Source organism: Streptomyces cucumeris (assembly GCF_024295805.1).
Classification (GTDB): Bacteria; Actinomycetota; Actinomycetes; order Streptomycetales; family Streptomycetaceae; genus Streptomyces; species Streptomyces cucumeris.
The window spans coordinates 489,835-547,505 of the sequence record NZ_JANCLX010000002.1 but is presented as its reverse complement, the minus strand read 5'-3'; the positions used below and the strand labels follow the sequence as shown (position 1 = coordinate 547,505).

The 57,671-nt window shown below is 71.9% G+C and carries 41 protein-coding genes and 1 pseudogene (2 of these 42 only partly in view); 26 read left to right on the top strand and 16 right to left on the bottom strand.

The features are described 5' to 3' along the window. The 4 genes in view from NMK44_RS05365 to NMK44_RS05350 are tightly spaced (each overlapping or abutting the next) and all read left to right on the top strand, a layout consistent with a single transcriptional unit that may run on beyond the window. Nucleotides 1-1,378: the 3' portion of an ABC transporter ATP-binding protein gene (locus NMK44_RS05365; RefSeq protein WP_254738699.1), read on the top strand. Its footprint begins 461 nt before the window's first position; only the last 1,378 of its 1,839 coding nucleotides appear in the window; the start codon falls outside the window, past its left edge; its stop codon occupies nucleotides 1,376-1,378. Continuing rightward, nucleotides 1,375-3,252 (top strand): ABC transporter ATP-binding protein, encoded by a 1,878-nt coding sequence (locus tag NMK44_RS05360; protein ID WP_254738697.1) that lies wholly within the window; start codon nucleotides 1,375-1,377, stop codon nucleotides 3,250-3,252. Before NMK44_RS05365 ends, NMK44_RS05360 begins: the two co-directional genes overlap by 4 nt. Beyond that, entirely contained in the window at nucleotides 3,249-4,994 is a 1,746-nt protein-coding gene (locus tag NMK44_RS05355) for an ABC transporter transmembrane domain-containing protein (RefSeq protein WP_254738695.1), read from the top strand. Before NMK44_RS05360 ends, NMK44_RS05355 begins: the two co-directional genes overlap by 4 nt. Beyond that, a complete protein-coding gene (locus NMK44_RS05350) occupies nucleotides 4,991-6,751 on the top strand; it encodes an ABC transporter ATP-binding protein (RefSeq protein ID WP_254738693.1) in 1,761 nt (586 codons plus the stop codon). Before NMK44_RS05355 ends, NMK44_RS05350 begins: the two co-directional genes overlap by 4 nt. Before the next feature lie 19 nt (nucleotides 6,752-6,770). Here NMK44_RS05350 and NMK44_RS05345 read toward each other — a convergent pair whose 3' ends face one another. Beyond that, nucleotides 6,771-7,331 carry a DinB family protein gene (locus NMK44_RS05345; protein ID WP_254738691.1) on the bottom strand — a complete coding sequence of 187 codons (561 nt, stop codon included), beginning with the start codon at nucleotides 7,329-7,331 and terminating at the stop codon, nucleotides 6,771-6,773. 405 nt (nucleotides 7,332-7,736) lie between these two features. Here NMK44_RS05345 and NMK44_RS05340 point away from each other — a divergent pair, with 405 nt between their 5' ends. The 3 genes from NMK44_RS05340 (at nucleotide 7,737) to NMK44_RS05330 (ending at nucleotide 13,854) form a co-directional block, all read left to right on the top strand. Then, nucleotides 7,737-9,968 carry a M4 family metallopeptidase gene (locus NMK44_RS05340; RefSeq protein ID WP_254738773.1) on the top strand — a complete coding sequence of 744 codons (2,232 nt, stop codon included), beginning with the start codon at nucleotides 7,737-7,739 and terminating at the stop codon, nucleotides 9,966-9,968. Between the two features lie 413 nt (nucleotides 9,969-10,381). Beyond that, nucleotides 10,382-12,046, top strand: a complete 1,665-nt coding sequence (locus NMK44_RS05335) for a M4 family metallopeptidase (protein ID WP_489660288.1) — start codon at nucleotides 10,382-10,384, stop codon at nucleotides 12,044-12,046. A gap of 137 nt (nucleotides 12,047-12,183) precedes the next feature. Next, nucleotides 12,184-13,854: a M4 family metallopeptidase gene (locus NMK44_RS05330; RefSeq protein ID WP_254738689.1), complete on the top strand. Its 1,671-nt coding sequence runs from the start codon at nucleotides 12,184-12,186 to the stop codon at nucleotides 13,852-13,854. A gap of 106 nt (nucleotides 13,855-13,960) precedes the next feature. On the opposite strand, the gene NMK44_RS05325 is transcribed toward NMK44_RS05330, so the two are convergent. Next, nucleotides 13,961-14,122 carry a hypothetical protein gene (locus tag NMK44_RS05325; RefSeq protein ID WP_254738687.1) on the bottom strand — a complete coding sequence of 54 codons (162 nt, stop codon included), beginning with the start codon at nucleotides 14,120-14,122 and terminating at the stop codon, nucleotides 13,961-13,963. 303 nt (nucleotides 14,123-14,425) lie between these two features. Next, on the bottom strand, nucleotides 14,426-17,011 hold the full coding sequence (glgP, locus tag NMK44_RS05320) for an alpha-glucan family phosphorylase (protein ID WP_254738685.1): 2,586 nt from the start codon (nucleotides 17,009-17,011) through the stop codon (nucleotides 14,426-14,428). Nucleotides 17,012-17,176: 165 nt separating this feature from the next. Between glgP and NMK44_RS05315 the strand changes: the two genes are divergently transcribed. From NMK44_RS05315 to glgB, 6 genes are all read left to right on the top strand, one after another. Beyond that, a complete protein-coding gene (locus tag NMK44_RS05315) occupies nucleotides 17,177-18,106 on the top strand; it encodes a helix-turn-helix domain-containing protein (RefSeq protein ID WP_254738683.1) in 930 nt (309 codons plus the stop codon). 149 nt (nucleotides 18,107-18,255) lie between these two features. Continuing rightward, a complete protein-coding gene (locus NMK44_RS05310) occupies nucleotides 18,256-19,530 on the top strand; it encodes a S8 family peptidase (protein WP_254738681.1) in 1,275 nt (424 codons plus the stop codon). A 280-nt stretch (nucleotides 19,531-19,810) separates the two neighbouring features. Then, nucleotides 19,811-21,805: an alpha-1,4-glucan--maltose-1-phosphate maltosyltransferase gene (locus NMK44_RS05305; RefSeq protein ID WP_254738679.1), complete on the top strand. Its 1,995-nt coding sequence runs from the start codon at nucleotides 19,811-19,813 to the stop codon at nucleotides 21,803-21,805. After that, nucleotides 21,802-23,541 carry a maltose alpha-D-glucosyltransferase gene (gene treS / locus NMK44_RS05300; RefSeq protein WP_254738677.1) on the top strand — a complete coding sequence of 580 codons (1,740 nt, stop codon included), beginning with the start codon at nucleotides 21,802-21,804 and terminating at the stop codon, nucleotides 23,539-23,541. The genes NMK44_RS05305 and treS overlap by 4 nt, the downstream gene beginning before the upstream one ends. A 281-nt stretch (nucleotides 23,542-23,822) precedes the next feature. Next, nucleotides 23,823-25,373 carry a maltokinase N-terminal cap-like domain-containing protein gene (locus NMK44_RS05295; RefSeq protein WP_254738675.1) on the top strand — a complete coding sequence of 517 codons (1,551 nt, stop codon included), beginning with the start codon at nucleotides 23,823-23,825 and terminating at the stop codon, nucleotides 25,371-25,373. A gap of 269 nt (nucleotides 25,374-25,642) precedes the next feature. Further along, nucleotides 25,643-27,835 carry a 1,4-alpha-glucan branching enzyme gene (gene glgB / locus NMK44_RS05290; RefSeq protein WP_254738769.1) on the top strand — a complete coding sequence of 731 codons (2,193 nt, stop codon included), beginning with the start codon at nucleotides 25,643-25,645 and terminating at the stop codon, nucleotides 27,833-27,835. 92 nt (nucleotides 27,836-27,927) lie between these two features. Here glgB and NMK44_RS05285 read toward each other — a convergent pair whose 3' ends face one another. Then, nucleotides 27,928-29,412, bottom strand: a complete 1,485-nt coding sequence (locus NMK44_RS05285; protein ID WP_254738767.1) for a cation:dicarboxylate symporter family transporter — start codon at nucleotides 29,410-29,412, stop codon at nucleotides 27,928-27,930. Between the two features lie 116 nt (nucleotides 29,413-29,528). On the opposite strand from NMK44_RS05285, the gene NMK44_RS05280 reads away from it, so the two are divergent. The 7 genes from NMK44_RS05280 (at nucleotide 29,529) to NMK44_RS05250 (ending at nucleotide 36,894) form a co-directional block, all read left to right on the top strand. Beyond that, nucleotides 29,529-31,148, top strand: coding sequence for a sensor histidine kinase (locus tag NMK44_RS05280; RefSeq protein ID WP_254738673.1), 1,620 nt, complete (start codon nucleotides 29,529-29,531; stop codon nucleotides 31,146-31,148). A gap of 291 nt (nucleotides 31,149-31,439) precedes the next feature. Next, a complete protein-coding gene (locus tag NMK44_RS05275) occupies nucleotides 31,440-32,141 on the top strand; it encodes a response regulator (protein ID WP_254738671.1) in 702 nt (233 codons plus the stop codon). Between the two features lie 136 nt (nucleotides 32,142-32,277). Continuing rightward, on the top strand, nucleotides 32,278-33,636 hold the full coding sequence (locus NMK44_RS05270) for an ABC transporter substrate-binding protein (RefSeq protein ID WP_254738669.1): 1,359 nt from the start codon (nucleotides 32,278-32,280) through the stop codon (nucleotides 33,634-33,636). A gap of 5 nt (nucleotides 33,637-33,641) precedes the next feature. Beyond that, entirely contained in the window at nucleotides 33,642-34,541 is a 900-nt protein-coding gene (locus NMK44_RS05265) for a carbohydrate ABC transporter permease (RefSeq protein ID WP_254738667.1), read from the top strand. Between the two features lie 264 nt (nucleotides 34,542-34,805). After that, complete coding sequence (locus NMK44_RS05260; RefSeq protein ID WP_254738665.1) at nucleotides 34,806-35,318, top strand: IPT/TIG domain-containing protein; 513 nt, start codon at nucleotides 34,806-34,808, stop codon at nucleotides 35,316-35,318. A 96-nt stretch (nucleotides 35,319-35,414) separates the two neighbouring features. After that, on the top strand, nucleotides 35,415-35,804 hold the full coding sequence (locus NMK44_RS05255; protein WP_254738663.1) for an IPT/TIG domain-containing protein: 390 nt from the start codon (nucleotides 35,415-35,417) through the stop codon (nucleotides 35,802-35,804). Nucleotides 35,805-35,901: 97 nt separating this feature from the next. Continuing rightward, nucleotides 35,902-36,894 (top strand): oxidoreductase, encoded by a 993-nt coding sequence (locus tag NMK44_RS05250; protein ID WP_254738661.1) that lies wholly within the window; start codon nucleotides 35,902-35,904, stop codon nucleotides 36,892-36,894. Nucleotides 36,895-36,905: 11 nt separating this feature from the next. Here NMK44_RS05250 and NMK44_RS05245 read toward each other — a convergent pair whose 3' ends face one another. Beyond that, the gene (locus NMK44_RS05245; protein WP_254738659.1) at nucleotides 36,906-37,880 is read right to left on the bottom strand and encodes a nucleoside phosphorylase-I family protein; all 975 of its coding nucleotides are present in this window, start codon (nucleotides 37,878-37,880) and stop codon (nucleotides 36,906-36,908) included. A gap of 151 nt (nucleotides 37,881-38,031) precedes the next feature. Here NMK44_RS05245 and NMK44_RS05240 point away from each other — a divergent pair, with 151 nt between their 5' ends. From NMK44_RS05240 to NMK44_RS05230, 3 genes are all read left to right on the top strand, one after another. Further along, nucleotides 38,032-38,541 (top strand): DinB family protein, encoded by a 510-nt coding sequence (locus NMK44_RS05240; RefSeq protein WP_254738657.1) that lies wholly within the window; start codon nucleotides 38,032-38,034, stop codon nucleotides 38,539-38,541. A 130-nt stretch (nucleotides 38,542-38,671) separates the two neighbouring features. Beyond that, nucleotides 38,672-39,154, top strand: a complete 483-nt coding sequence (locus NMK44_RS05235) for a cupin domain-containing protein (protein ID WP_254738656.1) — start codon at nucleotides 38,672-38,674, stop codon at nucleotides 39,152-39,154. A gap of 177 nt (nucleotides 39,155-39,331) precedes the next feature. Then, the gene (locus NMK44_RS05230) at nucleotides 39,332-40,177 is read left to right on the top strand and encodes a carbohydrate ABC transporter permease (RefSeq protein WP_254738765.1); all 846 of its coding nucleotides are present in this window, start codon (nucleotides 39,332-39,334) and stop codon (nucleotides 40,175-40,177) included. Between the two features lie 21 nt (nucleotides 40,178-40,198). Here the strand turns inward: NMK44_RS05230 and NMK44_RS05225 are convergent, their stop codons facing one another. From NMK44_RS05225 to NMK44_RS05210, 4 genes are all read right to left on the bottom strand, one after another. Continuing rightward, nucleotides 40,199-41,338 (bottom strand): hypothetical protein, encoded by a 1,140-nt coding sequence (locus NMK44_RS05225; RefSeq protein ID WP_254738655.1) that lies wholly within the window; start codon nucleotides 41,336-41,338, stop codon nucleotides 40,199-40,201. Beyond that, complete coding sequence (locus NMK44_RS05220; protein ID WP_254738653.1) at nucleotides 41,329-42,660, bottom strand: hypothetical protein; 1,332 nt, start codon at nucleotides 42,658-42,660, stop codon at nucleotides 41,329-41,331. Before NMK44_RS05220 ends, NMK44_RS05225 begins: the two co-directional genes overlap by 10 nt. 135 nt (nucleotides 42,661-42,795) lie before the next feature. Beyond that, on the bottom strand, nucleotides 42,796-43,869 hold the full coding sequence (locus tag NMK44_RS05215; RefSeq protein ID WP_254738651.1) for an RICIN domain-containing protein: 1,074 nt from the start codon (nucleotides 43,867-43,869) through the stop codon (nucleotides 42,796-42,798). A gap of 196 nt (nucleotides 43,870-44,065) precedes the next feature. Next, nucleotides 44,066-45,091, bottom strand: a complete 1,026-nt coding sequence (locus tag NMK44_RS05210; RefSeq protein ID WP_254738649.1) for a 6-phosphofructokinase — start codon at nucleotides 45,089-45,091, stop codon at nucleotides 44,066-44,068. Between the two features lie 210 nt (nucleotides 45,092-45,301). On the opposite strand from NMK44_RS05210, the gene pta reads away from it, so the two are divergent. The 3 genes from pta (at nucleotide 45,302) to pyk (ending at nucleotide 50,058) form a co-directional block, all read left to right on the top strand. After that, nucleotides 45,302-47,416 carry a phosphate acetyltransferase gene (pta, locus tag NMK44_RS05205; RefSeq protein ID WP_254738647.1) on the top strand — a complete coding sequence of 705 codons (2,115 nt, stop codon included), beginning with the start codon at nucleotides 45,302-45,304 and terminating at the stop codon, nucleotides 47,414-47,416. After that, on the top strand, nucleotides 47,413-48,558 hold the full coding sequence (locus tag NMK44_RS05200; RefSeq protein ID WP_254738645.1) for an acetate kinase: 1,146 nt from the start codon (nucleotides 47,413-47,415) through the stop codon (nucleotides 48,556-48,558). Before pta ends, NMK44_RS05200 begins: the two co-directional genes overlap by 4 nt. A 72-nt stretch (nucleotides 48,559-48,630) precedes the next feature. Next, nucleotides 48,631-50,058 (top strand): pyruvate kinase, encoded by a 1,428-nt coding sequence (gene pyk, locus NMK44_RS05195; protein WP_254738643.1) that lies wholly within the window; start codon nucleotides 48,631-48,633, stop codon nucleotides 50,056-50,058. Between the two features lie 166 nt (nucleotides 50,059-50,224). Here the strand turns inward: pyk and NMK44_RS05190 are convergent. The 7 genes and pseudogenes from NMK44_RS05190 to NMK44_RS05155 form a co-directional block, all read right to left on the bottom strand. Further along, nucleotides 50,225-51,907 (bottom strand): annotated as a pseudogene (locus NMK44_RS05190) (ATP-dependent Clp protease ATP-binding subunit); the annotation flags it as partial. Next, entirely contained in the window at nucleotides 51,907-53,220 is a 1,314-nt protein-coding gene (locus NMK44_RS05180) for a caspase, EACC1-associated type (RefSeq protein ID WP_254738641.1), read from the bottom strand. The gene NMK44_RS05180 and the pseudogene NMK44_RS05190, both read right to left, overlap by 1 nt. A 3-nt stretch (nucleotides 53,221-53,223) precedes the next feature. After that, a complete protein-coding gene (locus tag NMK44_RS05175; RefSeq protein WP_254738639.1) occupies nucleotides 53,224-53,643 on the bottom strand; it encodes an effector-associated constant component EACC1 in 420 nt (139 codons plus the stop codon). 135 nt (nucleotides 53,644-53,778) lie between these two features. After that, entirely contained in the window at nucleotides 53,779-55,113 is a 1,335-nt protein-coding gene (locus tag NMK44_RS05170) for a hydrogenase expression protein HypF (RefSeq protein ID WP_254738637.1), read from the bottom strand. Continuing rightward, nucleotides 55,091-55,621, bottom strand: coding sequence for a DUF6114 domain-containing protein (locus NMK44_RS05165; RefSeq protein WP_254738635.1), 531 nt, complete (start codon nucleotides 55,619-55,621; stop codon nucleotides 55,091-55,093). The genes NMK44_RS05170 and NMK44_RS05165 overlap by 23 nt, the downstream gene beginning before the upstream one ends. 134 nt (nucleotides 55,622-55,755) lie before the next feature. Next, nucleotides 55,756-56,373 carry a DUF6230 family protein gene (locus tag NMK44_RS05160; RefSeq protein ID WP_254738633.1) on the bottom strand — a complete coding sequence of 206 codons (618 nt, stop codon included), beginning with the start codon at nucleotides 56,371-56,373 and terminating at the stop codon, nucleotides 55,756-55,758. A 563-nt stretch (nucleotides 56,374-56,936) separates the two neighbouring features. Continuing rightward, nucleotides 56,937-57,671: the 3' portion of a tetratricopeptide repeat protein gene (locus NMK44_RS05155; RefSeq protein ID WP_254738631.1), read on the bottom strand. It continues 237 nt past the right edge of the window; the window shows 735 of its 972 coding nt (coding positions 238-972); its start codon lies beyond the right edge, outside the window; the stop codon is at nucleotides 56,937-56,939.

Below are 57,671 nucleotides of genomic sequence, written 5' to 3'. Positions count from 1 at the left end.
CCCGCTCACCTTCCTGGTGGTCAACGGGGTCACCGTACTGGCCGGGTTCGCGCTGCTGCTGTCGCAGGAGTGGACGCTGGGTCTGGTGCTGGTGGTCCCGGCGGTGCCGCTGGTGATCCTCTGCTCGTACTTCGAGAAGCGCTACTCGACCGTGGCCCGGGCCGTCCAGGACCAGACCGGCGATCTGACCACGGTGGTCGAGGAGGGCGTGCTCGGCGTCCGGATCGTCAAGGGATTCGGCCGCCACCGCAGCCAGGCCCGTGCCTTCCGCGCCCTGTCGCTGGGCGTCCGCTCGACCGAGCTGCGCAAGGCCGGGCTGCTGGCCGCCATCTGGGCGCTGATCATGACGCTGCCGGAGCTGGCGATCGGCGCGGCGCTGATGCTGGGCACGGTCCAGGTGGCCGACGGCGAGCTGTCGGCGGGCACCCTGGTCGCCTTCCTGTCCACGGCGCTCACCCTGCGCTGGCCGGTGGAGTCGCTCGGTTTCCTGCTCGCGATGAGCCAGGACGCGGCGACCGCGACCGACCGCTACTTCGAGGTGATGGACGAGGTCCCGGCCGCGGCCGGTGACCGGCCCGCCCCCGCCGGCGCGCCCGTGGTCCCCCGGCAGCGGGACCAGTCCCGCGGCGGACTGCGCTTCGAGGGCGTGGAGTTCCGGTTCGCCGACGCGCCCGCGGACGCACCGCCGGTGCTGCGCGGGGTGGATCTGCACATCCGCCCCGGCGAGACCATGGCGCTGGTGGGCGCCACCGGCTCCGGCAAGACCACGCTGACCGCGCTGGTCCCCCGGCTCCAGGAGCCCACCCGCGGCCGGATCACCCTCGACGGACGGGACATCACCGCACTCCCCCGCGAGGAGCTGCGCGCGCTGGTCGCCGTCGCCTTCGAGGAACCCACCCTGTTCTCCGCCACCGCCGGGGAGAACGTACTGATGGGCGCGGACGGCGCGGACCGGGCCGATCTGCTGCGCGCCCTGGAGGTGGCGCAGGCCGGCTTTGTGCACGCGCTGCCGGAGGGCGACCGGACCCAGGTCGGCGAGCAGGGGCTGAGCCTGTCCGGCGGGCAGCGGCAGCGGCTCGCGCTGGCCCGCGCGGTCGTCGGCCGCCCGCGCTTCCTGGTGCTGGACGATCCGCTGTCCGCGCTGGACGTCCACACCGAGGCGCTGGTGGAGGCCGCGCTGCGGCAGGTGCTCGCCACCACGACGGCGCTGGTCGTCGCGCACCGCCCGTCCACCGTGCTGCTCGCCGACCGGGTGGCGCTGCTCTCCGGGGGCCGGATCACGGCCGTCGGCACCCATCAACAACTGCTGCGTGACAGCGCCGAGTATCGGCAGCTGATGTCCGGGGACGAGAGTGCGGAGGGGGAGGAGCGCCGATGACCACGACCGCGACGGGCCCGCCGGCGGCCGAGGACGAGGAGGGCGGCGGACGCACCGCGGCCGGGGACGGGGACCGCGCCGGGGGTGATCCGTTCGATCACGATGTACTGCCCGCCCCCAAGGGCGCCTCGTTCGCGCTGCTGCGCTCGCTGCTCTCCCCGTACCGGCCCCGGGTCTGGCTGACCACCCTTCTGCTGCTGCTCCAGCAGGCCGCCGTCCAGGCCGGTCCGCTCCTCGTGGCGTACGCCATCGACCGCGCGGTGCCCGCCTTCCGGGACGGCGACCGGGGGCCGCTGATCGCGGTCGGCGCGGGCTATCTGGGCTGCGCGCTGGCCTCCGGCGCCCTCCAGTACGCGTTCATCCGCTCCTCGGCCCGGATCAGCCAGGACGTGCTGCTGGAGCTGCGCGGCCGGATCTTCCGCCACGCCCAGGCGCTCAGCGTGGACTTCCATGAGCGCTACACCTCCGGGCGGCTGATCTCGCGCGCCACCACCGATGTGGAGAGCCTGCGCGAACTGCTCAACGAGGGTCTTGAGGAGCTGCTCGGCGTCGCGATGGCGGCCGTCTACATCTCGGCCACGCTGCTGTACCTGGACTGGGGTCTGGGCGGTGCGGCGGTGCTCTCCTTCTGGCCGCTGTACCTGCTGATCCGGTCCTTCCAGCGCCGTTCGATGCGGGTGTACCGCAAGCGGTCGACGGCCATCGCCGCGGTCATCGTGGCGTTCACCGAGACCATGAACGGCATCCGCCCGGTCCAGGCGTTCCGCCGTGAGCGGGCCAATGACGCCCGCTTCCGGGAGCTCAACGACCGCCATGAGCAGTCCAACGGGGACGCGATCCTGGAGATGGCGCGCTATGTGGTCGGCTCCCGGCTGGTGGCCAACACGGCCGTCGCCGCGATCGTGCTGTGGGGCGCCTACCGGGTCGCCTCCGGCGGGCTCGCGCTCGGTGTGCTGGCCGCCGCGGCGCTGTACCTGCGCAGGCTCTACGACCCGATCGACCGGCTCGGGATGTTCCTCAACTCCTACCAGTCGGCGGCCGCTTCGCTGGAGAAGATCGCGGGGCTGCTGGCCCAGCGCCCCTCCGTCCCCGAGCCCGCCGAGCCCCTCCCGCTGCCGCCGCGCCCGGTGGAGGCCCCCGGCCGGGAGGTCGTCTTCGAGGAGGTGCGCTTCGCCTACCGCACCGGCGGTGAGGTGCTGCCGCGCTTCCGGCTGACCCTGCCCGCCGGACAGACCGTGGCGGTGGTGGGCGCCACCGGCGCGGGCAAGTCCACCCTGGCCAAACTGCTCGCCCGGTTCTACGACCCCACCGAGGGGCGGGTGCTGCTGGACGGGGTGGATCTGCGCGCGCTGGCCACCCCCGATCTGCGGCGCGGGGTGGTGATGGTGACGCAGGAGGCGTTCCTGTTCTCCGGCACGGTCGCGGACAACATCGCCATCGGCCGCCCGGACGCCACCCGTGAGGAGGTCGAGCGGGCGGCCAGGGCGATCGGCGCCCATGACTTCATCGCCGCCCTGCCGGACGGCTACGACACCGATGTCCGCAAGCGGGGCGGCCGGATCTCGGCGGGCCAGCGCCAGCTGGTGGCCTTCGCCCGCGCGCTGCTCGCGGATCCGTCAGTGCTCATCCTCGACGAGGCCACCTCCTCCCTCGACATCCCGGGCGAACGAGCGGTGCAGCGCGCCATGGACACGGTGCTGCGCGGCCGGACCGCCGTGGTGATCGCGCACCGGCTGTCCACCGTCGAGATCGCCGACCGGGTGCTGGTGATGGACGGCGGCCGGATCGTGGAGGACGGCACCCCGGGCGAACTGGTCTCCGGCGAGGGCCGGTTCGCCGCGCTGCACCAGGCGTGGCGGGACAGTCTCGTATGACCCCGGTGGACGCGTACGGCGAGCCGGGCACCCCCGACCGCCGGAGCCCCGGACGGTATCTGTGGTGGCTGCTGGCCCGGCAGCCGGGCCGGGCCGCCGCGGGCGCGGTGCTGGGCACGGTGTGGATGGTGCTGCTGGCGCTCAGCCCGTACGTGCTCGCGCGCGCCATCGACGACGGGCTGGTGCCCGCGGACACGACGGCGCTGATCGGCTGGGTCGCGGTGCTGCTGGCGGTGGGGACGCTGACCGCGTGGGTGAGCACGATGCGGCACCGCACCATGACCCGGCTGCGGATGGACGCCAATCTGCGCACCGTCAAGGTGGTGGTGGACCAGACGACCCGGCTGGGTGCCGCGCTGTCCCGGCAGACCGCCACCGGCGAGGTCGCCACCATCGGCATCAGCGACGTCCAGCAGATCAGCCAGTCGCTGACCGTGGTCGGCCCCGGAGTGGGCGCGGCGGTGGGGTTCGGGGTGGTGGCCGTCCTGCTGCTGGCGGTCTCCCCGCTGCTCTCGGTGGTGGTGCTGCTGGGGGTGCCGCTGCTGGCGGTCGTGGTCGGCCCGCTCCTGGGGCGGCTCCAGGGCGCCGAGGGCGCCTACCGCGAGCAGCAGGGGGAACTGACCGCCCGGATCGCCGACCTCGCGGGCGGTCTGCGGGTGCTGGGCGGTCTCGGCGGCAAGGAGCTGTTCGCCGACGCCTTCCGGCTCCGGTCACGGGAGTTGCGGGACCGGGGATACCGGGTCGGCGCGGTCACCAGTTGGCTCCAGGCCCTCGGGGTGGGCGGCCCCTCGCTGTTCCTCGCGGTCGTCACCTGGCTCGCGGCGCGGATGGCCGCGCAGGGCGAACTCACGGTGGGCGAACTGGTCTCGGTCTACGGCTACGTGGCCATGCTCGTCCTGCCGGTGTCCTTCCTGCTGGAGTGCGGTTACCAGATCAGCCGTGGTCTGGTGGCCGCCCGGCGGGTGGTGGACTTCGTGTCCCTGGAGCCGGATGCCACCGGCGCGGGCGCGGTGGACGCCCCCGCGGAGCCGTCCGTCCTGCGCGATCCGGCGTCCGGGGTCGAGGTGCGGCCGGGGGCGCTGACGGCGCTGGTGTCCGCCCGGCCCGCGGAGTCGGCCGCGGTGCTGGACCGGCTGGGCGGGTTCACCGCGTCGGAGGCCACCTGGGGCGCGGTGCGGCTGGACGAGGTGGCGGTCGATCAGGTGCGGGCCCGGATCCTGCTCGCGGACCACGAGGCCGATCTCTTCGCCGGCCCCTTGCGCGAGGTGGTCGGCGGACGTGAGGACCGCGACGAGGCGGAGATCCGGCGGGCGCTGCACACGGCCGTGGCGCAGGACATCGCCGACGCGCTGCCGGACGGGCCGGACTCGCTCCTGGAGGCGCAGGGCCGCAATCTCTCCGGCGGTCAGCGTCAGCGCGTCCGGCTGGTGCGGGCCCTGCTGGCCGATCCCGAGGTGCTGTTGTTGCCTGAGCCCACCTCCGCGCTGGACGCGCACACCGAGGCGGCGGTCGCGGAACGGCTGCGCACCGCGCGGTCCGGCCGGACGACGGTGGTCGCCGGCACCTCACCCCTGCTGCTGGCACGGGCCGACACGGTGTACTACCTGGTCGACGGGAAGGTGGCGGCCGTCGGTGCGGGCCACCAGGCGCTGTTGGCGGACGAGCCCGGCTACCGCCGTCTGGTGTCCCGGGGCGGCGAGGAGGACAGCGTGGACACCCCGCGCGAGGAGGACGTCCGATGACGGTGCCGAGGGCCCTGCCCATCGCCGGTCAGGCCCGGGTGCGCCGGGCCGCGGGCCGGCTGATCGCCGCGGACCGGGGCGCGTTCACCGTGGTCCTGGTGCTCAACGGGCTGGCGGCGGTGGCCGCCCTGGCCGGTCCCTGGCTGCTCGGGAAGATCATCGACCGGGTCCGGGAGGGCGCCGGGACGGCCGCGGTGGACCGGCTGGCCGCTGCCATCGTGGTGTGCGCGGTCGTCCAGCTCCTGCTGGCGCGCTGGGCCCGGTACACCGCGCACCGTTTCGGGGAGCGCACGCTGGCCCGGGTGCGCGAGGGGTTCGTGGACCGGTCGCTGGCGCTGCCCGCCTCGGTGGTGGAGCGCGCGGGCACCGGCGATCTGACCGCCCGTGGCACCGCGGACGTGACCGCGGTCGGCACCACACTGCGGGACGTGGGGCCGGAGATGCTGATCGCCGCGGTGCAGGTGCTGTTCGTCTTCGGGGCGGTGTTCGTCCTCGATCCGCTGCTCGGCGGCTGCGGGGCGGTGGGGCTGGCGGGCATCTGGTGCGCCGTGCGCTGGTATCTGCGGCGGGCCGGGACCGCGTATCTGGCGGAGGGCGCGGCCAATTCGGCGCTCGCCGAGATCCTCACCGCCACCGCCGCCGGGGCCCGTACGGTGGACGCCTTCCGGCTGGAGCGGACGCGGATCCGGGCGAGCCGGGAGGCGATCGCCGACTGCCGCCGCACCCGGCTGCGGACGCTGTCACTGCGCAGCCGGTTCTTCCCGGCGGTGGAGATCTCCCATCTGGTCCCGGTGGCGGGGGTGCTGCTGATCGGCAGCGTGCTGCACCGCCACGGCATGGTGAGCGTGGGCGCCGTGGTGGCCGCCGCGCTCTATCTGCGGCAGCTCACCGAACCGCTGGACATCGTGCTGATGGGAGTGGAGCAACTCCAGAGCAGCGGTGCCTCGTTCGCCCGGGTCGAGGGTGTGGGCCAGGCCCCGTCGGCGGCGCCGGAGACCGCGGTGGTCCCGGACGGCGACCGGATCGAGGTGTCCGGGGTGCGGTACGCCTATGACGGCGGGGGCGATGTGCTGCATGACGTCGGGCTGACCGTGCGGCCCGGTGAGCGGCTGGCCCTGGTCGGCCCGTCCGGCGCGGGCAAAACCACCCTGGGGCGGCTGCTGGCGGGGGTCGACGCGCCGCGCACCGGCACGGTGACGGTCGGCGGTGTCCCGGTCTCCCGGCTCGGCCCGGAGCAACTGCGGCGGCAGATCGTGCTGGTCACCCAGGAGCACCATGTGTTCCTGGGGACGCTCCGGGACAATCTGCTGATCGCCGCGCCCTCGGCCGGTGATGCCGAACTGCGCGCCGCGCTCGACGCCGTCGGCGCCGACTGGTACGACGAGCTGCCGGACGGCCTGGACACCGAACTGGGCCCCTCGGCTCATCCGACCGACGGGGCCCGGGCCCAGCAACTCGCCCTGGCCCGGGTGATCCTGGCGGATCCGCACACCCTGGTCCTCGACGAGGCCACCGCCCTGCTGGACCCCGGCACCGCCCGCCGTGCCGAACGGGCGCTGGCCGCGGTCCTGGAGGGCCGCACGGTGATCGCCATCGCCCACCGGCTGCACACCGCGCACGACGCGGACCGGGTGGCGGTGATGGAGGACGGCCGGCTCGTCGAACTGGGCACCCATGACGCGCTGGTGGCCCGTGGCGGCGCCTACGCCGCCCTCTGGCACTCCTGGCACGGTGACGCCCCGGCGCGGCCGGACTGACCCGGGCGCGGTCCCGCCCTCACTCGCCGACCGTGCCGTCGGCCAGCTCCCGTGCGATGTCGAGCTGGCCCGCGTGCCGGGCGTACTCCTGGACCAGGTGGAAGAGGATCCAGCCCAGCGCCGGTGCGTCGGCCTCGGTGGCGAAACGGCCTCCGGTGCGGGCCCGCTGCTCCAGCGGTACGCCCTCGACGGCCGCCCGTGACCAGGCGCACTGTTCCTCGAACCGGGCCCGGACCACGGCGGACGGCAGCTCCTCGGGGACGTACCAGCGGCCGTCGGAGCCCAGGTCGCCCCACGGCTCGTCCACCGGCTCCCCGTGGAACCCCCAGCGCAGCCAGCGCCGTTCCACATGGGTCAGATGGCACAGCAGCTCCAGCGGGGTCCAGCCGGAGGGCAGCCGGCTGGTGCGCAGTTCGCGTTCGGAGAGCCCGTCCAGCTTGCGCAGGACCACCTCCCGCAGCCAGTCGAGATAGGCGTGCGGCAACTGTCCGGGATCGGTGAGCGCATGCGAGGGCTCGTCGATCGGATTCCGGAGCGGACGCACGGGCGGACCGGCCGGCCGAGGGTCGGGAGACGTCATACCGCTGATGCTAGGAGTCACCCCTGTCATCCACCCGTCTCGCCAGACGTCCGGAATAACACCACGTCCTCCGAAATACGGACACAGCACATGTGTCAACGGACGGTTTCCGGTCAATCTTTGTCGCGACCCTGACAGGTTGAATCGATCGGTGGGACTCTTCCCTCGGCTGAGACAGCGGTCCCACCGCTGTCGTCGCACCACGACAGCCACCCCCCACCGCACCTTCGTAGATCTGCTTGTTCTGCCTCGCCCTGCCCGGACGGCGACCCAGCCGCCCGGTCGTCCCGGCCGCGCCATCGCGCGGCCAGCGCAGAAGGAGTCAGCGTGAGATCACTCCCCCAACGGCAGCACAGACCCGGGCGTCGTGCGATCGCGACCGGCGCCCTCGTCGCCGCCACCGCGATGATCGCCGTCAGTGTGCAGGCCGGCACCGCGTCCGCCCGCCCGGACGGATCGGGCTCCGCGCCCGCCGCCGGGACGATGTCCGCCAAGGCGGACCCGGGCGCCATGCCGGTCAAGCTCTCCCCCGCCCAGCGCGCGGCGCTGCTGCGTGAGGCCCAGGCCGCCACCGGCACCACCAGCCGGACCCTGGGCCTGGGCGCCAAGGAGAAGCTGGTCGTCCGGGACGTCATCAAGGACGTCGACGGGACCACCCACACCCGCTACGAGCGCACCTACGCCGGACTTCCGGTGCTCGGCGGCGACCTGGTCATCGACCGGGCGAAGAGCGGCACGGTGCAGGCGGTGGCCAAGTCCACCAAGGCCCGGGTCAAGGTGGCCAGCACGAGCGCCACCGTCAAGGCCGCCACCGCGGAGAAGGCCGCCGTCAAGGCGGCGAACGCGCAGGGTTCGAAGAAGACCGAGGCCGACCGCGCCCCGCGCAAGGTGATCTGGGCGGCGAACGGCACCCCGGTGCTGGCGTACGAGACCGTGGTCGGGGGCCTCCAGGAGGACGGCACCCCCAACGAGCTCCACGTCATCACCGACGCCACCACCGGCAAGAAGCTCTACCAGTACCAGGCCGTCATGAACGGCACCGGCAACAGCCAGTACAGCGGCCAGGTCACCATAGGGACCTCGGGCAGCTCCGGTTCGTACAACATGACCGACAGCGGCCGCGGCGGCCACAAGACGTACAACCTCAACCGGGGTACGTCGGGCACCGGCACGCTCTTCACCGACACGGACGACGTCTGGGGCAACGGCACCACCTCCGACGCCGCGACCGCCGGTGTGGACGCCCACTACGGCGCCGCCGAGACCTGGGACTACTACAAGAACGTCCACGGGCGTTCGGGTATCCGGGGCGACGGCGTCGGCGCGTACTCCCGGGTCCACTACAGCACCGGGTACGTCAACGCCTTCTGGCAGGACTCCTGCTTCTGCATGACCTACGGCGACGGCCAGGGCAGTGCCAAGCCGCTCACCTCCATCGACGTGGCGGCCCACGAGATGACGCACGGCGTCACCGCGGCCACCGCCAAGCTGGTCTACAGCGGTGAGTCCGGCGGCCTCAACGAGGGCACGTCCGACATCTTCGCCGCCGCGGTCGAGTTCTACGCCAACAACACCAAGGACCCGGGCGACTACCTGGTCGGCGAGAAGATCGACATCAACGGCGACGGCACCCCGCTGCGCTACATGGACAAGCCGAGCAAGGACGGCTCGTCCAAGGACAGCTGGTACTCCGGGGTCGGCAACGTGGACGTGCACTACTCGTCCGGTATCGCCAACCACTTCTTCTACCTGCTCTCCGAGGGCAGTGGCGCCAAGGAGATCAACGGCGTCAAGTACGACAGCCCCACCTACGACAACGTCCCGGTGACCGGAATCGGCCGGGCGAACGCCGAGAAGATCTGGTTCAAGGCGCTGAGCCAGCGCATGACCTCCAACACCAACTACGCGGGCGCGCGTGACGCCACCCTGTGGGCGGCGGGCGAGCTGTTCGGCCAGAGCAGCGCGCAGTACACCGCGGTGGCCAACGCCTGGGCCGGCGTCAACGTGGGCACCCGGATCGCCGACGGCGTCTCCGTCACCGGCCCCGGCGACCAGACCAGCATCGTGAACCAGCCGGTCAGCCTGCAGATCAAGGCCACCAGCTCCAACGCGGGCGCGCTGACCTACGCCGCCACCGGGCTGCCCGCCGGGCTGTCGATCAACTCCTCCTCCGGTCTGATCTCCGGTACCCCGACCGCCACCGGCTCCAGCGCGGTGAAGGTCACGGTGACCGACGCCCAGGGCAAGACCGGTACGGCGTCCTTCACCTGGACCGTCAACACCAGTGGTGGCGGCAGCGTCTTCGAGAACACCACGGACGTGGCCGTCCCCGATGCGGGCGCGGCCGTCACCTCGCCCATCACGGTCAGCCGCTCCGGCAACGCGTCCTCCGCCCTCAAGGTGGCCGTGGACATCGTCCACAGCTACCGCGGTGACCTGGTGGTCGACCTGGTCGCCCCGGACGGCACCGCCTACCGGCTGAAGAACTCCAGCATCTTCGACTCGGCGGCCGACGTGAAGACCACCTACACGGTCGACGCCTCGTCCGAGGCCGCGTCCGGGACCTGGAAGCTCAAGGTGCAGGACGTGTATGCGCAGGACTCCGGCTACATCAACAGCTGGAAGCTCACCTTCTGACCACGGTTCAGCTGAACCGCGCCCGATGAGGGTGTGACCCTTCCCACACAGCAGGCGCCGCCAGGGGTGACCCGACTCCCCCTGGCGGCGCCTCCATGCGTATGCGCCCCCTCCACACCACCGACTCCCGCCGGAGCAGCGCTACTTGGCCGTAACAAGCCCCCATGCGCCTTTTCGCGCCCCCGTCGCGCACCGTGGACGGGGGCCGCGGCCTGCCCCGTTGAATCCGTTATCCGGAGAATGATCAACATTCAACGAACATTTTCCGGCCGACCTGTCGCCAAACCCGTGACATGTCCTCGACTTATGTGACAGTCTGCCGAGGCATTACGCACCTGCACCTCTTGTTCAGCACCGGGCCGCACTTCCCCGCTGCCCGGCGCTGACCCCCCCACAGCAATGAGGAGTTTCGCGTGAGCAAGACGTTCACCACGCCCATATCCCGCGGCGGAAAGCGCCGCTCGGTCATCGCCGCCGGCGCTGCGGTCGCCGCGGCGGCCCTGCTGGCCACCGGAATGACCACCGGCTCCGCCGGCGCCGCCCCCGCCGGGGACGACGTCCGCGCCGGAGCAACGCCCGCCAAGATGACCGCGTCGGTCCGCGCCGAGCTGATGCGCGACGCCAACGCCACCAAGGCGGACACCGCGAAGTCCCTTGGCCTGGGTGCCAAGGAGAAGCTGGTCGTCAAGGATGTCATCAAGGACAAGGACGGCACCGTCCACACCCGGTACGACCGCACCTACGCCGGTCTGCCCGTCCTCGGCGGCGACCTGATCGTCCACGAGGCCAAGGGCAAGAAGGGCGGCGACGCCAGAAGCGTCACCAAGGCGAGCAAGGCCACCATCAAGGTCGCCACCACCGCCTCGGTCGCCCCGACCGGCGCCGCCAAGACCGCGGTCAAGCTGGCCAAGGCCGACGGCACCAAGAAGGCCGTCGCCGAGACCCCGCGCAAGGTGGTCTGGGCCGCCGACGGCAAGTCGGTGCTGGCCTACGAGACCGTGGTCGGCGGTGTGCAGAAGGACGGCACGCCCAACCAGCTCCACGTGATCACCGACGCCGCCACCGGCAAGAAGCTCTTCGAGTTCCAGGGCATCAAGACCGGCAGCGGTGAGAGCCAGTACTCCGGTTCGGTCGAGCTGGGCACCTCCAAGGAGGGCAGCGGCTTCACCCTGACCGACGCCGACCGCGGTGGCCACAAGACCACCAACCTCGAGAACAAGGAGGACGGCGAGGGCAAGGCGTTCACCGACGAGGACGACAAGTGGGGCAACGGCAAGGGTGACGACCCGCAGACCGCGGCCGTCGACGCCCAGTACGGTGCCGGTGTCACCTGGGACTACTACAAGAACGTGCACGGCCGGAACGGCATCGCCGATGACGGCAAGGGCGCGTACTCCCGGGTCCACTACGGCGACAGCTACGTCAACGCCTTCTGGGACGACGAGTGCTTCTGCATGACGTACGGCGACGGTGAGGGCAACAAGGCCCCGCTGACCGCCCTCGACGTCGCGGCGCACGAGATGTCCCACGGTGTCACCTCCAAGACCGCCGGTCTGGAGTACACCGGTGAGTCCGGCGGCCTGAACGAGGCCACCTCCGACATCTTCGGCACCTCGGTCGAGTTCTCCGCCAAGAACAAGGAGGACGTCGGCGACTACAACATCGGCGAAGAGATCAACATCAATGGCGACGGCACCCCGCTGCGCTACATGGACAAGCCGAGCAAGGACGGTCAGTCGGCGGACAACTGGTCCGACGATGTCGGCGGCCAGGACGTGCACTACTCCTCGGGTGTCGCCAACCACTTCTTCTACCTGCTGTCCGAGGGCAGCGGCGCCAAGGAGATCAACGGCGTCAAGTACGACAGCCCGACCGCGGACGGCTCCAAGGTCGAGGGCATCGGCCGGGACAAGGCCGAGAAGATCTGGTACAAGGCGCTCACCACGTACATGACCTCCACCACGGACTACAAGGCCGCCCGTGAGGCGACCGTGAAGGCCGCCAACGACCTCTTCGGCGCCGACGGTGCCGAGGCCAAGGCCGTCGCCGCCGCCTGGGCCGGGGTCAACGTCAAGTAAAACAAGCGGAGTTCGCTCCCTCACATAGCCGGTGCCCGGGGCAATCGCCCCGGGCACCGGTATGTTTTCTTCACCGCAAAGACACATCTTTGCCGTGTTGGACGGCTATGCCCTCCAACTTCCCATGACAACAGGAGATGCGCGTGGACTCACGCTCGACGTCTGTCATATCCGGCTTGTCACGCCACAGACGCCGCACCGCCCTCGCCGCGGGCGCGGCGACCGTGGCGGCCTCCCTCCTCGCCGCCGGGTTCACCACCGGTTCGGCGGACGCGGCCACCCCGAAGTCCGGCACCACCGGCGCCCAGACCCTGACCCTCTCCGCCTCGGCCCGCGCCGAGCTGCTGCGCGAGGCGGGCGCCACCACGGCGTCCACCGCCAGGTCGCTCGGCCTCGGCGGCAAGGAGAAGCTCGTCGTCCGTGACGTGGTCAAGGACGCCGACGGCACCCTCCACACCCGCTATGAGCGCACCTACGCAGGACTGCCCATCCTCGGTGGCGACCTGGTCGTCCACGAGTCCGCGAGCGGTGCCTCCGAGGGTGTCACCAAGGCCACCGACGCGAAGATCGCGGTGTCCGACACCCGTGCCGCCATCGCCTCTTCGAGTGCCCAGCGGTCCGCGCTGCGTGCCGCGAAGTCCTCGGCCGGGTCCGCGGCCACCACCGAGCGCGCGCCCCGCAAGGTGATCTGGGCCGCCACCGGCAAGCCGGTGCTCGCCTGGGAGACCGTGGTGAGCGGTGTGCAGAAGGACGGCACCCCGAGCCGGAAGCACATCATCACCGACGCCGACTCCGGCAAGGAGCTCTACTCCTACGAGGCCATCGAGACCGGCAGCGGTACCGGCCAGCACAACGGCAAGGTCACCGTCGGCAGCGTCAAGAGCGGCAGCCAGTGGCTGCTGAAGGACACCGCCCGCGGTGGCCATATGACGTACAACCTCAAGCACAAGGAAGAGGGCAAGGGCTCGAAGTTCTGGGACGCCAACAACGTCTGGGGCAACGGCAAGCCCACCATCGCGCAGACCGCCGCCGTGGACGTCCACTACGGCGCCGCCATGACGTGGGACTACTACAAGAAGGTTCTGCACCGCAACGGCATCCGGAACAACGGCAAGGCCGCCTACTCGCGCGTCCACTTCAGCACCGCGTATGTCAACGCGTTCTGGGACGACGAGTGCTTCTGCATGACCTACGGCGACGGCGAGAACGACAAGAACCCGCTCACCTCGCTCGATGTCGCGGGCCACGAGATGAGCCACGGTCTGACCTCCGCCACCGCCAACCTGGAGTACAGCGGTGAGTCCGGCGGGCTGAACGAGGCCACCTCCGACATCTTCGGCACGGCGGTCGAGTTCTACGCCAAGAACGCCAAGGACCCCGGTGACTACCTCATCGGCGAGAAGATCGACATCAATGGCGACGGCACCCCGCTGCGCTACATGGACAAGCCGAGCAAGGACGGCTTGTCCTACGACTACTGGAAGCGCGGCGTCGGCGACGACGACCCGCACTTCACCTCCGGTATCGCCAACCACTTCTTCTTCCTGCTGGCCGAGGGCAGCGGGCGGAAGGTGATCGGCGGGGTGACCTACGACAGCCCGACCAAGGACGGCCGCACCGTCAAGGGCATCGGGCGCGCCAAGGCCGAGAAGATCTGGTACAAGGCGCTCACCACGTATATGACGTCGACCACCAACTACGCCAAGGCCCGCACCGCCACCCTCAAGGCGGCCAAGGCCCTGTACGGCGCGAGCAGCACCGAGTACAAGACGGTCGACAAGGCCTGGGGCGGCGTGAACGTCACCTGAGCCACGGTGTGAACGTCATCCGGACCCCGGATGACTCCGGCCGGGCGGGCCGTTCCCGGTCCGCCCGGCTCCCGGGGCCGGTACCTCTCGCGCTCGTGTCCCGGTCTCATCGGGAGCCGTCGTCTCCCCCGCGCCACGCGGTACGGGCCCGGCGCCATGCCTCGATGACCGCGGGCACCTTGGAGAGTGTCTCCGCGGCCAGCGTCAGCACGAGTCCGGCCAGCCCGAAGGCCGCGAGCACAAGCAGGGTGATGGTGTCCCACTCCACCAGTTCTCAGCCCTTCTCTCGGGTGATCGAACTGGTGGCCCGGCAGGCTCAGCCCGACCACCGCACACAGTGGTCAGCTGAGGTCCTGCCGACGTCCAAGATCTCATACGTGCTGCACGGGGCTTGCGCCCCGCGGGACCGAGCGTTCCGGCCTGGCGGCCGGCTATTTTCGTGCACCACATGACGTCGGGCATGGGGTGCAACTCCCCCGTTGCTCCGTGGTCCACCCCCCAGCGTAGCCCCAACCGGCCGACCCGCCCAGCACGTTGGCGCGGTTGCCGGGAAGCGCCCCGGTGGCCGGTGTCAGCGCAGCAGGACACCCGCCTCCTCCGCGGTGGTATCCGGAGGCAGCGCGACCAGGCCCGGTTCGGCGGGGTCGGCGAGCAGCCGGTGGGCGGGCAGCACCCGGACGGTGTAGCCGAAGGGACCGGTGCGGTCCAGGGCGAGCGGGCCCTCGTAGAGACGGCGGCCCTCCGCGTCCGGGCCCGCGGTGGGCTTGAGCGGCACCCGGGTGCCGTCGGTGATCCGGTCGGTGTCATCGACCCGTCCCGCGACGGCCTGCACCTCGACATCACCGGGTTCCAGACCGCCGAGGCGCACCCGGACCCGCAGGGAGAGCGCCGAGCCCAGTTCGGCGGCGCCGGCGGGGGCGGGCGGGGTGAGCCGGGCCTCCACATGGTCCACGGCGACACCGGGCCAGGCGTCCCGTACCCGGGCCTTCCAGCGGGCCAGTTCACCGGCGGTGGCAGGGTCCAGGACGCGGTGGGCACGGGCGGCCGGATCGTAGAGCCGCTCGGTGTACTCACGCACCATCCGGCCCGCCGGCACCTTGGGGGCGAGGGTGGTCAGGGTGCGCCGGACCATGTCGATCCAGCGGGCGGGGAGGCCGTCCGGACCGCGGTCGTAGTAGCGCGGGGCGACCCGCTGCTCCAGCAGCTCGTAGAGGGCGGCGGCCTCCAGGTCGTCCCGGCGGGTCTCGTCGGTGGCGGCGCCGTCGGCGGTGGGGATGGCCCAGCCGAAGTCGGGGTCGTACCACTCGTCCCACCAGCCGTCCAGGACGGAGAGGTTGAGACAGCCGTTGAGCGCCGCCTTCATCCCGCTGGTGCCGCACGCCTCCAGCGGCCGCAGCGGGTTGTTGAGCCAGACGTCGCAGCCGGGGTAGAGCTTCTGGGCCATCGCCATGCCGTAGTCGGGCAGGAAGACCAGCCGGTGGCGGACCCGGGGGTCGTCGGCGAACCGCACCAGCTCCTGGATCAGCCGCTTGCCGCCGTCGTCGGCGGGATGGGCCTTGCCCGCGACGACGATCTGGACCGGCCGCTCGGGGTGGAGCAGCAGCTCCATCAGCCGGTCGGGGTCGCGCAGCATCAGGGTGAGCCGTTTGTAGGAGGGGACCCGGCGGGCGAAGCCGATGGTGAGGACGTCCGGGTCCAGGACACCGTCGATCCAGCCGAGTTCGGCGGTGCCCGCGCCGCGCTGCCGCCAGGCCGTGTACAGCCGCCGCCGGACCTCGTTCACCAGCTGTTCGCGCAGGGTGCGGCGGAGCCGCCACAGTTCACCGTCGGAGAGGTGGCCGAACTGCCGGGCACCGAGCCGGGTGATCTCGGGGGCGGTCCAGGTGGGGGCGTGCACACCGTTGGTGACCGAGGTGATGGGCACCTCCTCGGGGTCGAAGCCCGGCCAGAGCCCGGCGAACATCTCCCGGCTGACCCGCCCGTGCAGTACGGACACCCCGTTGGCGCGCTGGGCCAGCCGCAGTCCCATCACCGCCATGTTGAAGAGGTTCGGCTCGCCACCGGGGTAGGTCTCCATGCCGAGGGCGAGGATCCGCTCGACCGCGATCCCGGGGAGTTCGCCGTCGTCGCCGAAGTGGCGGGCGACCAGCTCCCGGTCGAAGCGGTCGATCCCGGCGGGCACGGGGGTGTGGGTGGTGAAGACGGTGCCCGCCCGCACCGCCTCGTGCGCGGCCTCGAAACCGGCACCGTCGGCGATGAGTTCACCGATCCGCTCCAGGCCCTGGAACCCGGCGTGGCCCTCGTTGGTGTGGAACACCTCGGGCTCCGGGTGGCCGGTCAGCCCGCAGTACGCGCGCACCGCGCGGACCCCGCCGATGCCCAGCAGCATCTCCTGGCGCAGCCGGTGTTCGCTGCCGCCGCCGTAGAGCCGGTCGGTGACCTCGCGCTCGCCGTGTCCGTTCTCCGGTACGTCGGAGTCCAGGAGCAGCAGGGGCACCCGGCCGACGCGCGCCTGCCAGATCCGGGCGTACAGCGGCCGGCCGCCGGGGAGGGCGAGCCGGACGCGCACCGCACGGCCGTCCGGTTCGCACAGCGGGGTCAGCGGCAGCTCGTCGGGGTCGAGCACCGGGTAGCGCTCCTGCTGCCAGCCCTCGCGGGAGAGGGACTGGCGGAAGTAGCCGTGGCGGTAGAGCAGTCCGACGCCGATCAGGGGCACCCCGAGGTCGCTGGCGGCCTTGAGGTGATCCCCGGCGAGGATGCCGAGGCCGCCGGAGTACTGCGGGAGGGCGGCGGTGATGCCGAACTCCGGGGAGAAGTAGGCGATGGCGGCGGGCGGACGCGCCGCCGGGTCCTCGCCGGACCGGCCCTGGTACCAGCGGGGTGTGGTGAGGTAGTCGCGCAGATCGTCGTCGGCCGCCCGCAGACGGCGCAGGAAGCCGCGGTCCCCGGCCAGCTCGGCGAGGCGGGCGACGGGCACGGTGGACAGCAGCCGCACCGGGTCGCCGCCCGCGGCCCGCCAGCACCCGGGGTCCACCGCCTCGAAGAGATCGCGGGTCTCGGGATGCCAGGACCAGCGCAGATTGTGCGCCAGGGTCTGCAGGGGTCGTAGGGGTTCCGGAAGGACGGGACGCACGCTGAATCGACGAATGGCCTTCACCCTTCGACGGTAGCGGCCGACGCGTCCCCGTTTTGGGGCTTTCGCCCGCCCCCGGGACGCGGTGGCGGATCGGAACGGCCTTTCCGGCCACGGCGTTCCGGGGCCGCCCAGCCTGCCACTGACAGGGACAGGCACGGCGCGCCCCGACGGTGAACACTGGTCCCCATGGACACACCTGCCGAACTGGGCGACTTCCTCCGCACCCGCCGCGCCGCGCTGCGCCCCGAGGACGTCGGGCTGGTCGCGTACGGCACCCGGCGCCGGGTGCCCGGACTGCGCCGTGAGGAGCTGGCCCAGCTTGCGGGGGTGAGCGTGGCGTACTACACCCGGCTGGAACAGGGGCAGTCCACCGGCGCCTCGGACGGGGTGCTGGACGCCATCGCGCGGGCGCTGCGGCTGACCCCCGACGAACACGCCCATCTGCGCAATCTGGCCCGGCCGGTGCGGGGCGGCCGCCCCCGCGCACCGCGCGCGGAATGCGCCCGCCCCGCCACCCGTCAGCTGCTCGCCGCGATGGACCGGGTGCCCGCGCTGGTCATGGACCGCCGGTTCGAGGTGCTGGCCTGGAACCCGCTGGGACACGCCCTGATCGCCGGACACCTGCCCGCGGACGCGCCGGACCGTCCCCGGGAGCGGCCCAACGCGCAGCGGATGCTCTTCCTCGATCCGCACACCCGAGAGCTGTATCCGGACTGGGAGGCGGAGGCACGGAGGGCGGTCTCCTCGCTGCGGGTGGCGGCGGGCGAACACCCCGACGACCGGCGGCTGGCGGAGCTGATCGGTGAGCTGACCATGAAGAGCGAGGTGTTCGCGGCGCTGTGGGCCCGCCATGCGGTGCGCCGCTGCTCCTTCGGTACGAAGGCGTTCCACCATCCGCTGGTCGGACCGCTGGAGCTGGGCTTCGAGATGACCCGGCTGCCGGACTCCGGGGGCCAGGCTCTGCTGATGTACGGCGCGGAGCCGGGCTCCCCGGCCGAGGCGGGGCTGCGGCTGCTGGCGACCGGGCTGGTCAGCGGGGCCGCGGGGGCGGCGGGGCTCGACGGCGTGTCCGGCGCGCCGGAGCATGCGTCCCGCGACCCGCGCGGGGCCCGCTGACCACCGCGTGGAAAGGCCGGTAACCACCGCAACCCTCCGCACTCCGCGCGCGGTCGATATGGCCGATTCCGCCCCCGGGTGCGCCCTTGTCCGGATCTTTGCCGTCACGAGACGCTGACGCCACGTGACTCGGGGAGGGGGTTCGACCCATGGCACACACCCGTGGGCGCCACCGCCGGACGGCGGGGGCGCTGGCCGCCGCCGCGGCGGCGGTGCTGGCGCTGGCACCGCCCGCCCCGGCCGTCCCCGCCCGGGGGCCGCATCCGGACACGGCGGCGGACGGCGGTTGGATCGTGGCGCTCAAACGGGGGCCGGGGACACCGCCGGCCTCCTCCGGACAGGCCCGGAAGACCGTGGAGCGCTACGGGGTGAGCATCCGCCGCACCTACCGCACCGCGCTCGACGGCTTCGCGATACGCGCGGACGCGGCACAGGCGAGACGGCTCGCGGCCGATCCGGCGGTGGCCTCGGTGACCCCGGACGCGGCGGTGTCGCTGCGCGCGGCCGCCACCGCGCACAGACCCTCGGGCGACACCCCGCGCACCCACCCCTTTCCCCCGTCCTGGGGTCTGGACCGGATCGACCGGCCGGCCGCCGGAACACCTCTGCCGGACGGATCCCCGGAACGCACCCTGGACGGGGCGTACACCGCGCCCGCGGACGGCGGGCGCGGTGTCACGGTCTACGTCATCGACTCCGGGGTGCGCACCTCCCACCGGGACTTCGGCGGCCGGGCCCGCTCCGGCTGGGACTTCGTCGACGACGATCCGGTGGCCGAGGACGGCAACGGCCACGGCACCCATGTGGCCGCCACCGCGGCGGGCACCCGCTTCGGCGTGGCCAAGCGCGCCGAGGTGGTGGCCGTCCGGGTGCTGGACGACCGCGGCCGGGGCACCAGCGCGCAGGTGCTCGCCGGGCTCGACTGGGTGCTGCGGCACGCGGTGCGGCCCGCGGTCGTCAATCTGAGCCTGGGGACGACGGATCCGGCACCGGTGCCCGCGTGGGACGCCGCGGTGCGGACCGGGGTCGCCTCCGGACTCACCTTCACGGTCGCGGCGGGCAACGAGGGTCTGGGCGCCGGGACCTTCTCGCCCGGCCGGGTGCGGGAGGCCCTCACGGTCGGGGCCACCGACCGCTTCGACCGGCGTCCGGCGTTCTCCAACTGGGGCCCCGCCGTCGACCTGTTCGCGCCCGGCGACCGGATCGTCTCGGCCTCGAACGAGAGCGATACGGCGGCGGCCACCCGGTCCGGCACCTCGATGGCCGCACCGCATGCGGCGGGTGCCGCCGCGCTGTACCTGGCCGCCCACCGGTCGGCCTCCCCGGCCCGGGTGAGCGCCGCCCTGACGGCCGCCGCGGCCAGGGGCGCCGTCCGGAACGCGGGACCGGGCTCCCCGAACCGTCTACTGAGGGTGGCCAACTGACGTACCCGCGTACTCATCCGCCTGGACGGCCCCGCCACGCGCGGGGCCGGTCCGTGTACCCGGCGTTACGAACCGGTGGTTCACGGGAACCCGGAAGGTCGCCCGGTGCCGCCGTATGGGAAGGCTGTCCCAGCGCGCCCCCATGGCCGACCCCATCCGCCCACCAGAGTGAACGCGGACAGGAGCTGTCATGCCCGCAACCCGTCGCCCGGCGACAGAACCGATACAAAGGACAAAAGCCGCCGAAGCACATACACCCGCAACGCCGTCAGGTGATCCTATGATCGGTCGCATTCCCGTCCTGGACATCCGCCCGCTGATCGACTGCGGCCGCCGCCCCGCCAAGGCGGTGGTGGACGAGACCTTCGAGGTCAGCGCCACCGTGTTCCGGGAGGGGCATGACGCGGTCAGTGCCAATGTCATCCTCCGCGATCCGGCCGGACGCATCGGCCCGTGGACCCCGATGCGCGAACTCGCCCCCGGCAGCGACCGCTGGGGTGCCGAGATCACCCCCGGTGCGCCCGGCCGCTGGTCGTACACGGTCGAGGCGTGGAGCGACCCGGTCGCCACCTGGCGCCATCACGCCGGGATCAAGATCCCGGCCGGGATCGACACCGATCTGGTGCTGGCGGAGGGCGCCGCGCTGCATGAGCGGGCCGCCGCCGGAGTGCCCAAGAACGACGGCCGGGAGGCGGTGCTCGGCGCGGTCGACGGACTGCGCGACGAGCGGCGCCCGGTGGCCGACCGGCTGGCCGCCGCCCTCGCCCCCGACGTCACCGATGCCCTGGACCGCCATCCGCTGCGCGAGCTGGTCACCTCCTCGCGTCCGATGCCGCTCCAGGTCGAGCGGGAGCGCGCGCTGTTCGGCTCCTGGTACGAGCTGTTCCCGCGCTCGGAGGGGGCCAAGGTGGCCGAGGGGCGCAGACCCGTCAGCGGCACCCTGCGCACCGCCGCCGAGCGGCTGCCCGCCGTGGCCGCGGCCGGGTTCGACGTGGTCTATCTGCCACCCGTCCACCCCATCGGCACCGCCTTCCGCAAAGGCCCCAACAACACGCTCTCCGCGGGCCCGTACGACGTGGGCTCGCCCTGGGCGATCGGCTCGGCCGAGGGCGGACATGACGCGGTCCACCCCGACCTGGGCACCCTGGAGGACTTCGACCACTTCGTGGCGCGGGCGCAGGAACTGCGGATGGAGGTGGCGCTGGACTTCGCGCTCCAGTGCTCACCGGACCACCCCTGGGTGGCCAAGCACCCCGAGTGGTTCCATCAGCGCGCCGACGGCACCGTGGCACACGCCGAGAACCCGCCCAAGAAGTACCAGGACATCTATCCGATCGCCTTCGACCAGGACTTCGCCGGGATCGTCCGGGAGACCGAGCGGGTGCTGCGGTTCTGGATGTCCCACGGGGTGCGGATCTTCCGGGTGGACAATCCGCACACCAAGCCCGTGGTGTTCTGGGAGAAGGTGATCGGCGACATCAACCGCACCGACCCCGATGTGCTCTTCCTCGCCGAGGCGTTCACCCGCCCGGCGATGATGAACACCCTCGGCGCGATCGGCTTCCAGCAGTCGTACACCTACTTCACCTGGCGCAACACCAAGCAGGAGCTCACCGAGTACCTCACCGGGCTGTCCGGGGACGCCGCCGCCTGGATGCGGCCCAACCTCTTCGTGAACACCCCCGACATCCTGCACGCCTACCTCCAGGAAGGCGGCCGTCCGGCCTTCGCCGCACGCGCGGTGCTGGCCGCCACCCTCTCCCCCACCTGGGGCGTCTACGCGGGCTTCGAGCTGTGCGAGAACACCGCGCTGCGCGCCGGGAGCGAGGAGTACCTGGACTCTGAGAAGTACGAACTGCGGCCGCGCGACTGGGCCGCCGCCGAGCGCGGGGGGCGCACCCTCACCCCGCTGATCACCCGGCTGAACCGGGTGCGCCGCCGCCATCCGGCCCTGCGCCGGCTGCGCAACCTCAGATTCCACCACGCCGACAACGACTCCGTCATCGTCTACTCCAAGCGCGCGGGCGACTCGTGCGTACTCACCGTCGTCAACCTGGACCCCCACCACACCCAGGAGGCGACGGTCTCGTTGAACATGCCGGAACTCGGCCTGGAATGGCACGAGTCCGTCCCGGTGCGCGACGAGCTCACCGGCGAGACCTATCACTGGGGCAGGGACAACTATGTGCGCCTGGAGCCGGGGCGTGAGCCGGCTCCCGCGCACATCTTCTCCCTGCGACCGTCCTCACCGATCGGAGGGTCACCCACACCATGATCGTCAACGAGCCCGTACCGGACACCTTCGAGGACACGCCCGCCAAGGACCGTGACCCCGACTGGTTCAAGCGCGCCGTCTTCTACGAGGTCCTGGTCCGCTCCTTCCAGGACAGCAACGGCGACGGCGTCGGGGACCTCAAGGGAATCACGGCCAAACTGGACTACCTCCAGTGGCTGGGCGTGGACTGCCTCTGGCTCCCGCCGTTCTTCGCCTCGCCGCTGCGGGACGGCGGCTACGACGTGTCGGACTACACGGCCGTGCTGCCGGAGTTCGGTGACCTCGCCGACTTCGTCGAATTCGTCGACGCCGCGCACCAGCGCGGGATGCGCGTGATCATCGACTTCGTCATGAACCACACCAGCGATCAGCATCCGTGGTTCCAGGAGTCCCGCAGCGACCCGGACGGACCCTACGGCGACTACTACGTCTGGGCCGATGACGACAAGCAGTACCAGGACGCCCGCATCATCTTCGTCGACACCGAGACCTCCAACTGGACCTTTGATCCGGTACGCAAGCAGTACTACTGGCACCGCTTCTTCTCGCACCAGCCGGACCTCAACTTCGAGAACCCGGCCGTCCAGGAAGAAGTACTGGCCGCCCTGCGCTTCTGGCTGGACCTCGGTATCGACGGATTCCGGCTCGACGCCGTCCCGTATCTGTATGCCGAGGAAGGCACCGACTGCGAGAACCTGCCCCGGACCCATGAGATGCTCCGGCGCGTCCGGGCCGAGATCGACGCCCACTACCCCGACACCGTGCTGCTGGCCGAGGCCAATCAGTGGCCGGAGGACGTCGTCGACTACTTCGGCGACTACGCGGCGGGCGGCGACGAGTGCCATATGGCCTTCCACTTCCCGGTGATGCCGCGCATCTTCATGGCGGTGCGCCGTGAGTCGCGCTACCCGGTCTCCGAGATCCTCGCCAAGACCCCGGCCATCCCGTCCGGCTGTCAGTGGGGCATCTTCCTGCGCAACCACGACGAGCTGACGCTCGAGATGGTCACCGACGAAGAGCGCGACTACATGTACGCGGAGTACGCCAAGGATCCGCGGATGCGCGCCAACATCGGCATCCGGCGGCGACTGGCCCCGCTGCTGGACAACGACCGCAACCAGATCGAGCTGTTCACCGCACTGCTGCTGTCCCTGCCCGGGTCGCCGATCCTCTACTACGGCGATGAGATCGGCATGGGCGACAACATCTGGCTCGGCGACCGCGACGCCGTCCGCACCCCCATGCAGTGGACCCCCGACCGCAACGCGGGGTTCTCCTCCTGCGACCCGGGGCGGCTGTTCCTGCCGACCATCATGGACCCGGTCTACGGCTACCAGGTCACCAATGTGGAAGCGTCCATGAGCAGCCCCTCCTCACTGCTCCACTGGACCCGCCGGATGATCGAGATCCGTAAGCAGAACCCCGCCTTCGGCCTGGGCACCTACACCGAGCTGCCCTCCTCCAACCCGGCCGTGCTCGCCTTCCTGCGCGAGACGCCCGCCGCCCGGGACGGCGAGGACGACCTGGTGCTGTGCGTGAACAACTTCTCGCGCTTCGCCCAGCCCACCGAGCTGGACCTGCAGTCCTTCGCCGGACGCCATCCCGTTGAGCTGATCGGCGGGGTCCGCTTCCCGGCCATCGGTGAGCTGCCGTATCTGCTGACCCTGGCCGGACACGGCTTCTACTGGTTCCGGCTGCGGCGCAACGAGAGCTCCGCGGTGCACCGGGCCGACTGAGCCCACCCGCCGGACCCCCATCGGGTTTCGGCCACCGAACGCGGCACCCACGCCCGTACGCGTCCCCCCAGGGCGCGTACGGGCGTTTTCGACACCCCGTCATGGGCACTCTGTCCTAGGACCGCCACATAGGACCGCCACAGGCGGAGCCGATCGCGCACCCCGTACGTACCGTACGGACGATCCTCGCCCGACACGTCCCGCACCGTCGCACAGTCAATGCCGCAATCCGGGACACTTTGCCCTGATCTGTCGTGTGCCCGGGGAAAGGACGCGACGCCATGCCGGAAGCTCCGTTCTCCCGGGGGGCACACCACCCGCCGACCGCAGTACCGCGGGCCCACCCCCCGTCCGCCACCGCGGGCACCACCGCGGCGGCGGACGGGGGCGGGCTGCTCGCCTCACTCGCCCCGCTGCTCTCCGAGTGGCTCCCCCGGCAGCGCTGGTTCGCGGGCAAGGGGCGCCCGGTCACCGGTTTCGCCCTCGTGTCCGCCACCGAGTTACTGCCCTGCGCGGCGGGCGGCGCCACCCCCGGACTGCTCCATCTGCTGATCCGCGCCCAGCAGCCGGAGCCACCCGGCCACCGGCACGGCTACGGCTGCGGCCACCGGCGCGGCGCGACGGCCAGCGACTGCTACCAGATCCTGCTGGGGGTGCGTTCGGCGCTGCCGCCACCGCTGGCCCCGGCGCTGGTGGGACGCCCGGACGGCGGACCGCTGGACGGACGCACCCTGTACGAGGCGCTCTGCGATCCCCGCCTCGCCGCACTGCTGCTGGAGCGGCTGCGGGTGCCCGGCCGGCTGGGTCCGCTGCGCTTCGTCCGGGAACCGGCCACCGCCATTCCCTCCGTCCTCGCCCCGCGGCTGATGACCGCCGAGCAGTCCAATTCCTCGGTGGTCTATGGCGATACGTTTATTCTCAAACTCTTCCGGCGGGTCAGCCCCGGCACCAATCCCGACCTGGAACTTCCGCTGGCCCTGGCCCGCACCGACTGCACCCGGGTCCCCGCGCCCGCCGCCTGGTTCGAGGCCGCGCCGCCCGCCGACGGCGCCGGGCCGCGGCCGGAGCCGTTCACCCTCGGGGTGCTCCAGCCGTATCTGGCGGGCTCCGCCGACGGCTGGCGGCTGGCGCTGGACGCCCTGGCCGTACGGGGCGACTTCACCGAGGCCGCCCGCGCACTCGGCCACGCCACCGCCGAGGTGCACCTCGCGATGGCCCGCGCACTGCCCACCTCGGTGCTGCGCCGCCGTCAGATCGAGCACCTGGCGGCCGCCATGAGCGAGCGGCTGGACTCGGCCGCGGCCGCCGTACCCGCGCTCCAGCCCTACCGCGCCGCACTGCACAACGCCTACGAGGACCTCGCCGCGCTCGGCCGCGCGGGCCGCACCTGGTCGGCCCAGCGCATCCACGGCGATCTGCACCTCGGCCAGGCGCTGCTGACCGCGGCGGCCCCCGGCGGGGGCGACGGCCGCTGGTCGCTGATCGACTTCGAGGGCGAACCGTCCCGGCCGCTGGCCGAACGCCGCCGTCCGCAGCCCCCGGTGCGCGATATCGCGGGGATGCTGCGCTCCTTCGACTACGCGGCCGCGGTCGGCCGCCATGACGACCCCCAGGAGTGGGCCGGGCGCAACCGCGCCGCCTACTGCGCGGGATACGCCGAGGCGTCCGGCAGCGATCCGCGCGACGAACCGGAGCTGCTGCGCGCCCACGAGACCGACAAGGCCGTCTACGAAGTCCTCTACGAGGCCCGGCACCGCCCCGACTGGCTGTCCGTCCCCATGACCGCGATCCGGCGCCTCGCCACCGACACCTCCGGGAGGACCACCCCGTGACCGCACGTCCGCCGTCCCGTCCGCACCAGCCCGGCGAGGGCCAGGACCCCGCCGCCCCCGGGGTCCCGCCGACCTTCCGGCCGCACCGCTCCGGGTCCCGTGTCTCCTACGGCTCCCCGCCCGTCCCACGCGCCGTGCGCCGGGACGGCACGGAGCCGGCGGACGGCACGGGCGACGCGGCGGCCGGGGCGCGGCCGGTCACCGGACGCCCGGTCAGCGGCCCCGCGCCCGGCCCCGATCCGGTACCGGGGGACGACGGCGACCACGGGGTGCGGCCCGCGCCCGCCCTCTCCGACGACGACCGGCGGCGGCTGCTCGGCGGCGCCCACCACGATCCGCACGGTCTGCTCGGCGCCCATCCGGTGCGCGGCGGGGTGCTGATCCGGGCGCTGCGCCCGTACGCCCGCTCGGTGACGGTGACCGCCACCGGGCTGCGGGCGCGGCTGCGCTCCGAGGGCGACGGGCTGTTCGCCGGTGTGCTGCCGCTGACGGAGATCCCCGACTACCGGCTGCTGGTGGCCTACGAGGGCACCGAGCTGGAGCTGGAGGACCCCTACCGCTTCCTGCCCGCCCTCGGCGAACTCGATCTGCATCTGATCGGCGAGGGCCGCCACGAGGAGCTGTGGCATGCGCTGGGCGCGCGTCCGATGACCCACCAGGGGGTGGCCGGGACCCGATTCACCGTCTGGGCGCCCAACGCGCTGGGGGTGCGGGTCACCGGGGACTTCACCTACTGGGACGGCACCGCCTTCCCGATGCGCTCGCTGGGCGGCAGCGGGGTGTGGGAGCTGTTCCTGCCCGGGGTCGGCGAGGGCGCGCTGTACAAGTTCCAGATCACCCGGCCCGACGGCAGCCACACCGTGCGCGCCGATCCGATGGCGCGGCGTACCGAGTGCCCGCCCGCCACGGCCTCGGTGGTGCACCTCTCGCGCCACCAGTGGAGCGACCAGATCTGGATGGCCCGGCGCCAGGGCGGACGGGTGCACGAGTCCCCGTTCTCGGTGTACGAGGTGCACCTGCCGTCATGGCGGCCGGGGCTGACCTACCGCCAACTGGCCCAGCAGCTCCCCGCCTACGTCAAGGACCTGGGCTTCACCCATGTCGAACTGATGCCGGTGGCCGAGCACCCGTTCGGCGGTTCCTGGGGCTACCAGGTCACCGGTTTCTACGCGCCCACCGCGCGGCTGGGCACCCCGGACGACTTCAAGCACCTGGTGGACGCCCTGCACCAGGCGGGCATCGGGGTGCTGGTGGACTGGGTGCCCGCCCATTTCCCGCGGGACGCCTGGGCACTGGCGGAGTTCGACGGCCGTCCGCTGTACGAGCCCGCCGATCCGCGGCGGGCCGCCCACCCGGACTGGGGCACGCTGGAGTTCGACTACGGCCGCACCGAGGTGCGCAACTTCCTGGTGGCCAACGCGGTCTACTGGTGCGAGGAGTTCCATATCGACGGGCTGCGGGTGGACGCCGTGGCCTCGATGCTCTACCTGGACTACTCCCGGGAGCCGGGCCAGTGGGCGCCCAACGCGCACGGCGGCCGGGAGAACCTGGACGCCGTGGCGTTCCTCCAGGAGATGAACGCCACCGTCTACCGGCGTTGTCCCGGGGTGGTCACCATCGCCGAGGAGTCCACCGCCTGGGACGGGGTCACCCGCGCCACCCACCACATGGGCGCCAGTGGTTTCGGCGGTCTGGGGTTCGGGCTGAAGTGGAACATGGGCTGGATGCACGACTCGCTGGGCTATGTGGAACACGAGCCGGTGCACCGCAAATACCACCACCACGAGATGACCTTCTCGATGGTGTACGCCTACAGCGAGAACTACGTGCTGCCGATCTCGCACGACGAGGTGGTGCACGGCAAGGGCGCGCTGGTGTCCAAGATGCCGGGCGACTGGTGGCAGCAGCGGGCCAACCACCGTGCGTACCTGGGCTTCATGTGGGCCCATCCGGGCAAGCAACTGCTCTTCATGGGGCAGGAGTTCGCCCAGGGGGCTGAGTGGTCGGAGGGCCACGGCCCGGACTGGTGGCTGCTGGACCCCTCGTACTCCGCCGAGGCCGACCACCGGGGCGTACGGGACCTGGTGCGCGAGCTGAACCGGGTCTACGCGGCCACGCCCCCGCTGTGGCAGCGGGACACCGTTCCGGAGGGCTTCTCCTGGGTGGAGGGGGACGCGCGCGAGGACAACGTGTTCGCGTTCCTGCGGTTCGACGCCGACGGCGCCCCGCTGCTGGCCGTCAGCAACTTCTCCCCCGTCGTCCGCCATGAGTACCGCATCGGGGTGCCGGGCGGGACGGCGGAGTGGTACGAGGTGCTCAACACCGATCAGGAGCGATTCGGTGGCAGCGGGGTGGCCAACCCGGAGCCGCTGAAGGCGGAGGCCACGCCCTGGCACGGACGTCCCGCCAGTGTGCTCACGGTGCTGCCGCCGCTGGCCACGGTCTGGCTGCGGCCGGTCTAGCCGAGCCTGCCGCGCAGCGGCCCCGCCCCGATTCAGGAGGGCGGGGCCGCGGTCGCGCGGGGGCGTACGGAAGGGGCGGGAGCGGGGCGCCGCTAGGCGGGCACCTGCTCCTTCGCCGTGTCACCGCCGCGCTGCTCGGGCACCCCGCCGCCGGAGTCGCTGTCCGCGGGGCCGTGGCCGCCGCCGCCCTGGGCGAACGCCTCGGCGTCGAACGGCAGCCGCCCGGAGAGGACTTCGTTCATCCGCTCCTTGTCGATCTCCTTGGTCCAGGTGCCGACGAGGACGGTGGCGACCGCGTTGCCCGCGAAGTTGGTCAGCGCGCGGGCCTCGCTCATGAAGCGGTCGATACCGACGATCAGGCCGACCCCGTCGACCAGTTCCGGGCGGTGCGACTGGAGGCCGCCGGCCAGGGTCGCCATGCCCGCGCCGGTGACCCCGGCGGCACCCTTCGACGCCACGATCATGAACACCAGCAGCGAGATCTGCTGGCCGATCGAGAGCGGGTCGCCCATCGCCTCGGCGATGAACAGCGAGGCCATCGTCAGATAGATCGCGGTGCCGTCCAGGTTGAAGGAGTAGCCGGTGGGCACGGTGATGCCGACGACCGGGCGGCTGACTCCCGCGTGCTCCATCTTGGCGATCAGCAGCGGCAGCGCGGACTCCGACGACGAGGTCGACAGGATCAGCAGGAACTCCCGCGCCAGGTACTTCAGCAGCAGGAACAGATTGACCCCCGCGACCAGCCGCAGCAGGGTGCCGAGCACGACCACCACGAACAGGGCGCAGGTGACATAGAAGCCGATCATGATGACGGCGAGTGCCTTGAGCGCGTCGAGACCGGTCTCGCCGACGACCGCCGCGATGGCGCCGAACGCGCCGACCGGCGCCGCCCACATCACCATCGACAGCAGTTTGAAGACCAGCTGCTGGATGTGGCCGATACCGCGCAGCACCGGCTCGCCCGTGCGGCCCAGGGCCTGGAGCGCGAAGCCGACCAGCAGCGCCACGAAGAGGGTCTGGAGCACCGTCTCGGAGGTGAAGGCGGAGACGAGGGTGGTGGGGATGATGCCGAGCAGGAAGTCCGCGGTGGACTCGCTGGCACCCTCGGCCTGGCTCTGCCCGGCCTGGGCCGCCTCATGACTCATATGCAGCCCGCTGCCGGGCTCGAGTATGTTCCCGACGACCAGCCCGATGGCCAGGGCGACGGTCGACATCAGCAGGAAGTAGCCGAGGGCGAGCCCGCCGACCGCGCCGACCTTCGCGGCCTTCCGCACCGAGCCGATGCCCAGCACGATCGTGCAGAAGATGATCGGCGAGATCAGCATCTTGATCAGGTTCACGAAGCCGGTGCCGATGGGCTTCAGCTCCACCGCCACGTCGGGAGCCGCGAAGCCCACCACGATGCCGAGCGCCACCGCGCCGATCACGGCGAGATAGAGGTAGTGAATCCTTTCCTTCTTCGCCTGCTTGGGATTCGCCCCCTCGGGCGTCGCCCGGCCCGGTCCGGTCGGCGAGGTCTGCGCAGCCACGGTGCTGCCTCCTTCGGTATGTGCCGTCCAACTGTCCCGGCGCTGCATCGTGTGCGGCTCGCACACCGCCTTGAACGGTCCCGGCGACTATGCCCCACGCTGTGATGGGGGTCACCCTTCCGTTCATTTCGTTCACGCAAAGATGCGTGTGCAGACTGATGGGCATGCGCGTGCCCCGCCCCCGCAGCCTGGCCGGCCAGCTCTTCGCGATGCAGGTCGTGCTGGTGGCCGCCCTGGTGGCCGGATGCGCCGTCTTCGCCTACGTGACCGACGGGCGACAGGCGGAGGCCGCCGCCCGCCGCCAGGCCACCGCCGCCGCGGCCGCCGTCGCCGCCTCCCCCGCCGTGGCCGCGGCCGTACGGTCCGACGACCCCAGCGCCCGGCTCCAGCCGTACGCCGAGAAGGTGCGCCGGGACACCGGGGTCACCTTTGTGACGATCATGGACACCCGCGGGATCCGCTGGACCCACCCCGACCCGGACCAGATCGGCGCCCGCTACCTCGGTCACATCGGGCCCGCGCTGCGCGGGCGGATCTTCCCCGAGACCTACACCGGCACCCTCGGTCCCTCGGTGCGGGTGGTCGCCCCCGTCCGCGACACCGCCGCCGGGGGCCGGATCACCGCGCTGGTCAGCGCGGGGATCACGGTGGACACCATCAGCGCCGAGGTGCGCCGCCAGCTACTGGCCCTGCTCGGTGTCGCGCTCGCCGCCCTCGCGGCCGGGGGGCTGGCCGCGTACGTCATCAACGCCCGGCTGCGCCGCCATACGCACGGGATGAACGCCGCCGAGCTGAGCCGGATGCACGACTACCACGAGGCCGCGCTGCACGCCGTGCGCGAGGGGCTGCTGATGCTCGACGGCCGGCGGCGGATCGCGCTGATCAACGACGGCGGCCGGGAGTTGCTGGGACTGTCCGGCGACGCGGTCGGCGCCTATGTCTCCGAGCTGGGCCTGCCCCCGCCGCTGACCGGTGCCCTGCTGGCCACCGAGCCGCGGGTGGACGAGCTGCACCTGACCGCGGAGCGGCTGCTGGTCGTCAACACCTCCCCGGTGAGCAGCGGGGAGCAGCGCGGCACCGTGGTCACCCTGCGCGACCACACCGAGCTCGAGGCGCTCTCCGGAGAGCTGGACTCCGTACGCGGCTTCGCCGAGGCCCTGCGCTCCCAGGCCCATGAGGCCGCCAACCGGCTGCACGCCGTGGTCTCCCTGATCGAGCTGGGCCGGGCCGATGAGGCGGTGGAGTTCGCCACCGCCGAACTGGAACTGGCCCAGGCGCTGACCGACCAGGTGGTCGCCGCGGTCGCGGAGCCGGTGCTCGCGGCCCTGCTGCTGGGCAAGGCGGCCCAGGCCAGCGAACGCGGCGTCGATCTCGTCCTCGCGCCGGACAGCCGGATCGACGACGGCGTCCTGCCGCCGGGTCTGCCCGCCCGTGACCTGGTCACCATCCTCGGCAATCTGCTGGACAACGCGACCGACGCGGCGGCCGAGGGCGTCGGCAGCGGCGCCGCCCGCAGCGCCCGTGTCACGGTCACCGCACGCGCGGCCGATGACGAGCTGGTCCTCCGCGTCGCCGACACCGGGGCCGGGCTGGGCCCGGCGGCGGCCGATGACATCTTCCGGCGCGGCTGGAGCACCAAGGCCCCGGGCCGGGGCCTCGGCCTCGCCCTCGTCCAGCAGGCCGTCCGCCGGAACGCGGGCACGGTCGCGGTCTCGACGGGGAAGGACGGCGGCGCGGAGTTCACCGTCCGCCTCCCGCTGACGGCCACGTCCCCGGCCCGCTGAGCCCCCGTCCGGGCCATGGACGGGGCGACAGGGCCCAGGCCCTGTCCTGCCGGTCTTCGCGGGCCCGCGACGCCTGGCACCGCGCCTCGCCGCACTGTCGGGCGACGGCCTTCCGCCGTGCGAGCCGCCCCCCCCAGCTAGCGCTGGGAGATGCCCCCGGCGCCGGACGCCGCGGTCTGATCCACGAAGACCGACAGGACACGGCCTAGCCGACGTCGATTACGCTCCGTAAATTGGAGCCCCGAGCTCGAGCCGTCCTTACCGCCCCGCGCCGCCGAGAGGAGTCCGTCCATGAGCCCGCCGCAGCCGCACCCGGCGCCGATCCGGGTCTTCGTCGTCGAGGACGACCCCGTCGCGGCGGACGCGCACCGGATGTACGTCGGGCGCGTCCCCGGCTTCACCGTCGTCGGGACCGCCCACAGCGGCGGGGACGCCCAGCGGCTGCTGGAGCGGACCCCCGCCGATCTGCTGCTGCTGGATCTGTACCTGCCCGACGGCCACGGCCTGCAGCTCGTGCGGGCGCTGCGCGCGGCCGGGCACGGCGCGGACGTCATCGCGGTGACCTCCGCCCGTGACCTCGCCGTCGTCCGCGACGGTGTCTCGCTCGGTGTCGTGCAGTACGTGCTGAAACCGTTCACCTTCTCCACGCTCCGGGACCGGCTGCTGCGCTACGCCCAGTTCCGGGCGACCGCGGGCGAGGCCAGCGGCCAGGAGGAGGTGGACCGCGCCCTCGCCGCGCTGCGCGCGCCACGGCCCGCCGCGATGCCCAAGGGGCTGACGCAGGCGACCCTCCAGGCGGTCACCGACGCGCTGCGCGGCGCCGAGGACGGCATCTCGGCGGCGGCCACCGCCGAGGAGGTGGGCATCTCCCGCATCACCGCGCGCCGTTACCTGGAACACCTGGTGGAGGCGGGCCGCGCGGCCCGCACCCCGCACTACGGCCAGATCGGCCGCCCCGAGCTGCTCTACCGGTGGCTGAGCGACACGGGGTGAGGCGCTGACGGACCACCGCGCACCGCACCGGCGTTCGATCAAGTCCGTTCCTGGTCACGGGGATTGACCGTGCGCCGAGGCCGACCGTACGGTCGGCGCGCCAGCCCATCGAGGCCAGCGCAAGGAGGTCGTGCTCGTGCGCCCCACCGCTCCACTGATCCTCTCCGCCGCCCTCGTCGCCACCGCGGGTCTCACCGCCTGCGGCGGTGGCTCGGGAAGCGACCCGGACACCGTCAAGGTCGCCTACAACCGTTCCACCGACAACAAGATCCGGTTCAAGGACCATCACCTCGCCGCGGTGAAGAAGCAGTTCGAGAAGGCGAACCCCGGCAAGAAGGTCAAGCTGATCCCGATCCAGGCGCAGGACAACGACTACGCCACCAAGGTCCAGCAGATGATGCGGTCGCCCCGGACCGCGCCGGACCTGGTCTACGAGGACACCTTCCGGATCAACTCCGACATCAAGGCGGGCTATCTGCGCCCCCTCGACGGCTATCTGGCCAAGTGGAAGACCTGGGACCGGTTCGTCGACACCGCGAAGAGCGCGGCCAGGGCCGAGGACGGCAAGACCTACGGTGTCCCGGACGGCACCGACACCCGCGGACTGTGGTTCAACAAGAAGATCTTCGCCAAGGCCGGACTGCCCGAGGACTGGGCGCCGAAGGACTGGAACGAGATCCTCCAGGCCGCCCGCACCATCAAGAAGAAGGTCCCCGGGGTCATCCCGCTCAACGTCTACACCGGTAAGGCCCCTGGTGAGACCTCGGTGATGCAGGGGTTCGAGATGCTGCTCTACGGCACCGGCGAGGACCCCATCTACGACCCCTCGGCCAAGAAGTGGGTCACCGGCGGCAAGGGGTTCGAGCAGTCCCTGTCGTTCCTGCGCACCGTCTACTCCGAGAAGCTGGGCCCCGACACCTCCGACGCCCTCGACCCCAACGTGGGCACCACCGTCTTCAGCGAATGGCTGCCCGAGGGCAAGCTGGCCATCGCCCTGGACGGCTCCTGGCTCGGCCAGAACTGGCTGAAGACCGGCGGCAAACCGTGGCCCGAGTGGTCCAGGACCCTCGGCCAGGCCCCGATGCCCACCCGGACCGGCCAGGCCCCCGGCAAGGTCAGCATGTCCGGCGGCTGGACCTGGTCGATCACCGCGAAGTCCAAGAATCCCGATCTGGCCTGGAAGTTCATCCAGCAGTTGCAGACCAGGGAGAACGCGGTGCGGTGGGACATCGTCGGCGCACAGATCGCGGTGCGCGAGGACGTGGCGAAGGATCCGGAGTATCTGAAGTCCATGCCCGGCATCACCTTCTTCACCGGTCTGGTGAAGTACACCCACTACCGCCCGGCGCTCCCCGTCTACCCCCAGGTGTCCTCTGCCATCGGCGAGGCGATGGAGGCGGTCACCACGGGCGACGCCTCCCCGCGCGGCGCCGCCGGGAGTTACGCGGACCAGTTGGAGTCCCTCACCGACGGCGCCACGGTCAGCAAGGGCTGAGCCCGGTGACCACCGCGACCAAGGCGGCGGCCCCGGGGCGGGGGCGGCGCCTGCGCCGCCCCCTGCGCTGGCTGCCGCTCGCCCCGGCCACCGTCCTGCTGCTGCTCTTCCTCGGCGGGCCGATCGGCTACTGCGTCTACATCGCCTTCACCGATATGCAGCTCACCGGCGCGGCCACCACGGACTTCGTCGGCCTGGACAACTTCCGCCGCGCCTTCGGCGACGAGGACTTCCGCAACGCCGTGGTCCTCACCCTGGTCTTCACCTTCGTGTCCTCCCTCATCGGCCAGAACACCCTGGGCCTGGCCCTGGCGGGGCTGATGCGGCGCGCGTCCAAGCCGGTGCGCACCCTCACCGGCTCGATCGTCATCGCGGCCTGGGTGCTCCCCGAGATCGTGGCGGGCTTTCTGCTGTACGCCTTCTTCCGCCGCGAGGGCACGCTCAACGCGGTTCTCGACGGACTGGGTCTGCCGTCGCAGAACTGGCTCTTCACCCTGCCGATCCTGGCCGTGTCGTTCGCCAACGTCTGGCGCGGTACGGCCTTCTCGATGCTCGTCTACTCCGCCGCGCTCTCCGAGATCCCGCGGGAGATCACCGAGGCGGCCGAGGTCGACGGCGCGAGCGGCTTCAGCCGCCTCCGGCACATCACCCTGCCGATGATCCGCCGCTCCATCGGCACCAATCTGATGCTGAACACCCTGCAGACGCTGTCGGTGTTCGGCCTCATCTGGGCGATGACCCGCGGCGGTCCCGGCAACCGCAGCCAGACTCTCCCGGTGTTCATGTACGACCAGGCGTTCAACAAGGCCCTCATCGGCTACGGAACGGCGGTGGCCCTGCTGTTGCTGCTGGTGGGCGCGTTGTTCTCGCTGGTCTACCTCCGGCTGATGAGAGAGGAGGTCTGACCGGCGGACCCGGAGGGCGGGTGGCCCGCACACGACGCGTTCCGCCCGCGCACACCGCACACCACTCGTGTGCCCCCGCGTTGCGACCAACGCTCCCGTCCGGCGCACCAGCCGGGTTCTCCGCGCCACCGCGCCGGGAATCACCCGTTCGACCACGGTGCACGGCCCGCACCGCAAGCACCCCGCTCATCCGCTCCGCAGGAGATGGCCCGGCCCTGGCCCATGCGGACTCAGGTACGGACACATCACCCAAGGAGATCAGTCATGGCCGCTCCCGGCACCAATGTCGTCGTCCTCACGCCCACCACACTGACCGTCACCACACCGGCGGGTGCGGCGGGCCCCGCCAACGTCACGGTCACCACCCCGGGCGGCAGCGGCACCCTGCCAGGCGGGTACCTCTACCTCGCCGTGCCCACGATCACCGGGGTCAGCCCGTCCAGTGGCCCGCTTCTCGGCGGTCAGACCGTCACCATCACGGGCAGCGGCTTCGCGGCCGGGACCACGACCGTCCTGTTCGGCCTGGTGCCCGGGCTGAACGTCACCGTGGTCTCGCCCACCCAGCTGACCGTCGTCACGCCCCCGGGAGTGGGCACCGTCGACGTCACCGTCACCACGCTGGGCGGCACCGCGACACTGTCCGGCGCGTACACCTACGCCGTCTCCCCGACCGTGCTCGCCGTGGTCCCGCCCGCGGGTCCGACCGCGGGCGGCCAGACGGTCACGGTGACCGGCACCGGCTTCGTGGCCGGGAACACCCAGGTCACCTTCGGCTGACGCCGCCACACACCGGCGGCGGCACGGGTGCCGTTCTCCGCCTCGTGCCGCCGCCGTCCATGCCACCTGCCGTCAGCCCTCAGAGGGGACCCCGCCATGCCTGTGCCGACCGTCACCTCCGTCGTCCCGTCAGCGGGTCAGCCGCCGAGCCCGGTCCTGATCATCGGTACCAACCTGGCCGATGTGGCCGCCGTCAACTTCGGCGGCTATCCGTCGACCATCCTCCAGACCGACCGTGTCCTGGGCACCTGGGTCTATGTCGTCCCGCCCCGCTACTACGGCACCGTCGACGTCACCGCCGTCAACCCCTCGGGCACCAGCGCCGTCACACCGCGGACCCGCTACACCTATGTCGGGGGTCCCGTCCCGGGCCGTCCCACGGTCACCTCGGTCACCCCGAACAGCGGTCCGGCGAGCGGCGGTCAGACGGTCGTGATCACCGGCACCGGCTTCGTCCCCGGCGTCACCCAGGTCATCTTCGGCTGAGCCCCACACCTTCCGTGTGGCCCCGCCGGAGTGAACCCGGGGCGGCCCCGGGGCGCGGGTTGCCCTCGAGCGCACTCCAGGACGTAGTTTCCCCGGCATGACCACACCTCAGCAGCGGATCGGATCGGGTTTCGGGCCCCGGAGCACCACGGACGACGTACTGCGCGGGATCGACCTCGGCGGCCGCGAGGCCCTCGTCACCGGCGGCTCCTCCGGCCTCGGACTGGAGACGACACGGGCGCTGGCGGGCGCGGGCGCACGGGTCGTGGTGGGCGCGCGGCGGGTGGCCGCGGCCCGGGAGGCGGTCGCGGGGATCCGCGGGGACGTCGAGGTCGGGGAGCTGGACCTCGCCGACCTGGACAGTGTCCGCGGCTTCGCCGAGCGGCTCCTCGGCTCCGGCCGCGCCCTGGACATGGTGATCGGCAACGCCGGGATCATGGCCTGTCCCGAGACCCGGGTCGGACCGGGGTGGGAGGCGCAGTTCGCCGTCAACCACCTCGGCCACTTCGCGCTCGTCAACCGCCTGTGGCCCGCCATCGCCGCCGGGGGCGCACGCCGAGGCGGGGCCGTGGACGGCGGAGCGCGGGTGGTCATGGTGTCGTCCAACGGACACCAGCTCTCCGACATCCGCTGGGACGATCCGCAGTTCGAGCGCGGCTACGACAAGTGGGCCGCGTACGGGCAGGCGAAGACGGCCAACGCGCTGTTCGCGGTCGGGCTGGACGTCCTCGGCCGGGACGCCGGGGTGCGGGCGTTCTCCGTCCACCCGGGCACCATCGCCACCGATCTGGCCCGCCATGTCCCCCGGGAGGAGATGATCGCGGCGGGCTGGATCGATGAACACGGCAATGTGGCGGGCGCGTTCAAGACACCGGAACAGGGCGCGGCCACCCAGGTGTGGGCGGCGACCGCACCGGCGCTGGCGGAGCTGGGCGGTGCGTACTGCGAGGACTGCGACATCGCCGAGCGCGCCGGGGAGGGCGAACTGACCGACGGGGTACGCGACTACGCCACCGACCGGTCGGCCGCTGCCCGGCTCTGGCGGCTGTCGGCCGGGCTCACCGGCGTGGACGCCTTCGCCACCCGCTGAGCCGGCCCCGCTCAGCGCCGGCTGAGGTGATGGGCCACCGTCGACGCCACGCGGTAGGCGTTCTCCACCGCGATCCCCAGGCCCGGGAACTCGGTCAGCACCTCCTTCGCGCTCTGTCCCGCGTACGGCCGGTCGAAGTCGCTGGCGGTGCGCAGCGCGAGATAGCGGTCGAGGTGGCCGTGGCGGGCGAGTACGGCGGCGATGGCGGTGTCCTCCATCTGTGTCATGCAGTAGTCGCCCTCGCCCTTCGTCCACAGCTCGGTGATGTACCGGGCGCGCGCGGACTGGTCCGCGCCGGTCCAGTAGTTGTCCCCGGTGACGCTGTCGCAGACGGCCACGTACGGGGTCCGGCCCGACTGCCCCGGGTAGTGGCCGCGGTTCCCGGCGGCGGCGCGGCTGTCGGCCAGGCCGGTGTCCTCGGTGAGCCGGTAGGCGGTTCCGACGAGCCGGTCGTCGAGGCGGAAGGCGTTGGTGCCGGTCGCGCCGCCCTTGAGGTAGCCGTGCGGCACGGTGGGGTCGGTGGCGGACGAGACATGGTGGCCGAGGTCGTAGTCGACCAGCCAGCGGGCCCAGGACGCGAAGCCCAGGGTGCCGTTGTCCGGTGGGGTGCCGCCGATGCCCGCGGTGAGGAAGTAGGCCCGGTCCAGGTCGAGGCGGGGGGTGTTCAGTACCGCCGCCACAGCGGCGGCGGCGTTGGCCTTCCCCATCCCGGTGGTGGTGACGCACAGCCCGCGCCCGGAGCAGCGCAGCGGTGCGGTGGCGCCGGGGACGTCGACGGTGCGGGGCAGCGACTCCCGCTCCAGCCAGGGCCGGGTCTCCGCGGGGAACATGGTGAGGACCAGGACGCGGACCCGGAACCCGCCGCCGTCCGTCCCGCCGGACGCGTACGGGAGCGGGCCGGGGCCCACGAGGGCGGCGACGGCGCCGAGGACCGCCGCGAGGACGGCGAGGGTCCGGGGCCGTGGGGAGCGCGGGAGCATGACCATGGGCGGTCAGGCTAGGAGCTCCCTCTCGTGCCCCGGTCGACCCACCGCACCGCGGAGGGGCGGAAGCCGGACGACAACGGCGTCCGGCCGTGATCGGATGCGGCGCGGGAGGCCGCGCGCGGCGGCCGGACGACGAGCGAGGAGCCATCCGATGACCACCGACCCCCGCACCGGACCGCCCCCCTTCGGCGATGAGCGCGAGACGCTGCGCGCCTGTCTCGAGTACCACCGCACCACGCTCGCCATGAAGTGCGCGGGGCTCACCGACGAGGAGCTCCGGCAGCGGTCGATGCCGCCCTCGACGCTGTCGCTGCTCGCGCTGGTGCGCCATATGGCCGAGGTGGAACGCGCCTGGTTCCGGCGGACGTTCGAGGACGGCCGGGCGCCGATGGTGTGGTCGGACAGCGTGGACTTCCAGGCCGCGTACGACGACAGCGGGTCGGACCGGGCCGAGGCGTTTCGCGCATGGGAGGCCGAGGTCGGCACCTCCCGCCGGATCGAACGCGAGGCGCCCTCCCTGGACGTGGCCGGGTTTCAGCCCCGCGGGGAGAAGGAGGTCTCGCTGCGGATGGTGCTGCTGCACGTCCTGCTGGAGTACGCCCGCCACAACGGCCACGCGGATCTGCTGCGGGAGGGGGTGGACGGGGTCACCGGGGCCTGAAGGCCTAGGACCATCCGGGCGGTGTTCTCGTGCGGGGGTCTTCCCGCGCGGGTCCGATGTGCGCGGCCGGCGCGCGGACCAGAATCGTGATCGCCCGCCCGGGTCCCCGGGTCGATCGAAGGAGCTGGTCATGTCCTATCCGGAGCCCCGGTATTCCGGGGCGGAGGGCGAGGTCAACGCGGTGTTCCGCGGGGCGGACACCGAGCCCGAACTGTCCTCGCCCTCCGGCGGCCGCACCCACTACCTCGCCACCCACGCCACCACCGGGGGTGAGTTCGGGCTGTACAAGGTGGACATGGGGCCGCGGGCGCCCGGCGCCGCCACCCACTTCCACCGCACGATCTCGGAGTCGTTCTACATCCTGTCCGGGACCGTCCGGCTCTACGACGGCGACCGCTGGATCTCGGCGCGGCAGGGGGACTTCCTGTACGTCCCGGTGGGCGGGCTGCACGCGTTCCGGAACGAGTCCGACGACCCGGCCTCGTTGCTGCTGCTCTTCTCCCCCGGCGCGCCGCGCGAGGAGTACTTCGAGAAGGTGGCGGAGATGGCGCGGCGCGGCGGACAGGAACTGACGGACTTCCGTATCCGGCACGACAGTTACTTCGTGGAGTGACCGGACGGCGGCGGTACACCGGACCCGGTGGCGCGCGGGTGCAGCGGTCTTCCGCCGCGCCGGGGGCAACCGGTTTCATGGACGGGACGCTGATCGACTGCGCTCACCGCGCGAGGAGGTCCGAGGTTGTCCGTGCTCTCCCGTCCTCATCCGTCGCCCCGCCCCGTCCGGCCCACCGTGCCGCTCCGTCTCCCCCGCCGGTCCGCCCGCGGCCGCCGCCGGCTGGCCGCCGACGGCGCGCTGCTGGCCGTGGCCGCGGCCTTCCTCCTCCCGCTGGCGTGGCTGGTGCTCGCCTCGGTCGACGAGGAGGCCACCCTGCGGGTCTCGGCGCCCGGATCGCCCACCCTGGAGAACTTCTCGACGGTGTGGACGGACGAGATCACCTTCACCCCGATGCTCAACAGCCTGCTGCTGTGCGGCGGCGGCACCGTGCTGACGGTGGTGTGCGCCGCGCTGGCCGCGTACCCGCTGTCCCGCTTCCGCTCCCGGATGGTGCGCCCGTACCTGCTGACGGTGCTGTTCACCACCTGTCTGCCGATCACCGCGATCATGGTTCCGGTCTACGGGCTGTTCGTGCAGGTGAACCTGATCGACACCATGGGGGGTACCGCACTCTTCCTGGCCGCCTCCCAACTCCCCTTCGCCATCTGGCTGATGAAGAACTTCATGGACGGTGTTCCGGTGATCCTGGAGGAGGCGGCCTGGACGGACGGGGCGTCCTGGTTCCAGGGGCTGACGCGGGTGATCCTGCCGCTGATGGGGCCGGGCATCACGGTGGTGACGATCTACAGCTTCATCATGATGTGGGGCAACTTCTTCGTCCCCTTCATGCTGCTCCTGGACCCCGGGCAACTGCCCGCCTCGGTGTCCGTCTTCACCTTCTTCGGCAACTACGGTCAGGTGGTCTACGGCCAGCTCGCCGCGTTCTCGATCCTCTACTCCACCCCGGTGGTGCTGCTGTACGTGCTGATCGCCCGCCGGATGGGCGGCGGCTTCGCGCTGGGCGGCGCCGTCAAGGGGTGAGCCGCTGACGACGCCACCGGCTCATCCGCCCGGCAGCGACGGCGCCTCGCAGCCGTGGTGGGCGGCGGAGCGGGTGGCGAACGCCTTGAGGGCGGCGCGTTCGTAGGACAGGTCCGGGCTGCGGCGGGCGTCGCCGTCGGCGTCGTCGGCGCGGATCAGATAGAGCGCGGACTCCGCGCCCCGGGGGCAGGTGGCCCCGGCCCAGTAGGCGCTGCGGCCCAGGCGGCCCGCGGGCTTCTCGGCGGGGGTGACGTTCTCGTAGTCGTAGTCGCGGGTGAACTGGGAGCGGGCGTCCTCCGCGTACGGGCCGTAGTACGCCTCCAGCCGGTAGCGCGGGGAGCCGTCCCGGGCGCCGAGCGCGCAGATCTCGCGGGGCGCGCCCTCGCGGGCGGTCTCCCGGGCGGTGGAGACGGCGGAGCGGGCGGCCGTCGGGACCCCGGCGCAGGTGCCCTCGGCCCCGATGAGCGGTTCGTACTCGTCCTCGTTGACCGGGAGGTCGACTCCGCGCACCGGCTTCCCCAGCCGAGCCCCGCAGTCCCAGTGGTCGTCGGCGGCCTCGGCGGTGGCGGTGGCGGTGCGGACGAAGTCGGGGCGGGCGGCGGGGTCGTCGAGGGTGGTGTCGCGGCCGAGCACCGTGTCGACGGTGATCAGCAGGGAGTCGCCGCCCTTGGCGCACGGGAGCAGTACGGCGGTGGTGGCCTCGCCGTCCTCGCCGTCGCCGAGCCGGGCGCTGTCGGTGGCGAAGAGTCCGGACCAGCCGTGGCCGAGCGGGACGGGCAGGGTGTCGCGGGCCGGTACGGCGGCGTAGAGCTCGCCCTCGCCGTACTCGTCCTCCGGCCGGGGCGACCCCGCGATGCTCACCGTGAGGCTGCCGGCCCCCTCGGCCTTCACCTCGCAGCGCACGGACAGGGAGTTGCCGCGTCCGCTCCGGCCCGTGCCGTCGAAGGACCCCTCGGTGCGGTTGGTGACCTCCACATCGCCGTCGCCGAGGACGGCGCGGACGTCGTCGACCGGGAGCACCCCGTCACATGCCTCGTCCAGCGCCCGGTCCCCGCTGCCCGCGAACCAGACGATCACTCCCGCGAGGGCGGCCAGCGCCACCGCGACGGCCATCAGGGCGCGCGACCGCCGCCGGGTGAGCCACCGTGGGATCAGTGCCACTGCTCCACCTCTCCGAGCACCTTGGTCTCACGGCACCCTGCCGTCCTCGGCCAGGCGTCGTCGCTCCGCAGATAGCGGTCCAGTACCGCGCGGACGGCCCGGGACATACGGGCGCGGTCCTTCGCGCCGAGGACGGCGGTCTCCCCGTCGTCGAAGCGGACCTCGGGGAGGACGGACACCCGGTGGTAGGTGGCACGGCCGCCGCACACCGACCGTGCCCACAGGGCGAGCTGGGGGCGCGAGGCGTAGGAGGAGATGCGGTCCTCGCCCCGGTCGCCGCCGCGGGCGGACCCGTTCTGCGACACGGTGCCCCGCTCCTCGTCCACGCCCCAGCCCGGCACATGGCCCTCGCGCTCGTACGCGTCGTAGGCGGACCGGCCGAGGATCCCCGACCAGCTCGCCGCCTCCACACCGGTGATCTCCCACTCCTTGGGGGAGGCGCCGTCGTTCTCCTCGGCCTCCTCGTCCCAGTCGCCGACGCAGGCGCTCAGCGCGCCGGACTCCTGGAGGTCGCCGAGGGTGGTCCAGCGGCCGGACTTCACCCCGTGCGGCGCGGGGTCGCCGATCCAGCGGCACTTGCGCAGATCGCGGCCGGGTTCATCGATCCGCTCCGCCCGCCACCGGCCCTTCCCGGTGTGGGCCTCGTAGGTGTCCAGCACCTCGGCCGGTATCGGCAGCGGGGCGCCGCCGCAGTGCTGGGAGGCGGTGATGGCGTTGGCGACGTGGACGGCGGTGCGGAATCCGGCGAGGGCGGCGGCGCGCTCACGGCCGCTCCGGTCCGGTCCGCCCCCGTCATCCGCGTCGCCCCCGTCGGTGACCCGGGCCCGGACGTAGAGATCGGTGGTGGGACGGGTGCGTCCGGCCAGTCCGTTCCGGCAGTCGGCGACCAGCCAGGCGCCGTGGCGTCCGTACTGGCCGGTGGTGCCGGGTGCCACGAAGGTGCCCTCGCCACCGTCGGGTTCGAGCAGTTCCCGGGTCTTCGTCTCCTCGGGCACACCGGAGACCAGCGCCTCGGCGTGGACCGTGACCTCGTGGCCGTCACCCCAGGACAGCGTGCAGTCCAGCAGGGAGCGGCTGTCCTGGCCCGGCGCCAGCATCGTGCCGTACTGCCGCAGTTCGCCCTCGTGGCCGTCGGGCACCCGGAGCGCCAGATCGCGGTAGGGCAGGGTGCCGTCGCACGCCTTCTTCAACTGGGCCCGGTTGGCGGCACGATGTCCGCCCTCACCGCCCCGGGTGGCCAGCACGACCCCCACGACCAGTGCCGTGATGACCACGATGAGGACCGTGTGGCGCAGCCACCCGCGATCCGGTAAACCCCGCATCCCGCCCGTACTCCTTCGTCCCCCCTGATCAAGCGTTCCCCACGATCAGGTGTCCCCCGCGATCAGGCCCGCCCCGGCGTTCACGGACCCGGCGGCTTCCCTGATCGCGGGGACAGTACCAGAGGGGACGGGGGGTCAGCGGCGCGCCCCGGAGGCCACCGGGTCGAAACGGAAGACCTGCCCCGATTCGCCCTCCCGGCAGGGGAGTTGGACCACATGGGCCCAGGGTTCCGCGGTGCCGCCCGGCACCGTCAGACAGTAGCCCGTGTGGACCGGCCGCAGCCGGTATCCGGTGGCCGGGCGGGCGACGGCCTCCAGCCGGAACTTCTCGCCCGCGCCCCGGGAGCCGCATTCGGCGTCGACGAGGAAGGCACCCTCGACCGTCCGCCCGCCGGTGATCCCGGCGCAGCCGGAGCCGTCCTCCTGGTGGCGGGCGGCGATCCGCCAGTAGCCGCCGTCCAGCCGCTCGAGGGAGAAGGCGGGGAGGTCGTCCCCGCAGGGCGCCTGGTAGACCCAGTCGGTGAGCTCGTCCGCGCGCTCGGACAGGCACTGCCCGGAGTGGGCGGCCCGGACGCGGTACGCCCCGGGGGCGGGGGCGGGCAGCGCGGCGCCGGAGGTCGAGGCCATGGAGCCCGACCGCTGGCTCGCGCCCTCCTGCCGCTTCCCCGCCGACGTCCCGCCGTGGTGGCTGCCGCGGGTGGTGACCGCGATGGCCACGACGGTGGCGGTCAGCGCCAGCACGGAGAGCAGGGTCACCGCGCGGGAGCGGCGTAAGGAGGACAGACCGAGCAGACCGTCCGGGGGCTCCGGCGGGCCGCCGCCGCCGTCGTCGTCCCGGTCCGCGCGGGCCCGGTACGGAACGATCACGGTGGCGGGGACGACGGTGCGGGTACGGGCGGGGACCGGTCCGCCGCCCGGCGCGGTGCGGGCCGCCAGGTCCGCCCGGACCGACAGCCAGACGGTGAGCTCGGCGGGGCCGACCCCGCAGGCCCGGACGAACGCGGCCACCAGATCCTCGCCCGGCAGCGCGGCGCGCCCCGGCACTCCGGCGAGGGTGGTGCGCGGCAGCGCCTCCCCGGCCGCCTCGGCGCGCGCCGCCAACTCCCGGTCGGTCAGGCGCGACCAGTCCTTGAGCGCCCGCATCCGGGCGATGAACTCCTCCGGGCTCCGGGCGTGTTGTGGATCCGGAGCGCTGACGACCTGGGCCATCTGTGGTTCTCCCCCGCCGCTGTGTCCCGGCGCTGCCCGGGACGGGTCCGGGGTGTGTCCCGGACACGGGAACAGCCTTGTTCACTCACGCCGATTGTTCAAGGGTGAACTTCGTCGACGGATGAAAAAGGAGCGGCGGCCGTAACCGATCCTCAGGAATACGGTTACGGCCGCCGTCACGGGCGTCCGGGCGGGCTCAGAAAACCGACTCGGCCTCGTCCATACGGTCCACCGGAACGGTCTTCAGCTCGGTGACCGCGTCCGCGATCGGCACCATGGCGATGTCCGTGCCACGCAGGGCGGTCATCATGCCGAAGTCACCGCGGTGCGCGGCCTCGACGGCGTGCCAGCCGAAGCGGGTGGCGAGCACCCGGTCGTACGCGGTGGGGGTACCGCCGCGCTGCACATGGCCGAGGATCACCGGGCGGGCCTCCTTGCCGAGGCGCCGCTCCAGCTCGGCCGCCAGACGGTTGCCGATCCCGGCGAAGCGCTCGTGGCCGTACTGGTCGATCTCGCCCTTCTGGTAGTCCATCGCACCCTCGGCGGGGTGCGCGCCCTCGGCCACACAGATGACCGCGAACTTCTTACCGCGGGAGAAGCGCTCCTCGACCATCTTGACCAGGGCGTCGACCTCGAAGGGCCGCTCCGGCAGACAGATGCCGTGGGCACCGCCCGCCATCCCGGACTCCAGGGCGATCCAGCCCGCGTGCCGCCCCATGACCTCGACGACCATCACCCGCTGATGCGATTCGGCGGTGGTCTTCAGCCGGTCCATGGCCTCGGTGGCGACACCGACGGCGGTGTCGAAGCCGAAGGTGCGGTCGGTGGAGGAGATGTCGTTGTCGATGGTCTTGGGAACGCCGACGATGGGCAGCCCCGCGTCCGAGAGCATCCGGGCGGCGGTGAGGGTGCCCTCGCCGCCGATCGGGATCAGTACGTCGATGCCGTAGTCACGGGCGTGGTCCCGGGAGGTCTCGCACGCCTCGCGCAGCCGGGCCCGCTCCAGCCGGGAGGAGCCGAGGATGGTGCCCCCGCGGGCGAGGATGCCGCCGACGTCATCGAGGTCCAGCTTGCGGTGGCGGCCGTCGAGAAGGCCCTTGAACCCGTCCTCGAACCCGATCACCTCGTCACCGTGACCGGCGACCGCGCGATGGACGACCGAACGGATCACAGCGTTGAGGCCGGGGCAGTCGCCGCCTGCGGTGAGAACTCCGATGCGCATCGTGCTGTGTCTCCTGCTCCCTACGGGTAGATCTGAGCCAGTCCGATTGTTTCATGGGCTCGGTAGTGCTGTATCCCTCGTACTGGCGAGCGCCTTAACGACGGCCGCAGGTATTGTCAAGAGGACTGGGCCATACAATGTGGTCAATTTGCGTCCGAAGGACGTACGCCAGGACAACACCGAACAACGCCGAGGAAACGGAGATCACGCGTGACGCGCAGCGTGTACGTGACCGGGATCGAACGCGGCGACGGGCGCCAGGTCGTCGAACTGGGGGTCATGGAGCTCCTGACCCGCCACGTCGACCGGGTCGGGGTGTTCCGGCCCCTGGTGCACGACGACCCCGACCGGCTCTTCGACCTGCTGCGGGCCCGCTACCGGCTGAGCCAGCCCCCCGGGTCGGCCCTCGGTATGACATACGAGGAGGCGGCCGGCCTCCAGGCCGAGCGGGGCACCGACGAGCTGGTGTCACGGCTGGTCGGCCGGTTCCACGAGGTGGCCCGGGAGTACGAGTACGTCCTGGTGCTGGGCAGTGACTACGCGGCCACCAGCCTCCCCGACGAGCTGGGGCTCAACGCCCGGCTGGCCAATGAGTTCGGCGCCTCGGTGATCACCGTGGTGGGCGGCCAGAACCAGACCGCGGAGTCGGTCGGCGCCGAGGCGCACAACGCCTACCGCGCCTATGAGGCCCAGGGCTGTGACGTGGTCGCCGTGGTGGTCAACCGGGTCGCCCCCGAGGACCGCGAGGCGATCGCCGGACGGCTGGACTCCCGGCTGCCGGTCCCCTGCTACGCACTGCCCGAGGACGGCTCGCTGTCGGCGCCCACCGTCTCGCAGATCGTCCGCACCCTGGGCGCCGAAGTACTGCTCGGCGATCACGGCGGACTGTCGAGGGACGTCCGCGACTTCGTCTTCGGCGGCGCCATGCTGCCCAGCTTCCTGCCCGCGCTCACCGAGGGCTGTCTGGTGGTGACGCCCGGGGACCGCGCCGATCTGATCGTGGGCGCGCTGGCCGCGCACAGCGCGGGCGCCCCGGCCATCGCCGGCGTGCTGCTCACCCTGGACGAGCGGCCGGGCCCGGACATCCTGGCGCTCGCCTCCCGGCTGGCCCCGGGCACCCCGGTGGTGTCGGTGGCGGGCGGGTCCTTCCCGACCGCGGCCGAGCTGTTCGCGATCGAGGGCAAGCTCAACGCGGGCGCGCCGCGCAAGGCGGAGACCGCGCTCGGCCTCTTCGAGCGGCACGTGGACACCGCGGCGCTCACCGAGCGGATCGCGGTGGCCCGCTCCGGCCGGGTCACCCCGATGATGTTCGAGCACGAGCTGATCGAGCGCTCGCGTTCGCAGCGGCGCCGGGTGGTCCTCCCCGAGGGCACCGAGGAGCGGGTGCTGCGGGCGGCCGATGTGCTGCTGCGCCGGGACGTCTGCGACCTCACCCTGCTCGGTGAGGAGGACGCGGTCCGCAAGCGCGCCGCCGAGCTGGGCATCCAGCTCGCGGACGCCGATGTGGTCGATCCGCAGACCTCACCGCTGCGGGAGCGCTTCGCCGAGAACTACGCGGAGCTGCGCGCCCACAAGGGCGTCTCCTACGAGCTGGCCTACGACGTGGTGGCCGACGTCTCCTACTTCGGCACCCTGATGGTGCAGGAGGGGCTGGCCGACGGCATGGTCTCCGGAGCGGTGCACTCCACCGCCGCCACCATCCGGCCCGCCTTCGAGATCATCAAGACCGCGCGGGGTGCCCATATCGTCTCGTCGGTGTTCTTCATGTGCCTGGCCGACCGGGTGCTGGTCTACGGCGACTGCGCGGTCAACCCCGACCCCGACGCCGAGCAGCTCGCGGACATCGCCATCCAGTCGGCGACCACCGCCGCCCAGTTCGGGGTGGAGCCGAGGATCGCGATGCTCTCGTACTCCACCGGCACCTCCGGCTCCGGCGCCGATGTGGACAAGGTCCGCAAGGCCACCGAGCTGGTGCGGGAGCGCCGCCCCGATCTGCTGGTCGAGGGCCCCATCCAGTACGACGCCGCGGTGGACGCCGCGGTGGCGGCGACCAAGCTGCCCGACTCCGAGGTGGCGGGCAAGGCCACCGTGCTGATCTTCCCGGACCTGAACACCGGCAACAACACCTACAAGGCCGTCCAGCGCTCGGCGGGCGCCGTCGCGGTCGGCCCGGTGCTCCAGGGTCTGCGCAAGCCGGTGAACGACCTGTCCCGCGGAGCACTCGTCCAGGACATCGTCAACACCGTCTCCATCACCGCCATCCAGGCGCAATCCCCGGCGTCCCCGACCGCCACGTCCCCGACACAGAAGGTGCAGTCCGCGTGAACGGCTCCCGCGTCCTCGTCCTCAACTCCGGCTCCTCATCGGTGAAGTACCAGCTCCTGGACATGGCCGACGGCACCCGGCTCGCCTCCGGCCTCGTCGAGCGCATCGGGGAGGGCCCGGTCGCCGACCACGCGGCCGCCCTCAAGCAGGTCGCCGAGGAGCTGGCCCGGCAGGACCTGGGGCTGGACTCCCCGGAGCTGGCGGCGGTCGGCCACCGGGTGGTGCACGGCGGCACCCGGTTCACCGAGCCCGCGCTGATCACCGATGAGGTGGTCGAGGAGATCGAGAAGCTGATCCCGCTGGCCCCGCTGCACAACCCGGCCAATGTCACCGGGATCAAGGTGGCCCGTGAGCTGCGCCCGGACCTGCCGCAGGTCGCGGTGTTCGACACGGCGTTCCACTCGACGATGCCGGAGTCGGCCGCGCGCTACGCCGTCGACGTGGACACCGCCGACCGGTTCGGGGTGCGCCGCTACGGTTTCCACGGCACCTCGCACGCCTATGTCTCCCGCGCCACCGCGGCCCTGCTGGACCGGGACGTGTCCGAGGTCAACACCATCGTGCTGCACCTGGGCAACGGGGCCAGCGCCTCGGCCGTGCGCGGCGGGGTGTGCGTGGACACCTCGATGGGGCTCACCCCGCTGGAGGGCCTGGTGATGGGCACCCGCTCGGGCGATCTGGACGCGGCGGCGATCTTCCACCTGTCCCGGGTGGGCGGGATGTCCATCGACGAGATCGACACCCTGCTGAACAAGCGCAGCGGACTGCTGGGGCTGTGCGGGGACAACGACATGCGGGAGATCGGCCGCCGGATGGGCGAGGGCGACGCCGAAGCGCAGCTCGCCTTCGACATCTACATCCACCGGCTGCGGAAGTATGTGGGCGCGTACACCGCGGTACTCGGCAGGGTGGACGCCATCGCCTTTACCGCCGGCGTGGGGGAGAACTCCGCGGCGGTCCGGGAGGCGGCGATGCGCGGGCTCACCGCGTTCGGTGTCGAGGTGGACGCGGTGCGCAACGCGCTGCGCGGCTCCGGGGCACGGCTGATCTCCACCGAGAACAGCCGGGTCGCGGTGGCCGTGGTGCCCACCGATGAAGAGCTGGAGATCGCCAGCCAGACGTTCGACCTGGTCAGCGACTAGCCGTCGATTTGTTGTCGGTCCTTCTCCGGCCTGAAATATTCCGCTCCGAAACAAACCGATAGGATCAGCCTCATGCGCCGTTCCAAAATCGTCTGCACCCTGGGCCCCGCCGTCGACTCCTACGACCAGCTGAAGTCGCTGATCGAGGCCGGGATGAACGTGGCCCGATTCAATATGAGCCACGGGAGCCACGCGGAGCACGAGGAGCGGTACCACCGCGTCCGCAAGGCCTCCGAGGAGACCGGCCGCGCGGTGGGCGTGCTGGCCGACCTCCAGGGCCCCAAGATCCGACTGGAGACCTTCGCCGACGGTCCGGTGGAGCTGGTCCGCGGTGACGAGTTCATCATCACCACCGAGGACGTCCCCGGTGACCGGACCATCTGCGGCACCACCTACAAGGGGCTGCCGGGCGATGTGTCCAAGGGCGACCAGGTCCTGATCAACGACGGCAACGTGGAGCTGCGGGTCACCGCGGTCGAGGGTCCGCGGGTGCGGACCATCGTGATCGAGGGCGGGGTGATCTCCGACCACAAGGGGATCAACCTGCCGGGCGCGGCGGTCAATGTCCCGGCGCTGTCCGAGAAGGATGTCGAGGACCTGAAGTTCGCCCTGGGCATGGGCTGCGACATGGTCGCGCTGTCCTTCGTCCGGGACGCAGCCGACGTCCGCGACGTCCACCGGGTGATGGACGAGGTGGGCCGCCGGGTACCGGTGATCGCCAAGGTCGAGAAGCCCCAGGCGGTCGCCAATATGACCGAGGTCGTCGATGCCTTCGACGCCGTGATGGTGGCCCGTGGTGACCTGGCGGTGGAGTACCCGCTGGAGAAGGTCCCGATGGTGCAGAAGCGGCTGATCGAGCTGTGCCGCCGGAACGCCAAGCCGGTGATCGTGGCGACCCAGATGATGGAGTCGATGATCACCAACTCCCGCCCCACCCGCGCCGAGGCGTCCGACGTCGCCAACGCGATCCTGGACGGCGCGGACGCGGTCATGCTCTCCGCCGAGTCCTCGGTCGGCTCGTACCCGATCGAGACCGTGAAGACGATGTCCCGGATCGTCCAGGCCGCCGAGGAGGAGCTGCTCTCCCGTGGCCTCCAGCCGCTGGTGCCGGGCAAGAAGCCGCGGACGCAGGGCGGTTCGGTGGCCCGCGCGGCCTGCGAGATCGCCGACTTCCTGGGCGCCAAGTCGCTGGTGGCGTTCACCAAGTCCGGTGACACCGCCCGGCGGCTCTCCCGCTACCGTGCCCAGCAGCCGATCCTGGCCTTCACCACCGACGCCGCCACCCGCAACCGGCTGACCCTGAGCTGGGGCGTGGAGTCTTTCGTGGTGCCCTATGTCGAGAACACCGACGCGATGGTGGACCTGGTCGACGCCGAACTGCTGAAGCTGGGCCGCTACTCCGCGGGTGACACCATGATCATCACGGCCGGTTCGCCCCCCGGCGTCCCCGGCACCACCAACATGGTGCGGGTGCACCACCTGGGCGGCGAGGGGCAGTAACCCCCTCCCCCGCACGCGAACGGCGAACGGCCGGACTCCCCCGGGAGTCCGGCCGTCGGCGTCTCCCCGGCGGGCCTCAGCTCATGGCCCAGACATAGCGGTCGTCGTCGAAGCGCCGCGGCGGGCCCGCGACCTCCGCGAAGAGCTCGGCGACCACCGCCGCGTCCACCGTCTGCGCACCGTCGGTCAGCCGCACCCGGGCCCCCGCCTCGTCCAGCACCTCGATGGCCTTGCCCGGCAGCACCCGGCCGGGCAGGTGGCGGACGGTGAGGGTGACGGCCGCCTCCAGGGCGTCATCGGTGATGGAGACGGCGTGGTGGCGCTCGTACTCGGGGCGCAGCAGCCGCAGGATGGCCACCGTGTCCTCCAGGGACGGCTCACCCACCGGGACCGGCTGGAAGAACGTCTCCAGCGCGGGCCGGTGCGCGGCCGGTTCGACCACCGCGATCACCCGGACCCCGGACCCCCGCAGCGCGGACAGGGTGTCCGAGCCCTCGGCCAGATCGGCGTCGTCGAGGAAGAGCACGGTGGTGGCGCGATCGCGCAGCTCCGCCAGCGCCGTACGCAGCCGACCGGGGTGGACGGCGCGCAGCCGCACCCCCGAGAGCCCCGCCGGCGCCTCACCACCGGCCAGCCGCTGGGCCAGCCCCATGACGATCGACGTCCGGCCGACGCCCGCCTCCCCCACCAGCAGCGCACTGTTGCGGGACTTGCGCATCAGCACCTGCATCAAGCGCTGGATCTCCCGCTCCCGCCCGGCCACCGGATCGAGCCGCGACCGCCGCGCGGCCTCGGTGAGATCGCGCGAGGCGGTCACCGGCGGCTCCGCGGGCACCGGCGGCTCCGGTACGGACGGCTCCTGCTCCTGCACCTCCGGCGGGTCGGTGATGAGCTGCACGACCCGCTCACGCACCCGCCGGGGGCCGTCCTCGCCGAGGAAGCCGGTGAGGAGCTGCACGGCCACCCCCTCGCCCTCGCGCATCAGCCCCAGCAGCAGATGCTCCACACCGATGTAACGGTGGTCGAGGGTGGCGGCCTCCCGCAGGGCGAGCTCCATGACCTTCTTGATGCGCGGGGTGAAGGGGAGGTGGCCGGTGGGGGTTTCGGTGCCGAGCCCGATGATCTCCACGATCCGGCCGTGCGCCCACGCGTACGACACCCCCAGACTCTCCAGGGCCAAAGCGGCGACGCCCTCCGCCGTGAGCAGACCCAGCAACAGGTGCTCGCCGCCGATGTAGTTGTGTCTCAGGCCCCGCGCCTCTTCCTGGGCGGACACCACGGCCTGGCGGGCACGGTCGGTGTAGCGCTCGAACTGGAACCCGCCGGGCTGGGTCTGTACGGCGGGGGCCGGGGCGACGGGGGCCGGGGCGACCGGCGTCTGCTCCTGCGTCGCAAGGTCCTGCGCCTCCGGGGCGGAGAGCGGTTCGAGCGTGCGCACGGAGGCGTGCAGTCCCTCCGATGCGGCGCCGAAGGACCGCAGCACCTGGGCCGCGATCCCTTCGCCCTCCCGCATCAGCCCGAGCAGCAGATGCTCGGTACCGATGTGGCCGACCCCGAGCTGGAGCGCTTCACGCAGCGAGAGCTCCAGCACCTTCTTGGCACGCGGAGTGAAGGGGATATAGCCCGTGGGAGCCACCGCGCCGCGCTCCAGGAACTGTTCCGTGCGGGCCCGCACGGCGTCCGGTGCGATCCCGGCCGCCTCCAGGGCCTGGAGGCCCGGCGTACCACCCACGGCGAGCACACCGAGCAGGAGGTGCTCGGTGCCGATGTAGTCGTGGTGGAAGCGCCGGGCCTCCTCCTGGGCGACCACGACGGCGCGCCGCGCGGTGTCGGTGAACCGCTCGAACATCAACTCACCTCGCGGAGCAGGGCGGACAGATCGCTCAGCACCCGCCGGGTGTGCGGATGGTCCGCGCCGAGGATCCGCTCACGGTCGGCGGCCAGTTCGCGCAGCAGGGCCTCCGCCTCGTCCGGCTCCCCGGAGCGCGCCAGGTTGTGCGCCAGGACGTGCCGGGTGCGCAGGGTGTGGACATCGTCCGGGCCGAGCACCCGCCGCCGGTCGATCAGCAGCAGCCGCAGCATCTTGACCGCCTCCGGACGCCGCCCGGACTCGCCCAGGTTGACGGCGAGGAACTGGCGGGTGCGCAGGGTGTCCGGATGGTCGGCGCCGAGCACGGTCCGCTGCCGGACGTGGATCTCATCCAGCGTCCGGGCCGCCCCCGCCGGGTCCCCGGCCCCACCGAGGCTGTGCGCGAGCCATTGGTGGCCGCGCAGCGTCTCCTCGTGGTCCGCGCCCAACTGCATCCGCTGCTCCTCCAGGAGGACGCTCAGCGCGTCGGCCGCCTCCTGGTACCGCCCGGCCTCGCACAGCGCCACGGCCGCCTCGTGGCGGGCCCGCCGGGCGCGGCCGGCGCTCAGACCGTGGGCGCGGTTGCGGCCGAGGGCGAGCAGGGCCGCGGTACGACTGCCGCGCTGGAGCGGTTCGGGCAGCCCTTCGACGTCCATGGTGTGCTGGAGCCGCCGGTAGAGCTCGTCGATGCTGAGCAGTTCGGGCCCGTCCGCCACTCCCTCGCGCAGCAGCCGGACCAGCCGTCCGGTGAACGCCGTGTTCTCCTCGCCGTCCAGCACGAGGGAGACCGCGTCGTCCGGGGAGGAGGCCATCACATAGGTGCCCGCGACCTCGACCTGTCCCGCCACGGTGGTCCGCGGCGCGGCCATGGTGCCGCTGAGCGCCCGGCCGGAGAAGCAGCTGTCGAGGATGATGACCTTGGAGGCGGCGGGGCTGTCCAGCACCACATCACGCAGTTTGCGGTACTCCAGCGAGCCGAACTCCGGCCGGGCCCAACGGCTCTTGGCCAGGGACAGGTACAGATCGTGGCGCTTGGGTCCGATCAGACCGTGTCCGACGTAGTGGACCAGCAGCAGGTCCTCCGCCCGGTGCGCGGCCTCCCACAGCGCGTCCCCGACCTCGTCGAGGTCCCCGCTGTCCAGCAGCACCGTGCAGTGCTCGGGGCGGACGGCCCCGTAGGCGGCGTCGGTCAGGGTGGCCTCCAGATCCCGCACCGTCCGCCGCACGGCCGGGAGATCCGGCAGCTCGGGGTCGGTGTAGGTGCTGGTGCCGATCAGGACCACCCGGGAGCGCTCGGGGTCGGGCAGCCGCACCGTCTACTCCCGCTCTTCGCGCAGCGCCTCGCGGAGGATCTCCTCCACCGCGGCCTTGCTCACCTGTTTCGCCTCGATGTCGATATGGCGGCCGTCAGGGGCGTGCACCTTGATCCGCAGGTCGGACCTCCGGGGCTGCGACAGCCAGGCGCCCACCGCCCCCGCCAGGACGGGGAGCAGACCGCCCGCACCGACCGAGACCACCAGCAACTCGGCGACCGCGCCCATCTGTCCGCGCCGCGGGGGCGCCGCCCTGGGCCGCACCCGGCCCGCCAGCCGGGGTTCGCCCCGCAGCCAGTCGGCGAGCGATTCAAGACCCGCGCCCGCGTCCGCGCCCTCGACCGAGATCCAGTTCTCCACCCGCTGCCCCCGCTTCCCCCGCAGCGCACTCCCGAGCGACATGGAGCGCGTTCGTTCGGACACTCAAGGTAATCATAGGCCGCATGGGACACGAATGCGCCCGTGGGCACCAATTCGCAACGGAGTTGGTGCCCACGGGCGCTCCCTCCCGGAAGAGGGGTTTTCGCGGCTCCCGAACGGGTCTGTGTGGTCGCGGGGTCATTCCCCGGTCTTGTAGACGCGCATCCCCGGAATGGTCAGATCGCCGCCGAACTGACCGGCCTGCTTGACGGTGACCTTGGTGAAGAAGATCTCCGGGAGGTTGAGCGGCGGGGGGCTCTCCGGGCTGAAGGTGATCGGGATGATCCCCAGCAGGTTGCCCGACAGCTCCTCGGTGTACATCGTCACCGTGCCGTTCTCGATGTCCGAGGTGGAACCCTCACGCGCCTGTACATGCGTGGTGGTGCCGCCCGGCCCGATGACCGTCTGGTGCAGATCCTTGATGCCGATGCCCGAGGCGGTGAACTTGAGGACCTTCTTGACCTTGCCGCTGTAGGTCTTGACCTCCACGATGCCCTTGTAGTCCAGGCCGTGCAGGCTCAGCATGCTGCTCTTGAGCGTCCAGGGCTCGTCGGGCAGCAGACTGGGGGTCGGGTCGGTCTTGGCGTTCTTGTAGGCGTCGGCGTCGAACTCCGGACACGGGAAGGCGTCCTTGCCGTCCTTGCCGCCGGACTCCGAGGCGGACGGGGAGGGCGAGGGCGTGGCCTTCTCGGCCTCGTCCTTGGTGTCCTCGACCGTCTTCTTCGCCTTGTCGACGGTGTCCTTCGCGGCGTCGCCGGCCTCGTCCACCGTGTCCTTGACCGCGTCGGCGGGCTTCTCGGACGACGGATCGGCGGACGGGGTGGGCGTGCCGGACTCCGACGGACTCGGCGAGGCGCTCGGCTCCGCCGGCTCCTCGTCCTCCTCGTCGTCGGGGGTGAAGATGTCGCGCAGCTTGTCCCCGAGACCCAGCGGGTCGAGCGGGTTGTCGGACTCCGACGGGCTCGGTGTGGCGCTCGGCTCCCCGGACTCGTCATCGTCCTCGGAGGCGGAACCGGACGGGTCCGGCTCGGGCGTGGACGTCTCCTCGGTCGGGGTCGGCGCGGGGTCCGGCTTCTGTGCCGGGGTGTCGCCGTTCCCGGTGGAGCCGGAGCTGTCCCCGGACCCCTTGGGGTCCTCGGACCCTGCCGGATCCTTGGTGCCCGCCTCGTCCTTCTCGTCCTCGGCGCCCTTCTCGTCCTTGGCGTCCTTGTCCGCCTCATCGGGCTGGGACACACACGGCCCGGCCTTGTAGCGGTCCTCGGGCCGGGGACTCGCCGAGGCGAGCTGAGGTGTCAGCCCCATGCCCATGAGCACGGCGGTGGGCATCGCGGCCAGCGCTATGGCCTTGCCCGCGGGTACCTGAAGGCGAGTGAGCATCGACTTCTTGGGCGCCGCGTGGCGTGGTCCCGTTCTCGCCCGGCGCGCGCCCGCGCCCTCCGCCTGCTCCTCGTCACCCCGCACGGTGCCTCCCATTGGTGGATTCCTGGTCCGGTGCGGCCCCGGCCCCGGCCGGTTCCGGCACGCTGTCACCGTCCTCGTCGCCCGTCGGCGCAGCACCCGACCCCTTGGCCGGCTGGGCCGAGGGAGTCTCGCCCGGCGCCCAGGCGACGCTCATCCCGCCGCCGAACAGGGCGAGCAGGAATCCCATCAGGAAGCCGCCGATGTTGGACACGGGCAGCGACACCAGGCCGAGCAGGATCGAGGCGACTCCGGCGAACACCCGTACGACGGGCTGGAACCACATGGTGAGGCCCAGGATCACCAACAGCACACCGATGATCAGCGACGCGGATCCGGCGGTGGTGGACAGGTTGATGGTGAACCCACCCGCGCTGAGGCTGTTGTACGGGAAGTACATGATCGGCAGTCCGGCCAGCAGGGTCAGCAGCCCCGCCCAGAACGGGCGCTGCCAGCGCCATTCCCGGAAGGACCTCCGCAGGCGGCCGATACGGTCACGCGCCCCCGGCGACTCGGCACTCATTGAAAACAGCTCCCTGGGGCTGGCGATCTGCGATCGCGGTTCTACAGCGGTACTCGTTGCGCGGTGCCTCCGCGCGACTGGGCGATGCCGGGTGAGGGGCAGCGCCGCGGCCCCCCACCCTCCAGCTCAGCGCGTCAGAAGCACTCGTTCTTGCCCTTGCTGACCTTCATCGAAAGGCCGGAGAGCTTGAACGTGCCCGCGCTGGTCGCCCAGGCGGTCTGCTTCACATCGGTGAGCGTGGCCGAGTCGGCCTCCTGGGCGAAGGAACCAGGAAGGGCCTTGTCGCCCTTCTTGATGCCCGGGCCCTTGGTCGAATCGCCCGCCGCGACACCGATGTTGATCCCGCGGAATGTGGCATCCGCGTCCAGCTGGTCCAGGTCGATGAAGAGGTTCTTCGCCTCGACCTGCTTGCTGCCGTTACCGGCCGACAGCTTCAGCGACACATCGCCGAAGACCGGGACCGGGATGACGACCGACTGGCACAGACCCTTGATCTTGGCGTTCTTGAACGCCGAGACCGCGACGGGGATGGTCTTCCCGCCGTGCTGCGTGTCAAGGGCTCCGTACTGAACGAAGCCCTTACCGTCGAGCCGGTCGGCCGTGACCTTGAACTGCTGGCCGGACACGTTGAACGAAGCCGCGAGCGCACCCTGGGACAGGGCAACGCCGATCGCGGCCGTGGCAGCAACGCTCGGCACCATGACTACGGCGAACCGCTTCCATCTGGTCCCGCCACGAGCCAGAGACTCCATGACTTTCCTCCTTCTCGGACGTACATCTCCGGCCGGGGTCGTGACCCCGGACCTGGGATGGGAGAAGTGCTACGTCCTCGGGAAGGAGAGCGCCCACGTCTCACAGGCGCTTACCGCACCCGTGTACACCGGCGATCACCCCCGAGCGACAACCACTGGCCACGCTTCTCGCGCAACCTCCTGGACAGGCCCTGCCTGTTGGGGCAGGGACCCCCCTGTCCAAGGCCGACGCCACTGCCGCCGACCTACTCGGTGGGGACCCAACCACGCCGTGGCGCCGACCGGATGCCGGGCTACGGGGGATGGACCGAGCTTGGCCGATCGTGGTCCATTCGGGGCCGGGGCACAAGGGGTTCGTTACTAGCGAGTAACGGACAGATAACCGTCATGCGGCCGGACGGTCGCGGCCGGGTACGCAGGGTCGCGGTCAAGTGACCGGAAAGGGCGGGAGATTTACTCCAAGACCGGACAAACCACGGGGGTGCATTTACTGGCAGTAACAGCGACCGCGTTTACCAAGTTTTGGTAAAGAGCGGTCGCTGTCTCGTTTGAGGAGGCCGAGGTCAGAACAGCACGCGCGCCAACGCACTACGCGCAGTGACCACTCGGGGATCCTCACCGCCGATCACATCGAAGAGACCGAGGAGATGAAGCCGTGCCTTCTCCCGGTCCTCACCCACCGTCTTCCGGACCGCCTCCACCAAGCGCCCGAAGGCGTCCTCCACATGACCGCCCACCAGGTCGAGGTCGGCCGCGGCGATCTGGGTGGATACGTCCCCCGGGTGGTCCGCGGCGGCCTTGCGCAGCGTCTGCGCGTCCACGCCCTGGACCCGCTCCAGCAACTCCGCCTGCGCCAGACCCAGCTTGGCCTCGCTGTTGGCGGGGTCGTCCGAGAGCACATTGCGGTACGCCTGGACGGCACCGCCCAGATCGCCCGCGTCCAGCGCCTCGTGGGCCACGGCGAGCGCGGCGTCATGCGGCGAGACGGGCTGCGGCGGAGCGGACTGCTCGGCCTCCGCGTCCCCGGCGCCGTCTTCGACCGGTGTACCCACGATGCCGAACTGCTGCTCCGCGGCCTGGATGAGCTGGTCCAGCACCTGACGGATCTGGGCCTCCGGCGCGGCCCCCTGGAAGAGGGGCACCGGCTGGCCCGCGATCACCGCGAAGACCGCGGGGATCCCCTGGACGCCGAACTGCTGGAACAGCATCTGGTTGGCATCGACGTCGATCTTCGCGAGCACGAACCGTCCCGCGTACTCCCCGGCCAGCTTCTCCAGGATCGGACCGAGCTGCTTGCA

Excerpts from the sequence above, each read along its gene's own strand:
- NMK44_RS05345 (WP_254738691.1), bottom strand. The coding sequence starts at position 7,331 with ATGACGTCTCCCGACCCTCGGCCGGCCGGTCCGCCCGTGCGTCCGCTC.
- NMK44_RS05285 (WP_254738767.1), bottom strand. The coding sequence starts at position 29,412 with ATGCAGCGCCGGGACAGTTGGACGGCACATACCGAAGGAGGCAGCACC.
- NMK44_RS05235 (WP_254738656.1), top strand. The coding sequence starts at position 38,672 with ATGTCCTATCCGGAGCCCCGGTATTCCGGGGCGGAGGGCGAGGTCAAC.
- NMK44_RS05340 (WP_254738773.1), top strand. The coding sequence starts at position 7,737 with ATGATCGCCGTCAGTGTGCAGGCCGGCACCGCGTCCGCCCGCCCGGAC.
- NMK44_RS05305 (WP_254738679.1), top strand. The coding sequence starts at position 19,811 with ATGATCGGTCGCATTCCCGTCCTGGACATCCGCCCGCTGATCGACTGC.
- NMK44_RS05355 (WP_254738695.1), top strand. The coding sequence starts at position 3,249 with ATGACCCCGGTGGACGCGTACGGCGAGCCGGGCACCCCCGACCGCCGG.
- NMK44_RS05165 (WP_254738635.1), bottom strand. The coding sequence starts at position 55,621 with ATGAGTGCCGAGTCGCCGGGGGCGCGTGACCGTATCGGCCGCCTGCGG.
- NMK44_RS05275 (WP_254738671.1), top strand. The coding sequence starts at position 31,440 with ATGAGCCCGCCGCAGCCGCACCCGGCGCCGATCCGGGTCTTCGTCGTC.
- NMK44_RS05210 (WP_254738649.1), bottom strand. The coding sequence starts at position 45,091 with ATGCGCATCGGAGTTCTCACCGCAGGCGGCGACTGCCCCGGCCTCAAC.
- NMK44_RS05215 (WP_254738651.1), bottom strand. The coding sequence starts at position 43,869 with ATGGCCCAGGTCGTCAGCGCTCCGGATCCACAACACGCCCGGAGCCCG.
- NMK44_RS05360 (WP_254738697.1), top strand. The coding sequence starts at position 1,375 with ATGACCACGACCGCGACGGGCCCGCCGGCGGCCGAGGACGAGGAGGGC.
- NMK44_RS05245 (WP_254738659.1), bottom strand. The coding sequence starts at position 37,880 with ATGGTCATGCTCCCGCGCTCCCCACGGCCCCGGACCCTCGCCGTCCTC.
- NMK44_RS05315 (WP_254738683.1), top strand. The coding sequence starts at position 17,177 with ATGGACACACCTGCCGAACTGGGCGACTTCCTCCGCACCCGCCGCGCC.
- NMK44_RS05240 (WP_254738657.1), top strand. The coding sequence starts at position 38,032 with ATGACCACCGACCCCCGCACCGGACCGCCCCCCTTCGGCGATGAGCGC.
- NMK44_RS05295 (WP_254738675.1), top strand. The coding sequence starts at position 23,823 with ATGCCGGAAGCTCCGTTCTCCCGGGGGGCACACCACCCGCCGACCGCA.
- NMK44_RS05310 (WP_254738681.1), top strand. The coding sequence starts at position 18,256 with ATGGCACACACCCGTGGGCGCCACCGCCGGACGGCGGGGGCGCTGGCC.
- NMK44_RS05250 (WP_254738661.1), top strand. The coding sequence starts at position 35,902 with ATGACCACACCTCAGCAGCGGATCGGATCGGGTTTCGGGCCCCGGAGC.
- NMK44_RS05220 (WP_254738653.1), bottom strand. The coding sequence starts at position 42,660 with ATGCGGGGTTTACCGGATCGCGGGTGGCTGCGCCACACGGTCCTCATC.
- NMK44_RS05350 (WP_254738693.1), top strand. The coding sequence starts at position 4,991 with ATGACGGTGCCGAGGGCCCTGCCCATCGCCGGTCAGGCCCGGGTGCGC.
- pyk (WP_254738643.1), top strand. The coding sequence starts at position 48,631 with ATGCGCCGTTCCAAAATCGTCTGCACCCTGGGCCCCGCCGTCGACTCC.
- NMK44_RS05170 (WP_254738637.1), bottom strand. The coding sequence starts at position 55,113 with ATGGGAGGCACCGTGCGGGGTGACGAGGAGCAGGCGGAGGGCGCGGGC.
- NMK44_RS05280 (WP_254738673.1), top strand. The coding sequence starts at position 29,529 with ATGCGCGTGCCCCGCCCCCGCAGCCTGGCCGGCCAGCTCTTCGCGATG.
- NMK44_RS05260 (WP_254738665.1), top strand. The coding sequence starts at position 34,806 with ATGGCCGCTCCCGGCACCAATGTCGTCGTCCTCACGCCCACCACACTG.
- treS (WP_254738677.1), top strand. The coding sequence starts at position 21,802 with ATGATCGTCAACGAGCCCGTACCGGACACCTTCGAGGACACGCCCGCC.
- NMK44_RS05160 (WP_254738633.1), bottom strand. The coding sequence starts at position 56,373 with ATGGAGTCTCTGGCTCGTGGCGGGACCAGATGGAAGCGGTTCGCCGTA.
- NMK44_RS05255 (WP_254738663.1), top strand. The coding sequence starts at position 35,415 with ATGCCTGTGCCGACCGTCACCTCCGTCGTCCCGTCAGCGGGTCAGCCG.
- NMK44_RS05330 (WP_254738689.1), top strand. The coding sequence starts at position 12,184 with ATGCGCGTGGACTCACGCTCGACGTCTGTCATATCCGGCTTGTCACGC.